Source organism: Streptomyces sp. NPDC049954 (assembly GCF_040656295.1).
GTDB lineage: Bacteria > Actinomycetota > Actinomycetes > Streptomycetales > Streptomycetaceae > Streptomyces.
In genome coordinates this window covers 266,791-311,335 of the sequence record NZ_JBFALS010000009.1, presented here as the reverse complement: position 1 = coordinate 311,335, position 44,545 = coordinate 266,791, and the positions used below count along the sequence as shown (strand labels likewise).

37 protein-coding genes and 10 pseudogenes (1 of these 47 cut by a window edge) are annotated in these 44,545 nt (G+C 70.0%); 24 read left to right on the top strand and 23 right to left on the bottom strand.

The window, feature by feature from the left end; translation table 11 throughout:
• Positions 1-115: 115 nt before the first annotated feature.
• From AB0J21_RS22755 to AB0J21_RS22745, 3 genes are all read right to left on the bottom strand, one after another.
• Positions 116-4,696, bottom strand: a complete 4,581-nt coding sequence (locus tag AB0J21_RS22755; RefSeq protein WP_363147893.1) for a glycoside hydrolase family 2 TIM barrel-domain containing protein — start codon at positions 4,694-4,696, stop codon at positions 116-118.
• 350 nt (positions 4,697-5,046) lie between these two features.
• Entirely contained in the window at positions 5,047-6,606 is a 1,560-nt protein-coding gene (locus tag AB0J21_RS22750; RefSeq protein WP_363147892.1) for a hypothetical protein, read from the bottom strand.
• 222 nt (positions 6,607-6,828) lie between these two features.
• The gene (locus tag AB0J21_RS22745; RefSeq protein ID WP_363147891.1) at positions 6,829-7,986 is read right to left on the bottom strand and encodes an exo-alpha-sialidase; all 1,158 of its coding nucleotides are present in this window, start codon (positions 7,984-7,986) and stop codon (positions 6,829-6,831) included.
• A gap of 406 nt (positions 7,987-8,392) precedes the next feature.
• Between AB0J21_RS22745 and AB0J21_RS22740 the strand changes: the two genes are divergently transcribed.
• Positions 8,393-10,132: a glycoside hydrolase family 35 protein gene (locus tag AB0J21_RS22740; protein WP_363147890.1), complete on the top strand. Its 1,740-nt coding sequence runs from the start codon at positions 8,393-8,395 to the stop codon at positions 10,130-10,132.
• Positions 10,133-10,240: 108 nt separating this feature from the next.
• Positions 10,241-10,708: a hypothetical protein gene (locus AB0J21_RS22735; RefSeq protein WP_363147888.1), complete on the top strand. Its 468-nt coding sequence runs from the start codon at positions 10,241-10,243 to the stop codon at positions 10,706-10,708.
• Positions 10,709-10,743: 35 nt separating this feature from the next.
• Here AB0J21_RS22735 and panD read toward each other — a convergent pair whose 3' ends face one another.
• The 8 genes and pseudogenes from panD to AB0J21_RS22695 form a co-directional block, all read right to left on the bottom strand.
• Positions 10,744-11,169, bottom strand: coding sequence for an aspartate 1-decarboxylase (gene panD / locus AB0J21_RS22730; protein WP_363147887.1), 426 nt, complete (start codon positions 11,167-11,169; stop codon positions 10,744-10,746).
• 798 nt (positions 11,170-11,967) lie between these two features.
• Entirely contained in the window at positions 11,968-13,122 is a 1,155-nt protein-coding gene (locus AB0J21_RS22725; protein WP_363147886.1) for an MBL fold metallo-hydrolase, read from the bottom strand.
• 62 nt (positions 13,123-13,184) lie between these two features.
• Positions 13,185-14,333 (bottom strand): flavin reductase family protein, encoded by a 1,149-nt coding sequence (locus AB0J21_RS22720; RefSeq protein WP_363147885.1) that lies wholly within the window; start codon positions 14,331-14,333, stop codon positions 13,185-13,187.
• Positions 14,299-14,736 (bottom strand): NmrA family NAD(P)-binding protein, encoded by a 438-nt coding sequence (locus tag AB0J21_RS22715; protein WP_363147884.1) that lies wholly within the window; start codon positions 14,734-14,736, stop codon positions 14,299-14,301. Before AB0J21_RS22715 ends, AB0J21_RS22720 begins: the two co-directional genes overlap by 35 nt.
• 13 nt (positions 14,737-14,749) lie before the next feature.
• Positions 14,750-14,911 (bottom strand): annotated as a pseudogene (locus tag AB0J21_RS22710) (NAD(P)H-binding protein); the annotation flags it as partial.
• Positions 14,912-14,933: 22 nt separating this feature from the next.
• Complete coding sequence (locus AB0J21_RS22705) at positions 14,934-15,455, bottom strand: nuclear transport factor 2 family protein (protein WP_363147883.1); 522 nt, start codon at positions 15,453-15,455, stop codon at positions 14,934-14,936.
• A gap of 76 nt (positions 15,456-15,531) precedes the next feature.
• Positions 15,532-16,134 carry a hypothetical protein gene (locus AB0J21_RS22700; protein WP_363147882.1) on the bottom strand — a complete coding sequence of 201 codons (603 nt, stop codon included), beginning with the start codon at positions 16,132-16,134 and terminating at the stop codon, positions 15,532-15,534.
• 356 nt (positions 16,135-16,490) lie between these two features.
• A pseudogene (locus AB0J21_RS22695) lies at positions 16,491-16,637 on the bottom strand (nuclear transport factor 2 family protein); the annotation flags it as partial.
• Between the two features lie 536 nt (positions 16,638-17,173).
• Between AB0J21_RS22695 and AB0J21_RS22690 the strand changes: the two are divergent.
• The 9 genes from AB0J21_RS22690 to AB0J21_RS22650 all read left to right on the top strand — a co-directional run bounded on the left by AB0J21_RS22690 (position 17,174) and on the right by AB0J21_RS22650 (position 27,528).
• Positions 17,174-17,563, top strand: a complete 390-nt coding sequence (locus AB0J21_RS22690) for a cupin domain-containing protein (RefSeq protein ID WP_363147881.1) — start codon at positions 17,174-17,176, stop codon at positions 17,561-17,563.
• Positions 17,560-18,753: a CoA transferase gene (locus AB0J21_RS22685; protein ID WP_363147880.1), complete on the top strand. Its 1,194-nt coding sequence runs from the start codon at positions 17,560-17,562 to the stop codon at positions 18,751-18,753. Before AB0J21_RS22690 ends, AB0J21_RS22685 begins: the two co-directional genes overlap by 4 nt.
• Positions 18,754-18,888: 135 nt before the next feature.
• Complete coding sequence (locus AB0J21_RS22680; protein ID WP_363147879.1) at positions 18,889-20,160, top strand: acyl-CoA dehydrogenase family protein; 1,272 nt, start codon at positions 18,889-18,891, stop codon at positions 20,158-20,160.
• A 46-nt stretch (positions 20,161-20,206) separates the two neighbouring features.
• Positions 20,207-21,286, top strand: coding sequence for a zinc-binding alcohol dehydrogenase family protein (locus tag AB0J21_RS22675; protein ID WP_363147878.1), 1,080 nt, complete (start codon positions 20,207-20,209; stop codon positions 21,284-21,286).
• A 37-nt stretch (positions 21,287-21,323) separates the two neighbouring features.
• A complete protein-coding gene (locus tag AB0J21_RS22670; RefSeq protein ID WP_363147877.1) occupies positions 21,324-22,928 on the top strand; it encodes a bifunctional 3-(3-hydroxy-phenyl)propionate/3-hydroxycinnamic acid hydroxylase in 1,605 nt (534 codons plus the stop codon).
• 66 nt (positions 22,929-22,994) lie between these two features.
• Positions 22,995-24,341: an MFS transporter gene (locus AB0J21_RS22665; protein WP_363147876.1), complete on the top strand. Its 1,347-nt coding sequence runs from the start codon at positions 22,995-22,997 to the stop codon at positions 24,339-24,341.
• A complete protein-coding gene (locus AB0J21_RS22660; RefSeq protein WP_363147875.1) occupies positions 24,316-25,464 on the top strand; it encodes a DUF3500 domain-containing protein in 1,149 nt (382 codons plus the stop codon). The genes AB0J21_RS22665 and AB0J21_RS22660 overlap by 26 nt, the downstream gene beginning before the upstream one ends.
• A gap of 89 nt (positions 25,465-25,553) precedes the next feature.
• The gene (locus tag AB0J21_RS22655; protein ID WP_363147874.1) at positions 25,554-26,468 is read left to right on the top strand and encodes a fumarylacetoacetate hydrolase family protein; all 915 of its coding nucleotides are present in this window, start codon (positions 25,554-25,556) and stop codon (positions 26,466-26,468) included.
• Positions 26,469-26,775: 307 nt separating this feature from the next.
• On the top strand, positions 26,776-27,528 hold the full coding sequence (locus AB0J21_RS22650; protein ID WP_363147873.1) for a GntR family transcriptional regulator: 753 nt from the start codon (positions 26,776-26,778) through the stop codon (positions 27,526-27,528).
• Positions 27,529-27,626: 98 nt separating this feature from the next.
• Here AB0J21_RS22650 and AB0J21_RS22645 read toward each other — a convergent pair.
• A pseudogene (locus AB0J21_RS22645) lies at positions 27,627-27,983 on the bottom strand (acetyl-coenzyme A synthetase); the annotation flags it as partial.
• Positions 27,984-28,164: 181 nt separating this feature from the next.
• Entirely contained in the window at positions 28,165-28,863 is a 699-nt protein-coding gene (locus AB0J21_RS22640) for a hypothetical protein (RefSeq protein WP_363147872.1), read from the bottom strand.
• A gap of 116 nt (positions 28,864-28,979) precedes the next feature.
• Here AB0J21_RS22640 and AB0J21_RS22635 point away from each other — a divergent pair, with 116 nt between their 5' ends.
• Positions 28,980-29,618 (top strand): TetR/AcrR family transcriptional regulator, encoded by a 639-nt coding sequence (locus tag AB0J21_RS22635; RefSeq protein ID WP_363147871.1) that lies wholly within the window; start codon positions 28,980-28,982, stop codon positions 29,616-29,618.
• Positions 29,619-29,654: 36 nt separating this feature from the next.
• On the opposite strand, the pseudogene AB0J21_RS22630 reads toward AB0J21_RS22635, so the two are convergent.
• Positions 29,655-29,888, bottom strand: a pseudogene (locus tag AB0J21_RS22630) (CorA family divalent cation transporter); the annotation flags it as partial.
• A gap of 50 nt (positions 29,889-29,938) precedes the next feature.
• Positions 29,939-30,118, bottom strand: a complete 180-nt coding sequence (locus tag AB0J21_RS22625) for a hypothetical protein (RefSeq protein ID WP_363147870.1) — start codon at positions 30,116-30,118, stop codon at positions 29,939-29,941.
• Between the two features lie 429 nt (positions 30,119-30,547).
• Between AB0J21_RS22625 and AB0J21_RS22620 the strand changes: the two genes are divergently transcribed.
• Complete coding sequence (locus tag AB0J21_RS22620; protein ID WP_363147869.1) at positions 30,548-30,712, top strand: hypothetical protein; 165 nt, start codon at positions 30,548-30,550, stop codon at positions 30,710-30,712.
• A gap of 92 nt (positions 30,713-30,804) precedes the next feature.
• Here the strand turns inward: AB0J21_RS22620 and AB0J21_RS22615 are convergent.
• A pseudogene (locus AB0J21_RS22615) lies at positions 30,805-30,981 on the bottom strand (TetR family transcriptional regulator); the annotation flags it as partial.
• A gap of 225 nt (positions 30,982-31,206) precedes the next feature.
• On the opposite strand from AB0J21_RS22615, the gene AB0J21_RS22610 reads away from it, so the two are divergent.
• On the top strand, positions 31,207-32,949 hold the full coding sequence (locus AB0J21_RS22610) for a CocE/NonD family hydrolase (protein ID WP_363147868.1): 1,743 nt from the start codon (positions 31,207-31,209) through the stop codon (positions 32,947-32,949).
• Between the two features lie 244 nt (positions 32,950-33,193).
• Here AB0J21_RS22610 and AB0J21_RS22605 read toward each other — a convergent pair whose 3' ends face one another.
• Both AB0J21_RS22605 and AB0J21_RS22600 read right to left on the bottom strand, forming a co-directional pair.
• Positions 33,194-34,189 (bottom strand): amidohydrolase family protein, encoded by a 996-nt coding sequence (locus AB0J21_RS22605; RefSeq protein ID WP_363147867.1) that lies wholly within the window; start codon positions 34,187-34,189, stop codon positions 33,194-33,196.
• Positions 34,190-34,226: 37 nt separating this feature from the next.
• Positions 34,227-34,826: a nuclear transport factor 2 family protein gene (locus AB0J21_RS22600; protein ID WP_363147866.1), complete on the bottom strand. Its 600-nt coding sequence runs from the start codon at positions 34,824-34,826 to the stop codon at positions 34,227-34,229.
• Between the two features lie 83 nt (positions 34,827-34,909).
• Here AB0J21_RS22600 and AB0J21_RS22595 point away from each other — a divergent pair, with 83 nt between their 5' ends.
• The 5 genes and pseudogenes from AB0J21_RS22595 to AB0J21_RS22575 form a co-directional block, all read left to right on the top strand.
• Entirely contained in the window at positions 34,910-35,791 is an 882-nt protein-coding gene (locus AB0J21_RS22595; protein WP_363147952.1) for a LysR substrate-binding domain-containing protein, read from the top strand.
• Positions 35,792-35,879: 88 nt separating this feature from the next.
• A complete protein-coding gene (locus AB0J21_RS22590; RefSeq protein ID WP_363147865.1) occupies positions 35,880-36,251 on the top strand; it encodes a hypothetical protein in 372 nt (123 codons plus the stop codon).
• A 230-nt stretch (positions 36,252-36,481) separates the two neighbouring features.
• Positions 36,482-36,793: a hypothetical protein gene (locus tag AB0J21_RS22585; protein ID WP_363147864.1), complete on the top strand. Its 312-nt coding sequence runs from the start codon at positions 36,482-36,484 to the stop codon at positions 36,791-36,793.
• 52 nt (positions 36,794-36,845) lie between these two features.
• On the top strand, positions 36,846-37,907 hold the full coding sequence (locus AB0J21_RS22580) for a glycosyl hydrolase family 18 protein (protein WP_363147863.1): 1,062 nt from the start codon (positions 36,846-36,848) through the stop codon (positions 37,905-37,907).
• Positions 37,908-37,959: 52 nt separating this feature from the next.
• Positions 37,960-38,151: pseudogene (locus AB0J21_RS22575) on the top strand (WhiB family transcriptional regulator); the annotation flags it as partial.
• An 84-nt stretch (positions 38,152-38,235) separates the two neighbouring features.
• On the opposite strand, the pseudogene AB0J21_RS22570 reads toward AB0J21_RS22575, so the two are convergent.
• The 3 pseudogenes from AB0J21_RS22570 to AB0J21_RS22560 all read right to left on the bottom strand — a co-directional run.
• Positions 38,236-38,613 (bottom strand): annotated as a pseudogene (locus AB0J21_RS22570) (transposase); the annotation flags it as partial.
• Between the two features lie 39 nt (positions 38,614-38,652).
• A pseudogene (locus tag AB0J21_RS22565) lies at positions 38,653-38,834 on the bottom strand (IS256 family transposase); the annotation flags it as partial.
• A gap of 50 nt (positions 38,835-38,884) precedes the next feature.
• Positions 38,885-39,007: pseudogene (locus tag AB0J21_RS22560) on the bottom strand (beta-ketoacyl synthase N-terminal-like domain-containing protein); the annotation flags it as partial.
• Between the two features lie 458 nt (positions 39,008-39,465).
• Between AB0J21_RS22560 and AB0J21_RS22555 the strand changes: the two are divergent.
• Entirely contained in the window at positions 39,466-40,188 is a 723-nt protein-coding gene (locus tag AB0J21_RS22555; protein WP_363147862.1) for an SGNH/GDSL hydrolase family protein, read from the top strand.
• Between the two features lie 5 nt (positions 40,189-40,193).
• A complete protein-coding gene (locus AB0J21_RS22550) occupies positions 40,194-40,736 on the top strand; it encodes a hypothetical protein (RefSeq protein ID WP_363147861.1) in 543 nt (180 codons plus the stop codon).
• Positions 40,737-41,052: 316 nt separating this feature from the next.
• Here the strand turns inward: AB0J21_RS22550 and AB0J21_RS22545 are convergent.
• A pseudogene (locus AB0J21_RS22545) lies at positions 41,053-41,352 on the bottom strand (integrase); the annotation flags it as partial.
• Positions 41,353-41,482: 130 nt separating this feature from the next.
• Here AB0J21_RS22545 and AB0J21_RS22540 point away from each other — a divergent pair.
• The gene (locus tag AB0J21_RS22540) at positions 41,483-41,935 is read left to right on the top strand and encodes a hypothetical protein (protein ID WP_363147860.1); all 453 of its coding nucleotides are present in this window, start codon (positions 41,483-41,485) and stop codon (positions 41,933-41,935) included.
• A gap of 454 nt (positions 41,936-42,389) precedes the next feature.
• Here the strand turns inward: AB0J21_RS22540 and AB0J21_RS22535 are convergent, their stop codons facing one another.
• The gene (locus tag AB0J21_RS22535) at positions 42,390-43,280 is read right to left on the bottom strand and encodes a LysR family transcriptional regulator (protein ID WP_363147859.1); all 891 of its coding nucleotides are present in this window, start codon (positions 43,278-43,280) and stop codon (positions 42,390-42,392) included.
• Positions 43,281-43,414: 134 nt separating this feature from the next.
• Between AB0J21_RS22535 and AB0J21_RS22530 the strand changes: the two genes are divergently transcribed.
• Together AB0J21_RS22530 and AB0J21_RS22525 are read left to right on the top strand one after the other, a co-directional pair.
• Positions 43,415-44,347, top strand: coding sequence for an NAD-dependent epimerase/dehydratase family protein (locus AB0J21_RS22530; protein WP_363147858.1), 933 nt, complete (start codon positions 43,415-43,417; stop codon positions 44,345-44,347).
• A gap of 67 nt (positions 44,348-44,414) precedes the next feature.
• Positions 44,415-44,545, top strand: partial view of a dinucleotide-binding protein gene (locus AB0J21_RS22525; protein ID WP_363147857.1) — the 5' end (the start) only. 412 nt of this gene lie beyond the right edge of the window; only the first 131 of its 543 coding nucleotides appear in the window; its start codon is at positions 44,415-44,417; the stop codon falls past the right edge of the window.

Below are 44,545 nucleotides of genomic sequence, written 5' to 3'. Positions count from 1 at the left end.
GGTGACCCCCCCCGCGCGCTCCGCAACCCCCGCTGGGGGGCCCCCCGGTCGGCGCCCCGCCCGGCCCCCCGCGGGGGGTGCCGCCCGGGGGGGGCCCCCCCACGGCAGGCGCGGGTCAGTCGCGGCAGTGGAGCGTCGCCCCGCCCCAGTCCGCGTGGTCGAGGGCGTTGCCGTCACCGGCGTCGGAGACGTGCAGAGTCAGGCGCTCCGCCCCGCTCACGTCGGCCTCGACCGGTACGGCCTCGTCCGCGTTGGTGAGTTTCTGGCCGGTGTAGACCTTCTTGCCGTCGGCCAGCACCTCGAAGACCACGCTTCCGCCGGAGCCCGTCTCGTCGTCCAGACCGGTGTCGGCCGTGAACGAGGTGCAGGCTGCGCCGAGGTAGACCTCCACGGTGGATTCCGCGTGGACACCGAGCCCCTTGGCGTAGGTGGTGCCGCCGATGGTGAGGGGACCGCCGTCACCGGCCCGGTCCTCACCGTTGCTGGTGTTCCGCTCCACCGGTCCCCACGCGTTGTCCGAGGTCAGGAGTTCGAGGTCGGACACCGCGGTGGTGCCGGAGGGCGCGGGCGGGGTGGCGAACAGCTCGGTCGTGGCCCGCGCACTCACCCGGGCGCCGCCCGTGGAGCCGGCCGTCACGGTGGCGACGACCAGCCGCCGCCCGTTGCCGCTGTCCGCGCTCCTGCGCAGCTGGATCTCGGTGCTCGCGTCCTTGCCCGCCGCCACGTCACCGAGGTGCGGGACGGCCGGCTCAGCGCTCCAGCCCGAGGGCAGGTCGAGGGAGGCCGACGCGTCCTTCAGCTGCTGGTCGCACGGGTTGTGCACGGTGAGGCGTGCCGTCGTCGACTCCCCCGGCGGGACGGAGGTGCCGGCGGGCTCGATCGTCGCCTCCGGAGTGCAGACCACCGGCCCCTGCGGCGCCCCGCCGCGCGCCTCGGCCCCCGTGAGAGGACGCAGCCGCAGGCTGTACGCGTACTCCTTGGAGGGGCTCACCTGGTACTTCGGCATCACGGTGTGGAAGGTCTCGCTCACCCCGCTCACCGCGTGGTCCAGGTGCAGCGTGTTGCCCTTCGCGCTGCGCTGGAGGGCGAAGGGGTAGGCCGCACGGTCGATGTCCTCGTACGGGGTGACCCCGGCGGAGAAGTTCTCCCCGTCGCCCGACACCAGCACGCCACTCCTGCCGTCCGACAGGGCGGCCCAGCGCACCTCCTCGTGGTTGCCGTAGTCCTGGGGGCGCAGGTAGTCGGAGAACTGCTCGTCCACGCCGGTGCGGTACACCCCGGTGGGCGACCCGTCCTCGCGGTCGTTGTAGTTCTCCTGCGGCCCCCGCCCGTACCAGCTGAACTGGTCGTACTTCTGAGGGAGTTGCAGGGTGAGGCCGATGCGCGGCAGGTAGGGGACGGAGCGGGCGGCGCCCTCGGCCCGCGCGCGGTGGTCGATGCGCAGTTCCCCGTTTCCGGTGACGGTGTAGCGCAGGGTCTGGTCGAACGAGGAGTCCTTCACTTCCGGGGCGGCCACCGTGCTGCGTACGGTGACGACCACCGCGCCGTCCTCCTCCTGGACCTCGACGGCCTGTGGATCGGTTCGCAGCCGGTCGAGGCCCGCGTCGCGCCAGGCTCCGTCCTCGGAGTTGATCTCATTGCTGATCGGGGCGCGCCAGGCGTCCAGTTCGGGCCCCCGGCTGAGGAGCTCCCGGCCGTCCGCCTTCATCGAGGTAAGCGCGCCACTCTTGCGGTCGAAGGCGTACGAGAAGCCCTTCCCGGCGGCGGTGACCTGGTCCTTCGTGGTCACGGCGCGGACATCGCCGGGTGCCTCGGCCTTGACGACACCGGCCAGTTGCCGGCCGCCGACGTCGAACTGCTCGACGGCCACGGTGTGTCCGGCGGGTGCCCAGTCGGTCTTCGTCTTCTGCACGGCCCGGACGGTCAGCTGCCGGTCGGCGTTCTTGGGGTTGTCCGGCGCTGCGGGCAGCCGGACCACGGCCTCGGCGCCCGGGGCGACGGACAGGGGCCGCGTGCCCTCGGCGAGGGTGCGCGCCCCTTCGGTGAGCGACCACCGCAGGGCGAGGTCCGAGGTGTCGGTGAAGGCCCGTTCGCTGCGTACGGTGATGCTGCCGGGCACGGTCTTTTCGTCGGCCGTCCTCGTCTGCGACAGGCGCACGGGGGCCTGGACGGCGGCGAGGGCGCGGGTCTCGGGCTGGAGGGTGCGGTCGGTGCCGACCAGACCGTCCACGCCGCCCATTCCCGATCCGTAGGACTGGTACGTGCCCTTCTTGGTGAGCTTGTCGAAGTCCAGCGCGAGGACGGCCTGCCGGGCGGGGTCTGCCTTCAGCTGCTCCGGGTCGAGCGCCTTGTGGTAGACGCGGACCTGGTCGATGACTCCGTGCGCCATGCGCGTGCCGGTCATCTCCTGGCCCGTCTCGGAGTTGCGGCCGATGTTGAGCGGCTGCGCCGAGTAGGCGACGCTGCCCTTGTAGTCGGTGGCGGCCACCTGCTTTCCGTCGACCAGCAGCTTGAGGACGCCGCCGTCGAAGGTGCCCGAGGCCCGGTGCCATGCCCCGTACCAGTCCCCCGGCACGGTGGCCGAAGCGCTGTGCCGCTGCCCGTCCTCACCCTGCACGCTGAACTCCAGGGTGTTCTTGTCCTTCATGCGCAGGGCGTAGGAGTGGTCTCCCTTGGCCGCCACGGTGAAGTCGCCCGTCCAGTCGGCGGGCTTGACCCAGGAGTCCACGGTCAGGGCGTCGGAGACGGCGTCGAGCTTCCGGTCGCGGTAGACCTCGACGAAGTCGTCGAGCCCGGAGAGCGAGAGGGCCTTCCCGCTGTGCCCGTCGACCTGCTCGGGTTTGCCGGTGAGGTACGTGAGGATGCCGTTGCCCGAGGAGTCGGGCGTGGTGACGAGCGGCTGGTTGAGGTTCTGCTCCGCCCAGTCCCAGATGAACCCGCCCTGCACTTCAGGGTACTTGCGCACGACGTCCCAGAACTCGCGGAAGTTGCCGAGCGAGTTGCCCTGGGCGTGGGCGTACTCCCCCATCACGATGGGCTTCTCCGTCGTCTTCGCCTTGTCCTCCAGGCTGTCCGGGGAGGGGTAGCGAGGGCCCCAGATGTCGGCGTAGGGGGCGTCGCCGTCCGGGGTGTTGGACTGGTGGTACAGCGGGCGTCCGGGGTCGTTCTTCTTGAGGTAGTCGGCCATCGTGTAGTGCGCCTTGCCGAGGCCGGCCTCGTTCCCGGTGTCCCACATCAGGACGCTGGGGTGGTTCTTGTCCCGTTCGTACAGGCCGACGGCGCGGTCCTGGAAGGCCTTCTGCCACTCCGGCCGTTCGGCGAGGCAGTTGTCCGGGCAGCCGTCGTGGTGGTGGGTCTCGATGTCCACCTCGTCCGCGATCCACAGGCCCTCGTTGTCGGAGCGCTCGTAGAAGTACGGGTCGGAGGGGTAGTGCGAGGTGCGTACGGCGTTGAGGTTGAGGCTCTTCATCAACGACACGTCGGACGCGGTGCGTTCCCTGGTCGCGTACCGGCCGGTGTCCGGGTCGGTCTCCGCGCGGTTGACACCCCGGACGAGGATGCGCTCGCCGTTGACGAGGAGCTTCTTGTCCTTGACCTCGATCTCGCGGAAGCCGACGGGCTGGCTCGTGGTGTGGGTGACCCGGCCCTGCCGGTCGGCCAGTTGGACGACCAGGGTGTACAGGTTCGGGGTCTCGTCGGTCCACTTGGCGGGGTTGCTCACCTCGGCCTTGAGCGAGGCCGTCGCCGAGCCGTCATGAGGCTCGACCGGTGCGGAGACGGCGGTCACCCGCCGGCCGCGCGGGTCGTAGAGGGTGCCGGTGACCTTTCCCGGCCCCTTCTCCTTCCCCAGTGCGCTGACATCGATGTCAGCGCTGAGCGTCGCGTCCCGGTACGCCTTGTCGAGGTCGGTGCGGATCGTCACGTCCTGCACGTGGGTGGCGGGGGTGGAGTACAGGCCCACCGAGCGGAAGATCCCGGAGAACCGCCACTGGTCGTAGTCCTCCAGGTGGGAGCCGGAGCCCCAGCGGTGGACCTGCACGGCGAGGGTGTTGCGGCCCGGGTGCAGGTAACGCGAGATGTCGTACTCGGCGGGCGTGTAGCCGCCCTGGTCGTAGCCGGCATAGTGACCGTTGACCCAGGTGAGGTTGCCGCTGGTGACGCCCTCGAAGCGCAGGAAGGTCTCGCGGTCCTGCCAGTCCTTCGGCAGGTCGAAGGTGCGGACGTAGGCGCCGGTGGGGTTGACGTCGTGCGGCACCTTGGGCGGGTCGTCGGGGTACATCTCGGTGGGAATGTTGCGGAAGACGGGGTGGTCGAGGCCGTCGGTCTGCCAGGTGTGGGGAACGCTGACGCTGCGCCAGCCCTCGCCCTTCGTGTCGTAGTCCTCCGCGTAGAAGTTCTTGGGTACTTCCTCGGGCCGGTCCGACATGTGGATCTTCCAGTCGCCGTCGAGCGACTTGGTCCACGGACTCTTCCCGCTCCCCTTGAGGGCCTGGGCGGTGTCGGCGTACGGAGTGAGGTCGGCGTGCGGGGCCTCCTGGCCCACGCCGGTGACCTCGGGGTCCTCCAGCAGCTTGTACACGTCGGCGGGCGGTGGTGGGGGCGGGGGCTCGGCTGCCGCCGCCGGCAGCAGCGGGGCGCCCAGCGCCACCGTCGCTGCCAGCACGGCGAGTCTGCGGAACATGCGGCGGTGCGGCATGCGAACTCACCTTTCACTGACTGCTGTTGGTACTCGTCCTTCGTGCCGGGCGTTCCTTGGAGCCGGTTTCCTCCGCGCGGTTCCCTTGGGGCTGTGCGGCTGCGCACGACGCGTCCAGGCCGCCTTCCGACCCTTTCGCAGAACCACACAGGAAACGCTCAGGAAGCAACTTTCTCGAACGTAACCGACCGCCCGCCGTGGCGCCTAGAGAGCGGAACGCATCAATTGCTTCTGTCCGAACACCGCGCCTGGTACGTCAAAAGGCCGGTGGGTCCGGGGCGCGGAGCGGGCCGCCGAGGCCGCGCCGCGCTGGTCGGCGGCCCCCTGAGGGCGCGCGGCTCAGCGCCCGCTCAGGCCACGCGGATGTCCACCTCGTGCCGGCCGCGCAGGGTCGCCGGCACGAACGGGGTGCGCCGTCCGTCCACGGTCAGGGACACGAGCCGACGGCCTGATCCGGACAGCCTGAGGTCCAGGGTGGCCCGCCGGTAGGACAGCCCGGAGAGGGTGACCGGCCCCCAGCCCGCCGGCAGGCCGGGGGTGAACCGGAGGCCACCGGGCTCGTGCACGATGCCGAACAGTCCGTGGTGCACCAGCCGCAGGTAACCGGTCGCCGACCAGGTCTGGTCCTCCTCGGAGGACCACTGACTGCCGTTCTGCCAGCCGCCGTCCTCCACTCCGGTCCTCGCGTTGTACAGCTCCCAGAAGTGGCCGTCCTGCCGGTAGAGCCCGGCCAGGTCCGTGAGGGTACGGCCGAGGAGGTCGGGGCGGCCGCCGCGCGCGGCCGCGTGGCCCCACATCCCGAGCGTCATCGGCCAGACGGTCACGTTGTGGCGTCCGGGATGCGCGTCGTCGAACTCGGGGAAGTGCGGCCAGACGTTGACCACCCCGTGCGGCTCGTGGTGCGTGGCGGCGAGCAGGGCGCGGGTGCGGCCCGCGCTCGCGACCCCGCACAGTACGGCGAAGGCCAGCCCGTTGCCCTCCTGGTAGGGCTCCAGCCGGCCCGCTCGCTGCCCGCTGCCGTGGATGAAGTAGCCGTAGATCCCCTCCTTCTCGATCCACAGTCGCGTGTTGATCGCCGTGCGCAGCCCGGCGGCGGCCGCCCGCCACCGCCCGGCCGCCGCGCGGTCCCCGAGGGTGTCGGCCATGGCGCCGAGCGCGAGGTACCCGGCGTGGTAGAGGCAGTTGGTGGACAGCGACATGATCTTGTCGGTGCCCGGGTGGTCGAGCACGAACGAGGAACTGTTCTGCGGGTCGGCGGGCGGCGAGGGGTAGCCGGCGATGCCGTCCTGCATGAAGGCGGGGCCTTCGAACAGCCCGTACTGACTGTTGAAGTGGTGGTCGCGGTTGACCCGCAGCGTGTTGGCCGCGGCCTCGTGCGCGTCGCGCAGGAAGGCACGGTCGCCGGTCACGAGGTAGTGGTGGTGGGCGGCGACCGCCCAGATGATCTGGTCCCACCACTGGTTGTCCTGCTGCACGATCAGCGTGCCGTCGTCCTGCCGCCGGCACACCGCCCACAGGGTGTTGCGTGCAGCGTCCGGGGCGAGCAGGCTCGCGGCGTTCCAGGCGTTGACCGAGGCGTCCCGGGTCCACGGCTGCTCGTAGCCCCCGCCCGCCCGGACGAAGACTCCGGGTGGATCGGTCATCAGACCGGTCTGGTTGTACGTGTCCGGGTCGTAGGGGACGGTGTTGACGTCCAGCAGGTTCTGCACGGCCGCCGCGTAGGCGCTGCCCAGGAGCGCGTCGCGTGCCCCGTCGAAGCGGATCTCGGGCCGGCCGCCCCCGTCGTGCGGCGTCGCCCCGTACGCGGAGGCGCCGAGTGCGGCCCCCGACGCGGCGAGTCCGGCGATCGCGCCGGCCCGCAGCACACCGCGTCGGCTCATCGGGGCGTGACGCTGTTCGGCAGAACTCATGGAAGCCTCCTGAGAACTTCTCGACATCGTTGTCACCGTCGTGGCGGGGCGCGATATTTCCGTGTGTCCGGCGGAACTGTCAATGCGGCGGACGGCAGTTGTGACAGAGCCGCAGGGGCTGCTCGGCCACCGCCCCTCCTGGACGACCACCGCCCCTCCCGGTCGTCGTCCGGGAGGGGCGGTGGCGCGTGTCTGCGGGGAAGCCGGCCGGGCGACGCGGTCTCAGCCGAGGTCGCCGGTGGCGAAGTAGGGCTTGCAGACCGTCCCGTCGTAGTCCGTGGCGATCTCCAGGAGCCTGCTGCCGTCGGCCGACGGCAGCAGCGCCGAGCTGTAGTTCGGGCAGTAGTCGACCGTGGTGGAGTCCACCGCCACGGGTGCGGCGACTTCCTGCCAGGCGCCCTCGCCGCCGGCGCTGTTGGTCCACACCGTGCGCCCGCTGCCCGGGGCGACCGAGCCGTCGGCGTTGTACATGACCTGCCCGACGAGCAGCAGCCTGCCCTGCGGGTTCCCGGCCTGCGGAGCCCAGGCCACGGTCGGCGCGTGCTTGAAGTACTTGCCGTCCGCGGTCTCGGGGCGGATGCCGAGCCAGGCGGGATCGCCCCAGTCCCAGCCGTCCGCCGAGGTGCGGTAGTGCACGACGCACTGGAACTGGCCGGCGGCGGCGCAGATCTCGTACGTCATGAAGTAGGTGCCGTTCGGGAGCTTGCGGACCACCGCCATGCCGGGACGGTCGCTGTCGAGGGTGCTCGCGACGGTGTCGTGGTGGCCGCTCCAGGTGAGACCGTCACCGGTGCGGGCGGCGACGAGCTTCTGGCTGTGCGCGCCGTCCGTCTCGTCCGAGTAGTGGCACACCAGGTTTCCCTGCGCGTCGACGGAGAACTCCGGTTCCCACAGGCCGCGTTCGTCGGGGGCGGTGGCGACCGTCGACAGGTAGGACCAGGTGGCGCCGAGGTCGTGGCTCGCGAAGACCCGCAGGCTCATGCGCCGGTTCGTCTCGTCCTGGCCGACCGAGGCGGACCACAGCAGGGTCCCCTCGGGCAGATCACCCACGGCCTGCGGCAGCTCGTACAGCGTGCTGCAGCACAGCCCCCGGCCGCCCGCCGCCTCCGGGTCCCGTACGGTGCCGGCGTGCTGGAAGCTCGCGCCGTCGTCCGTGGAGCGGTAGATCTCGCCGAGCCCGTTGTCGCCGTCGAAGCCGACGACGGAGGCCAGGACCTGTCCGTTCGCGGAGCCGTTGTGCTCCAGGCGCACGACGCGCGGGTAGAGGCCGGTGTCCTCGCGCAGCGGGGTGCCGCTCGCCGCGCCGGCGGGCGGTACGCACAGGGCGAGGAGGCCCGCGACGAGGGTGAACAGCGTGGCGAGAAGGGCGTTTCTTCGCATCCCCGGGCGGGACGGCACCGGGGACGGAGGGGAGGTCGGACGCGCGGGGGTGACATTCATGGCGGCTCCCGGGAGGTGGGGGGACGGGCTCCTGCGCGCATCCACCGTCAACTCCGCGCGCCGCAGCGGACGGTGGACGGCTTATGCGCACCTTGGTGTGGCAGACGCGAACGCCGAAGCACCGCGCGCCTGCCACAGTAGAAGGGTCGTTACATCGATGTAAACACCTGTGCGGCAACCGGCTGGGGCGCTGGCCCGCGGAGGCGAAGGCCGCCCGTTCACGAGGCCGACAAGGCGGTGACCACCTGATCCGGGCCGTGAAGGGGGTGACTTGGGACGACGCGAGAGGCGAGAGTGGTGAACGCAAGTCCATGACACAGACCTGAGGGAAAAGGACGGGGCGCACGTGACGGATCAGCGGACCGGTGTCGGCTTCACGGTGGGCGAGCGGGACTTCGAAGTGGACGGGCGGCCGGTGCGGGTCCTGTCGGGGGCCCTGCACTACTTCCGGGTGCACGAGGAGCACTGGCCGCACCGGCTGGGCATGCTGCGGGCCCTCGGCCTGAACTGCGTCGAGACGTACGTGCCGTGGAACCTGCACGAGCCGCGTCCCGGCGAGTTCCGGGACGTCGAGGCGCTCGGCAGGTTCCTGGACGCGGTGGCGCGGGCCGGCCTGTGGGCGATCGTCCGCCCGGGCCCGTACATCTGCGCGGAATGGGAGAACGGGGGTCTGCCCCACTGGCTGACGGGCTCGCTCGGCCGACGCGTCCGCACGAGGGACGCCGACTATCTCGGCCATGTGCGGGACTGGTTCGGCGAGTTGCTGCCCCAGGTGGTGGAGCGCCTGGCCGCCGCCGGTGGGCCGGTGATCATGGTGCAGGTCGAGAACGAGTACGGCTCCTACGGCTCGGACCAGGTGTATCTCGCCGAGCTGACGGCCTTGTTGCGGGAGTCGGGGATCGACGGCGTGCTGTGCACCTCGGACGGCCCCGAGGACCACATGCTGAGCGGCGGCAGCGTCCCCGGTGTCCTCGCGACGGTCAACTTCGGCTCCGGCGCCACCGAGGCGTTCCGCTCGCTGCGCAAGCTGCGGGGGGAGGGGCCGCTGATGTGCATGGAGTTCTGGTGCGGCTGGTTCGACCACTGGGGCGCGGAGCCGGTGCGCCGGGACGCCGAGGACGCGGCACGGGCCCTGCGGGAAATCCTGGAGTGCGGGGCCTCGGTGAACCTCTACATGGCGCACGGCGGGACGAGTTTCGGCGGATGGGCCGGGGCCAACCGGTCCGGCCTGCTGCACGACGGGGAGCTGGAGCCGACCGTGACCTCGTACGACTACGACGCGCCGATCGACGAACGCGGCCGTCCGACGGAGAAGTACTGGCGTATGCGCGAGGTCCTGGCCCCTTACGCGCGGCGTCCCCCGGTCGAGCCGCCGCCCGCTCCCCCGGCGCTGACCGCCCCGGTACGGGTGCGCCTGGACGCGTGGTCCTCCCTGGACGAGGTGGTGGACCTCCTGGGCGGGGACGAGCGGGAGTCGGGTGCGGCCCCGAGCTTCGAGGACCTGGACGTCGACCGGGGTCTCGTGCGCTACCGCGCCCGGATACCGGGCCCGCGTCCGCCCCTCCCGCTCACCCTGCCGGGCGCACGGGACCTCGTACGGCTGTCCGTGGACGGGGTGCGGGTCGAGGTGGGGGCCGAGGTCGCCGGCCCCGCCGAGGTGGAGGTGTGGGCCGAATCGCTCGGCCGGGTCAACTACGGCCCGCTGACGGGCGAGCCGAAGGGCCTGACCGGGGGGCTGCTGCACGAGCGGCAGTACGTCCACGGGGTGCGTGCGAGCGGTCTGCGGCTGGACGCCTTCGACGACGCGCGGGCGGTGGAGCGCCTGCCCCGGAACGCCGCCGAGCCGGGACGGCGGGGCCTGTTCCGGGGCCGGTGCGTGGTGTCCGGGCCCGGTGACGCGTCCCTGGAGGTCCCGGGGTGGGGGCGCGGCTTCGTCTGGGTCAACGGCTTCTGTCTCGGCCGGTACTGGTCGGTGGGCCCGCAGACCTCGCTCTACGTCCCGGGTCCGGTACTGCGTGAAGGCGAGAACGAGGTCTGGGTGCTGGAGCTGGAGGCGGCGGGCGAACCGGAGGCGCTGCTGAGCTGAGCAGCGCCGGGCCGGGTCGGCCCGCCCCGTGGACGTAGGGCACCATCGCACCGGCACGGTCGCGACGATCCGACCGGCGGGAAAGACAGGAAAGAGGGGACGCCACGCATGACACGGTCCGAGCGTGATCGCCGGGCGCAGCGACGCGCGCGGGAGGAGCTGCGCGAACGGCTGCGGGAGCGGGCGCACGGGGAGCGGCCGTCGTCCGGGCCCTCCGGGCCCGTACGCCCTGCGGAGTCCGTCCCCGGGCCGGTGGGCGAGGTCTCCGCGCCCTCTTCGGAGCGGGACTTCCCGCCGGAGGATCTACGGGTGCCCCCGCGCGACGAGGTGGACGGGATGCTGATGCGGTACTCCGGTCCCCTGGTCCTCGACGGGGCGGTCCGCGCGTGCCGGGACTGCGGCGGCTACCGCGACTGGCTGGTGCTGCTGCGCCAGGACAACGTGTGGCTGCGCTGCCCGGCCGGGCACACGTCCTTCGAGGCCGCCCTCGACGCGGTGTGGTTCAACCGGAACTCGGGCCCGGTCGACGCGCGCCACCCGAGCCTGGAGGCGGGCATCGACCACTTGGGCGGCTGACGCCCCGGCCCCGCCGTCACCCGTGGGCCCCCGGTTCAGGCTCCGGCGGGCAGGGCGTGCGGGCTGCGCCGGGCCTCGGTGCCGGGGGCGGGCTCGGAGGGATCACTGCCGAGGGCCACGATGCGGTTGTCGGCGTCGACGTGCACGACGCGCGGAGTCAGCGTGCGCGCCTCGGCGTCGTCGACCTGCGCGTACGACATGAGGATGACGAGGTCGCCGGGGTGCACGAGGTGGGCGGCGGCCCCGTTGATCCCGATCACACCGGAACCGCGCTCCCCCGGGATGGTGTACGTCTCCAGCCGGGCGCCATTGGTGATGTCGACGATGTGGACCAGCTCGCCGGGCAGCAGATCGGCGGCGTCGAGCAGATCGGCGTCGACCGTGACAGAACCGACATAGTGCAGGTCGGCTTCCGTGACGGTGGCCCGGTGGATCTTGGACTTGAATATCGTTCGTATCATCGAGGTACTCCTGGACGTAGGCTCCCTGCCTGCGTATGTGCAGGTCAAGGGCTGTCTCCTCACCCTACAACGAGTCGCATGTCCGGGCAGCGTCCCCAGGTCTTTCAGGACTCACGCTGACCACTTGCTGACTTTTCTGACAGTTCGTCAGGTGACATTCGAGGGACCCACTCACCCTCCCGAGATCCACCACGACGACTCGGCAAGCGGTCCGCGCCGGGAGCGACGGCGGGGATGCCGAGAATCAACGGCTTGAACGCCCGACTGTCATGCAGGTTCGCACCCGACACCGCGACGGCCGGCGGCAGGCCCTGGGCCTCGGACAGCACGTGCAGTTTGCTGCCCTTCCTGCCACGATCGACCGGATTCGGCCCGGTCAGCGAGCCCCCTTTCCGCCCACACCGACGCAGCATCGACGATCGTGGATGCCCAGTCCGGCTCACCCCTGGGGCCGAGCTCGTCCAGCACCGCCCGGTGCAGCCTGCGCCACAACCCAGCCTCAGACCACACGGTGAACCGACGGTGCGCGGTGGCCGGCGAAACGCCGAACGAGTCCGGCAGATACCGCTACGCACAGCCGCTCGTCAGCACGCACACCACGGCCGTGCACACCGCCCGCTCGTCCACCGGAGCAGTACCACCGCCCTGCGGACGGGACGTGAACCTCGGCAACAATCGTCTCAAGCCTGCAATCTCCGGCACAGGACACTAGATCCCGAGTCGCTCAGGGGTCAACCCACCGGCACAGGAACACCCGTCGCCGATATTGGCGCAGACCCCGTAGCGAGAATCAGGCAGTCAGGACCTGCGTCCGCCGACGGGCAGATCCATCAGGTCGTGCCCGACAACGAGGTTCCCGGAGAAGCCGCGCTGCGCTTGGCGCCAGCGCCGCTCCGGGTTCGAGGCGGGGACCAAGTGGGAGAGGACCAAATTCTTGACACCGGCGCGCTCGGCGACATCACGGCCGACCTGCGCGATCGTCGTGTGGGTACCGAGAAGGCGCGCGCGAAGCGCGTCGGCCCTGTCGGCGGGCAGCGCGGCGACGAGTGTCTCCACGTACTGTTCGTCGATCACCTCATGGACCAGGTAATCGGCACCGGCCGCGAGGTCGATGAGGTTCTCGCTCACCGTCGTATCGCCGGAGACAACGACCGATCCGTCCGGAGTGTCGAACCGGAAGGCGAAGGCAGGCGCGGTCGGGCGATGGTCGACGAGCGTCGCCGTCACCCGGACATCGCCGTCGGTCCACACCGGGATTGGTGAGGACAGTCGCGGGGGCACACCGGCCGGGTCGACCGTCCAGATGTCCGACACGTCGATGTCATGGAGGTTGAACATCGTGTCCGGCGGGGTGAAGCCGGTGGCACGCACACGATCGTTCAGGTCTTGTGCGAACGCCTCCTGAAGGTGACCGGACATCTTTCTGATCCCAGGCGCGGGATCCGCCGGCGACACGACGTGAGGATCGGGTCGGCCCGGGGGAAGCACTTGCGGCAAGGTGTCCCGCGCTCCCGGGCCGAAGACCTCGATGGGCGCACCGCTGCGGCCGATGTCATTCGCACTGGCCGTCAGATAGAACGAGGGCCAGTCCAAGGTGTGGTCGGAGTGCAGGTGGGTGAAGAACACTCCCCGGACGTTGGTCGCCGCCGCGGCGAGGTCGGTGTCGGGGCCCAGCCCGCTCTGCACCAGACGTTGGTACGCGCCGAGTCCGAGGTCGATGATGTACACCCGGTCGCCGTACACGACGGCAGTCGATACGCCGTACCTGCCGCCGGGCATGTACGTCGGGCCCCCGGCCGTGCCGAGAATCACCACACGCGTACGGGCTTTGCGGTCCGGGTGCTGACGTACCGTGGCAGCCAGCGCCGCCGACGGTGACGCCGCGGCGACACCGCCGGCGGCCGCGGTCGCCGCCACCTTCCTGAGGAACCGTCGCCGACTGGGCTCAGGCATGGACCGGATGGTCTCCGAAATGTCGTCGCACATCGAATACTCCCTACGTGCCTCGGGCTTGATCAGACGGTAAGTGCGCTCTGGGCGACCCGCTTGAGGCCGTCGATCCACGCCTCGACCTGAGCCGTCGACGCGGAACCGGGCAGCCCCGTCATACGGAGAGCCATCGGGGGCAGGTCGTCCTTCGTGGGGATGAGGACGACGATCGACGCGAGGTCGTAGCTCCGTCCCGGCACCAGGTCGGGGCAGAAGAGCTCGGCCAGCTCCGCGGTCGCCTGTTGGACGGCGCGTTCCTGACGCGGTAGACGGTCGGACTCCTCGAACGCGGACAGCGCCGCCCGATGACGCTCCAGCAGGTGCGGCTCCGCAGCGAGGAGGGAGTAGCCGCGCGCCCGGACCTTGTCGAGCAGCGCGCTGTAGAGATCGCGGCTCTCACGACTGTCGTCCGGTGCGCGTCGCAGCCACTCGTCGACCGCCGCCGGGGCCGCGTCCACCATGAACACAGCTCCCATCGGGGGAATCACCGGCTGCCGGTGCCCGAGCGGGGGTGAGCCACCGGCCGAACCTTGGTTGGTGGCGAGCACCTGGACCGCGTCGTCGCGGATCCTGGCGAGGACACTGCAGTTGACCGAAAAATCGGTGCTGAGCTCCTCGACCTGAGCCCTGATGGTCTCGGCGAGGTGCGCTGCCTGGATCAGCTCGGGGTCGGGTGCGGCGACGAAGGATCCGGGTGAGAAGCGCCCGTAGCCGCCCTGGAAGAAGAGCAGCGGCAGCGCCGACCGGTCGACGGCGAGGTCCTGGACCCGGCCCAGGACGATGAAGTGGTCGCCCGCCTCACGGACCTCCTCAAACGTGCACTCGATCCACGACACCGCTCCGTCCAGGATGGGCGACCCCAGCGGACCGGGCCGCCAGCCCGCACCGTCGAACTTGCCTTCTTTTCTGCTCGCGATCTGCCGGCAGATCGGCTCCTGGTCGGATGCCAGGACGTTGACGCAGAACGCCGAGGCGCTGCGCAGCCGCGCGAAGCTGCGCGAGCCGCTCGCCGGGAAGAACGCGATCAGCGGAGGGTCGAGGGAGACCGACGAGAAGGTCCCGACGACCATGCCGTCCGGAGCCCCTTCGTCCGTCACTGCCGTAACGACGGCTACCCCGGTCGGATAGTGCCCCAGAGTTTCACGGAAGAGGGTAGCGTCTACGGGCCGGGTCATGACTACTCCATCTGATCTTGGACGGCGCGGAACTCCCGCCGGACGAACTCTTCAAAGGTCGTGGGCCGCCGGCCGAGCAGCCACGTGAGCACGTTGGGGTTCCCGATGAAGTCGTGGCTGCTGTAACGGGCGCTGATCGCACGCAGGGGACGAGCCGGTGTCGCAGCCTGTAGTTGGCCGGCTGGAGGATGGTGAACTCCAGGCCCGACGACGCCAGGCACTCCTCGATGTCACGCTTGATCTCGTGCTGGATCAGGTCCGTGATGATCGCCTGCAGCACGGAACTCAACACGAAGTGCGTCCCGCCCGCCCTCTGCGCGGCGTCGATGGCCGCGAACCCCGTCGCTCGCTCGTCGGGATGAAGGGCGGGCCCGACGTAGTACACCGTCTCGACGCCGCGCATGGCACGCGGTCAATCCCGCTGGGTCGAGGAGATCGCCGACCAGGACGTCGATCACGCCGGCGGCGCGGAGCGCCTGCGCAGACTCGTCGGAGCGGACGCAGGCGCGCAGTTCGGCTCCTGCTGCCACCAGCCTCGGGATGAGGCCCTTTCCTTGGTTGCCGTTTGCGGCGGTCACGAGAATCACTGGTGCACGCGTTCTACTTCTTGGTGATCGCCTTCAGGAACGTGATGTCGCCCTTCTTGGCGAACTGGTGCAACCCGACGGCGTTCATGTCCGGCTGGTGTTCGCGCTGCGGCTCGGGCACCGCCGGGTTGCCGGTCCACGACAGCAGTCGGCAGACGCGTCGCTTGATGCGCCAGCCTTCTTCGGTGCGGACGAGCTCGTCGTCGTAGTAGCCGGTTCCTGTCCAGGTGGGCCCGCCTTCGGCCGCCTCGCGCACGAGGATCCAGGTGCCGTAGCTGAAGGCGTTCGCTGTGTTACCGCCGACATTGACCAGCTGGCCCATCATGGTGTGAACGTGGCTGTCAAGGCTGTCGTGGAACCCGGCGAAGGACGTCTTGAACTCCTCCAGGCCGACCCAGGCGGCTCCGGCGGGACCGAAGACGGCTTCCACGTCCTTGGTGAAGACGCGGTCGAACAGGTCCCACTGACGCGTGTCGAGCGCGAAGGCGTACATGTTCAGGGCCTCGATGATGGCGGCCTTGTCGTCGTTGATCATGCGTGTGTCCCTCTTCATTGTCGGGTGTGTCAAAACGTGCGCAGGTCCGTGAGAACCAATCAGCCCGGCGGCCCCGCTACGACGACGGTTCGAGGACGCCCGCCGATGACTGGGCCTCGACTCCGCACAGCCCCCGTCCGATGTTCTCGGTCCAGGTGTCGATGCCGTGCGCGGCGTGCAGGCTGCCCGCGCGGCAATTGCGGGCTATCAGCTGGAGCGGCTGCCGCTTCGCGACCGCCGCGGCTCCGGAGGCACGGAAGAGCGTCTCGACGGCACAGCTGCACGCGTCCCAGATGTAGGCGACGTCGGTGTGGAGTTGGAGGGTGTCGCGCTCGGACGGATCCGTCTCCTCGGCATCCAGGCGGTCGAGTTGGGCCACGGCGGCCGCCGCCCGGATCTGGGTGTGCGCGCGGCCAACGGTCAGGCGCGTAATCGGCGCGTCCATCTGTTTCGTGTACGGGGAGTAGGGGATGCTCCGCTTCCCGACCGCGCCCAGGAACAACTCCATCGCGTGGTCGGCCATGCCGAGCGCGACACCCGCGCCCGTGACGAGCGAGTGGGCGAGACCCCCGCGGCGTGGCCCTTCGCCCCGCTCGGTGAGTTCGCCGATCCGTTCGGTGAGCCGCTTCGGGGTACTGAAGTGCTCGTCGGGGACGAACAGTTCGCCGTCCGTCGCCATGGTCTGGCTGCCCGTGGCTGCCCTCCCCCATCGCGTCCCAGTCGTCCCGTGCGACGAGCGACTCCTTCGGGACGAGCACCATGCCGAGCTTCGTGTCGTCGCTCTCGTCGCAGAAGACGGCGAGGTAGTCGTGGGACGCGTGGACGCTCCCGGTGGAGAACGGCCAGGCGCCCTCGATCATCCAGCCGCCGTCGACCTGCCGGGCGATCCCCGCCATGCGCCGACTGGTGCCGGCCACCGCGAACGTGCGGTTGCCGGTCCATCGGGCCACGTACACCGGGGCGACGACGTCCTCGTCGAAGGCGAAGCTCCACAGGTTCCCGCCCGCGGCCGCCCACACCATCCAGGCCGTCGCCCCGCATCCCGAGCCGAGCGCCCGGACCGAGCTCCGCGATCACGTCATCCGTGAAGACACGGTCGAACAGATCCCACCGGCGGGCGTCGAGGGCGAGCCCGTAGAGGTTCATGACCTCGATGATCGCGGCCTTGTCGTGCTCAAGCATGCTTGCGCTCCTCGTCCTGGAAGTCGCCAGTGCGTCGCGGACCCCGGTCGTGACTGTCGATCCGCTTGGTGGCCATCTGTACGTCGCCGCATGGGCGACGCAGACCCGTCGGGCTCCCGCCGTGCGGCGGCGGTTCGGCTCAGTCGGACGGGGACTGCCTGAGAGCCATCATTGAGAGCCGCCACATTTTCTGTCAACACTTTGATGCAGAGTGAATGGTGGACACCACGACCCATGAAACGTAGAGCGGCAGAACGACAACACCCACCGCCCTCACCGTGCCTGCGCTACACGCACACGCGATCCGCTTGCCCGCCGAGGTTCCGCGGGTTTCACGCCGAAGCACAGTAGACAGCCCTCGACGATTCCCGCATTAAATGTTGACACTTTGCGAGAGCGGCTCCTACGGTGCGTCGCACAGGCCCTTCTTCCTGGCCGGCGGTGACGCTCCTGCTCAGCAGCCTCGTCCGCCCTCCGACGATCGCAGTCACCGCGCGTCCCTGACCGACAGCCTCGCCAGAAACGAGTTCACGATCGTGCCGATCGACATCACCCGGCTCTCCCAGGCCCAGCCCTTCCAGCCCGCCGGCCATCACGGCGTCGGCCCCGTCCATCTCTTCGGCGGCGAGGACTACGACGGCGCCGTAACAACGGCCCTGTCGCACTACCTCCCCGGAGGCCGCGCCGACATGTCCGCCGTCCCCGCGGAGACGCTGTACATCGTCCTGACCGGCGCCCTGACGCTCGACGCAGAGGGCGACACCCACGAGCTGCACGCCCTGGACGCCGTGCGGCTCACGACCGGGACGGTCCGCAGTGTCGAGAATCGTACGAATCTGCCCGCCAGCATGCTGGTGATCCGGCCCAACTCCGCGGCCGGACAGGCGGACAACTCGGCGGACAACACCGTCGAGGCCCGGTCATGAGCGGGCCTCTCGACGGGCAGCTCGTCGTCGACCTGTCCCGCGCGCTCGCCGGCCCCCAGGCCGCCATGATGCTCGGCGACCTCGGGGCCCGTGTGATCAAGGTCGAGAGTCCTTCCGGGGACGACAGCAGGTCCTGGGGACCGCCGTTCGTCCATGCCGAGGACGGCGCCGCGGAATCGACGTACTTCCTGTCCTGCAACCGGAACAAGGAGTCGATCACGCTCGATCTGAAGCGTGACGAGGACGCGCAGGTGCTGGCCGCCCTCATCCGGCGGGCGGACGTGTTGATGGAGAACTTCAGGGCCGGCGGGCTGCAACGCCTCGGGTTCGGAACCGAACGGCTGATGGAGCTCAACCCGCGCCTAGTGGTGTTGTCGATCAGCGGTTTCGGGCACGACGGTCCCGAGGCCGGCCGCGCCGGGTACGACCAGATCGCCCAAGGCGAGGCGGGGCTGATGTCCCTCACCGGGCCGGACGCGGACCACCCCCAGCGGATCGGGGTGCCGATCGCCGACCTGCTCGCCGGTATGAACGGCGCGTTCGGCGTACTCGCCGCGCTGCGGGAACGCGACCGCACCGGCCGGGGGCAGATCGTGCGCACCTCGCTGCTCGCCTCGGTCGTCGCGGCCCACGCTTTCCAGGGGACACGCTGGACCGTGGGCGGCGAAGTGGGCACCGCGCAGGGCAATCACCACCCGACCATCGCGCCCTACGGACTGTTCCGGTGCGCGAGTGGCAGTGTGCAGATCGCCTGCGGGAACGACGCCATGTGGCAGCGCCTGTGCGACGCGTTCGGCATCCGCGCCGACGACCCCCGGCATGCCACGAACCGCGACCGGGTGGCCCACCGCGACAGTGTCACCGAGCTCTTGGAGCACGTGTTCGCCGACCTCGCTCCCGACGAGCTGTTGCGTCGGCTCTCCGACGCCGGAGTTCCGGCCGGCCGGGTGCGCTCGCTCGACGAGGTCTACGAGTGGGAGCAGACCCGCGCGCAGCGGCTCCTCATCGATGTCGAGCATCAGGGCGTCGGGAAGATGACCCTGCCGGGTTCGGCCCTGCGGATGTTCGCCGTCGACGACACGGGGGCCGAGACCGAGACGACGCGCGTCAACCACTGCCCGCCACCCGTTCTCGGCGCCGACGCCGACGCCGTCCGGGAGTGGCTGGAGAGCCCTCAAGCGGCGAAGTGAACTGCTCGCTGACGGTACGGCAGTACACGCGCGAACCGCTGCTGGCGCCTGGCCGACATCCGACTCGCCGGACTGCGCCCGTTCCCCATGAACGACGGGCCCCATGAACTACGAACCACAGAGGAGTTGACGTCGATGAGTGCATCTCCCGACACGTCCGACAGGCTGGCAGCGATCCTCGACAAGGTCCGCGCTCTCGGGCCGACCTTGCGCGAACGCGCCCTGGAGGCGGAACGCACGGGTCGCCATTCGGACGAAACCATCGCCGACCTGGACGCCACCGGTGCCTTCGCCATCGGCAGCCCCGCCGAGTATGGCGGCCACGAACTCACCGTGCGCCAGCAACTCGACGTCGTGTCCGACGTGTCCAAGTGGGACGGCTCGGCCGGATGGATCGTCTGGGTCGGCGCCTCTACCAACTGGATCCCCGCCGGTTCGGGCGCCCGCGTCGTCAAGGAGGTCTACGCCCCTGAATGGGTCGGCCCACGAGTCGCCGCCTCCAGCCACTTCCCGGCCTCACGGGGACGTGCGAGGCGGACCGGAGGCGGCTGGGTCATCTCCGGTGGCCCCTGGACCTTCGGCAGCGACTCCCTCTGGGCGCCCTACACGAACCTCGGCTGCATCGCCCACGACGGCGGGGACCCCTATCTGGTCGGCGTTCAGGTTCCACGCGACGAACTGCGGTTCCTCGACGACTGGCAGGTCGCCGGCATGCGCGGCACCGGCAGTGTCTCCTCGACCCTGAAACAGGACGAGCTCTTCGTACCCGAGCACCGCGGCGTCGACTTCCGTGACGTCACCGGACAAGCCCTGGAGAACGGTCTCGCGGGCTCCCTGTGGAAGGCGCCCACCCTCGGCTGGGCGTTCAGCCTTATGGCGGGTATGTCGATCGGTCTCGCTCAGGGCGCGCTGGAGCGGTTCCTGGAACGTTCGGCCGGACGGCCCATCCGCGGCACCACGTACAAGAACCAGCTGGACGCACCACTGACGCACCTGATGCTCGCCGAGGTGCATGCGAAGATCCAGTCGGCCACGGCGATGACCCGCGCCAACGCCGAGGAGACCGACCGGCTCGGGGATCTGGCCGCCGCCGGTACACCCGCCGACGGCGAGTACATGCAGAAGTTCAGCGCCAGGGTCCTCGTCGAGACGGCCTACGCCGCCAAATGGTGCGCGGAGGCGATCGAGTTGCTGCAGCGGAACTCCGGCTCCACCGCGATCGCGGAAAGCGAACCGATCCAGCGGGCCTGGCGCGACGCACGGGTCATCACCCTGCACGGCGCTCTCAACCTCGAAGCCCTCTCCGAGAACTACGGACGGCTGATGGCCGGATCCCAGCCGCACAAGTTCGCCGGGATCACCACCTTGGACCGGTTCGCGCCGCCCGCTCGGACCAGCGACGCCTGAATCCATGGGATGCCGCAACGACTGTCGTGGAGAAGGAGGTTGATGGATGAGCAGCGCACCCTCGCACGCAGGCACCGACGCGCATGGAAGGGTCCGGGCGGCCATAGTCGACGCCCCGGGCGCCGCGCCGCGAGTGGGCTCGGTCGTCCTGCCGCCGCGCACGCCCGGCACCACCCTCGTGGCGGTGGTCGCCGCACCGTTGAACCCACTGGATCTGGTCATCGCGTCCGGGACGTTCCATTCGGCGCGCCACGAAGCCCCGTACGTCCCGGGCAGCGAGTGCGCGGGGGTCGTGCTCGACTCCGACCGGCATCAGCCCGGCTCCTGGGTCTACGCCGAGTGCCGCGCCTCACCAGACACACCCGGCTCCCTCGCCACGCAGGTACTGGTCGACGACGACGATCTGCTGCCGTTGCCCGAGGGGATCGATCCGGTGCGGGCCGCGGCCATCGGCAACTCCGGCACGGCGGCGTTCATGCCCCTGATCGAGGACGCCGCGCTCCGTGACGGAGAGACGGTGCTTGTGCTGGGTGCCACGGGCGCGGTCGGGCAGCTCGCGGTTCAGGTGGCGCACCGGCGCGGCGCGAGCCGGGTGGTCGGCGTCGCCCGCGACCGAGCGGCGCTGGAGCGCCTGTCGGACCTGGGTGCGGACGCCGTCGTCGACCTGCGCGGCGGCGAGAGCGCCGAGGAGTTGGCGGAGCGGCTGCGGGCGGTGGCCGGTCCGGTGGACGTTGTTCTCGACGGTGTCTACGGGGTGCCGCTGGAGGCCGCGTTGCAGGTGTGCGCGCCGCGGGCGCGAGTGGTCAACGTCGGCAATCCGGCCGGCGCGACCGCACGGATACCGGCCGGGCTGCTGCGCGGCAAGCAGCTCATCCTGTCCGGCTTCGCCGGTCTGCACACCCCGCTGCGCGCCAAGCAGGCGGCGCTGACCTGGCTGTGGGACGCCCTCACCCGCGACCAACTGCGGGTCGGCGTCCGCACCTTCCCGCTCGACGACCTCCCGTCGGCCTGGCGCACGCAGGCGGTCTCGCCGCACGCCAAGTGCGTCGTCCTGCCCCAGGGCAGCGGACTCCCCGAGCACCCCACCACAGCCCCCACCCGACGAGATCGGAGCACACGTCCGTGACCCACCGCACCCAGACCCGCAGCCGGGAGTCGCGCGCATGACGACGCGAACCGCGCCGCACGCCGGCGCACCGCTGCGGCCGGTCGTCGACGTCGTGGTCGTCGGCGGCGGGCCCGTCGGCCTGCTGACCGCCGTATTTCTCGGCCGGGCCGGGCTACAGGTGTCCGTCGTGGAACGCTGGCCGCAGCGCTATCCGCTGCCGCGGGCGTGCACCATCGACCATGAGGCGCTCCGCATCCTCCAGGCCGCAGGGCTCATGGCGGATCACGCCGACCTGTTCGAGCCGTCCCAGGGCGAGCGGGGCGGGTACGAGTTCCGCAACGGGGCGGGCGAGTTGCTCCAGGCCATCGACTGGAACAGGGTCGCCGAGTCGGGGTGGGCCAATACGAACGGCTTCTATCAGCCCGACCTCGAGGCCGTCCTGGAGGGCATGGCACTCGCGACCCCCGGCGTGACCGTCCACCGCGGATGGACCTTCCAGTCCCTGGAACAGGACCACGACAACGAGCAGGTCTGCGTGCACGTGGTTCCCACCGAGCGGCCGGACGGGGCCGAGGGCATCCGGGCACGCTGGCTCGTCGGCGCCGACGGGGCCAACAGCGCCGTCCGTGCCGCGCTCGACATCGGTGTCGGCGACTCGGGGTTCGAGGCCGACTGGCTGGTGGTGGACTATCAGCCGCTGACCGAGGAGAAATGGAGCGCCTTCGTCACCCAGTACTGCGATCCGGCGCAGCCCGCGACCGCGGTCAACAGTGGTCCGGGGCGGCGGCGGTTCGAGTTCATGCGCCGCGTGGACCTGAGCGTGGAGGAGCTGGCCCGGGAGAGCACGGCCTGGCGGCTGATGGCGCCCTGGGGTGTGACACCGCAGACCGCCCGGCTCGAACGGCACGCCGTGTACACGTTCCGCGGCAGGTGGGCGCACAGCTGGCGCGAGGGGAACGTCTTCCTCGCGGGTGACGCGGCCCATCTCATGCCACCGTTCCTCGGCCAGGGGCTCTGCGCGGGTCTGCGCGACGCGCGCGCCCTGTCGTGGCGGCTCGGCATGATGCACCACGGCCTCGCGGCACCGGACGTGCTGGACACGTACGGCCCCGAACGCACGGGCCACGTAAGGGAGATCATCGACGAGGCGGTGGCCGCGGGCCGTGTCATCTGCGAGCTCGACGTCGACCGGGCCGCCACCCGTGACGCCGAGATGAAAAGGCGCTCGCTCGATCCCGGTGCCGCCACGCGGGAGCCCCCGCACCCGCGCCTGGGCGAGCCGTCGTTGACGGTCGGCAGCGGCGGAACCGAGGGACGCCTCGCGCCCCAGGGACGTATCCAGATCGCCGACAGGGTCGGCTTGTTCGACGACGTCGTCGGCGGTGGCTGGCAGTTGATCAGCGGGGTCGGGGACCCGGCCGAACACCTGGATGACGAGGATGCGTCCTGGTTCTGGCAGATCGGCGGCGTGGTCGCCGACGTGTCGGGCGAACGTGCGGTCAAGGATCTCGACGGTGACTACGAGCGTTGGTTCACCGAGCACAAGTGCGAGGCGCTCCTGGCACGGCCGGACTTCTACGTGTTCGCGGCCGGCCGGCACACCGACATCCCGCGCTTCGTCTCCCTTCTACGTCAGGCGCTCGGATCTTCGTCCGCCTGAGGGCATCGCCTTCCGCGTGACGAGATCGACGGGGTTCTTTCACACGGAAGTCAAGGAGGATTTCACATGAGAGCGGAGCATTCCGTCGCGTACGCCGATGCGGCCGCGGAACCACCCGACGAGTCGAGAACGGCGTGGCGCACGGCATTGGCGTCCACGCTCGGTCTCGCGTGCGGGCCCAGCGTGCTGGCGGTCACGACGTTCGGGGCGTTCATCGCCCCGCTGCACCGCGAGTTCGGATGGAGCATCCCGGCCATCGGCCTGGCCTCGTCCCTCCTCAGTATCACGCTCGTGCTCATCTCTCCCGTACAGGGCCTGCTGGTCGACCGGTTCGGCGGCCGCCGGGTGATCCTGTGCAGCTCGCCGTTCTTCGCGCTGTCCCTCATGGCGATGTACTTCCTGCCCGACAGCCTGCCGGTCTTCTACCTGGGCTGGGTGCTCATTCCGCTGTGCGGCCTGGGCCTGTGGCCGGTCTCCTATCTGCGTCTCACCGCGGGCTGGTTCGAGCGCAGGCTCGGCCTCGCGCTGGGCGTGGCCAACTCCGGCATCGGGATCGGCACGGTGCTGGCCCCGATCCTGACCACGGTGCTGATCGGAACGTGGGGGTGGCGAGCGGCGTATCTCGGACTCGGGGTGGTCGCGCTCATCGCCTTCCCGGTCGCGTACTTCCTTCTGGCCGAGCCCCGTCCGCGTGCGGAAGCACTTCGAGTCGGTGGCGACACACTGCGGACGGCGGCGAGGACGCGGTCGTTCTGGCTCGTGCTCGCTGCCTTCGTCCTCCTGGGCACGATCGGTTCCACGGTCCTCGTCCATCAGATCTCACTTCTGCTGGACGCCGGAATCCCGTCGCACATCGCCAATTTGGTGCCGGTCGCACTCGGGGTCGCTCTCATCGTGGCCAGACTCGTGACCGGCTGGCTGCTCGACCGTTTCACGGTGTCGCACGTCATGTCGGTCTATCTCGTCGGCGGCATCGCCTCGGTGCTGCTGTTCGCGGCGGGACCGAACGTACCCATGGCCCTTCTCGCGGCGGCGCTGGCCGGGTTGCTGATCGGCGCCGAGTTCGACGTCCTCAGCTACCTGATCCCCCGCTACTTCGGGCGTCTGGCCTTCGGCAGGATCTACGGTGTCGCGTTCGCGATGTTCCAGATCGGCGGGGCGGCAGCGACATCCCTGGTGAGCGTGAGCCGCGACAGCTACGGCTCCTACACCCCGGCGATGCTCGTCCTGGCCGTCGCCTGCGCGGTCTGCGCGGTTCTGTTCCTGTGTCTCGGCCCGTACCGGTACGACGGGCCCTCCCGGGTGAGGATGCCGGAACCGATCCCCCTCCCGACACCGAACCTCGCGGTTGTCGGGGACCAACCCACGAAGAAGGGCATGGAACATCATGACGGCGACGCGTCACCCGCATAACCCGCATCCGGGCGGTGAGCTCCCCGAAGCGCACCGGCCACGGCCGGGCGGTACGTTCGACGCCACGGCGATCACCTTCGCGGCGATGGGTCTCTTCGACGGCCTGAGCCTCGATCAGCGCACCCGGGCGCTACTCCCCCACGAGGACTCGGGCCGCACACACTGGAACTTCCTGCCCGAGTCCGGTCGGCACGGTCTCCCGCTCGGCGAACTCGACCGCCACCAGGAGGGGTTGGCGCACCGCCTGATCGCCGAGTCGATGTCGATCCCGGCCTACGCCCGCGTGGTCCAGGTGATGTCCAACGAGCACGTACTGCGCGAACTCAACCTGCCCGTGTTCGGTCATGTCGCGGCCACTTTCCGTGACCCCCGCGGCTACTTCCTCACGTTCTTCGGCCAGCCGCAGCCGGACACCACCTGGGGCTGGCGCCTGGTCGGCCACCATCTGTCGGTCAACGTCACCGTCGTCGACGGCGACCTGGTCAGCGCCACCCCGTTCCTGCTCGGCGCCGAACCGGCTCGGTTCGGCCCGTTCCGCATCCTGGGCGAGGAGGAGGACGCGGCCTTCGTCCTCCTCGACGGCCTCACCGGCGCCCAGAAGGAGCAGGCGGTCATCCATTCCAGGCCGCCGGCGGATTTCGTGACCCGCACCGTCTCCACCGTCGGCGACGTCGAGTACCCGGCCTACCACGGTGTCGGCCGCCGCGACGCGATGATCACCGACGACGACCGCAAGGCCCTGGCCTACTTCCGCGCCCACCCCCGCGGTATCCGGGCCGGCGGTCTCTCTCCTGCCCAGCGCGTCCACTTCGACGACCTGCTCGCCCACTTCGTCGAGCGCGCTCGCCCGGGCCTGGTGGGCCACGAGATGGACCGCATCGCCGCCGCGGGTGGCGTCGACGACCTGCACTTCGCCTGGGCCGGCGGCACCACCGTCGAGCAGCCGCACTACTTCCGCATTCAGGGTCCCGTCACCCTCGTCGAGTTCGACAACGCCGAGGACAACGCGAACCACATACACAGCGTCTGGCGCGACCCGTCCAACGACTTCGGCGCCGACCTGTTGATCCAGCACCACCTCGAACACGACCACACCGGCCGGTCCATGGACGGCACGGCCTGACCGCCGGCGGGCGCGCCGCCTACGGCACATCGGCAACGACGAAAGAAGAGCTCCGCGGGCATGCCTCCGGAGACCGGAAAGGGAATCTCATGAGAATCGTGGGTGTCAGGCGAGCGCAGGGCGACTCCGGCGTGGAGGTCGCGACCCTGGCCGAGCAGGACGACGAGATAACTGTCATCGCCCCACTCGCGGACTTCTGGGCCGACCCAACGAGGTATCTCTCCCGGCCACCCGCCGGGCCCACGGTCCCGGCCGCGTCGGTCGAGCGGGTCCCTCCCGTCCTTCCGGGCGCACGCGTCTTCTGTATCGGGCTCAACTACTACGCGCACGCGGCGGAGGGCAGTTTCCGCGACCAGGAACTGCCGCCGTACCCGACCCTGTTCGCGCGGTGGCCGCAGTCCCTGACCGTGGACGGGGCGGAAGTCCCCGTGCCCTCCAACGAGGAGGGCCTGGACTGGGAGGGCGAGGTCGTCGCCTGGGTCGGAGTGCCCCTCGTCGACGCCTCTCCCGAGGAGGCCCTGGCATCGATCGTCGGATACTCCGCGTTCAACGACCTGACCTCGCGCAGGGCGCAGAAGCTGACCTCACAGTGGATCCTCGGCAAGAACGGGGACCGGTCCGGCCCTCTCGGCCCGCTCGTGCCCGCCGCCGAGGTCGGCGACCTGAAGCAGGGACTGCGACTGCGGACCAGGGTCAACGGCGAGACCATGCAGGACGCCACCACCGACCAGATGATCTACGCGGTCGGGGACACGCTGTCCCTGATCTCGCACACCCTGACCCTGCGCCCCGGCGATCTCCTCGCGACGGGCACCCCGGCGGGCGTCGGCTACAGCCGCACGCCTCCCCGACTGCTGCAGCCGGGAGACACGGTCGAGGTCGAGGTGGAACGCCTGGGTACGGTCCGCAACACGGTGGTGGGCAACGACCACCGGTCCGGGCAGGGCGCCCTGCCGGGCGGCCGCACGACATCTGCCGATCAGCCTGAGGCGCTGACGCCATGAGAGGCCTCTGACCTGGTGGGACTGAGGAGCGGTGAGGCGGGCCGGGCAGCCAGGAGGCGGTCCGGCCTCGCCATGCCCTCGCGCTGGAGATGAAGGTAATGTTGACATCTTGCCGCTGAGTCGCAGAAGTAGGGCTTCCACCGCCCCTGACTGGCTTACGGGCGATGGGGTCCACCCCGCCCCGGCCTGCTCTGAAATGTCGGCAGGCTTGCGACGAGCGTCGGCTACGGTTGTGCCGACACATCGTCCGGCCGGTTCCGAGGAACACACGAACGCCAGATGGAGACGCGTGAAAGGCCTGCAGCCGATGACAGCACGGTCAGCCGAGGTGGCGAACAAGCTCGCCCGCCCCGACGACGCGGACAGGGCCCACCCCGACGAGATGAGCAGAGCCCATCACGCTCTCCGCCGCGCGATCATGCACGGCGATCTGCGCGCCGGCGACCCGCTGTCGCAGGTCGAACTGGCCCGACAACTCGGCGTGAGCCGCGGCCCCCTGCGAGAAGCTCTCAGGATCCTGCAACGCGAGGGCTTCGTCGAGCAGGAGTCACAGCACCGCGCCCGCGTAGCGGCGTTCAGCGACGACGACCTGGACGAGCTGTACGCGATGCGGATCAGCCTCGAGTCGCTGGCGATCGGGATCGCCGTCCCGCGCATGACCGAGGACCACCTACGACACCTCGACGAGTTGCTGCGGGAGATGGACGAGAAGGCTCGCACGGGAGACGTCGAGCAGTGGGAGTGCCCGCACGAGAAATTCCATCGCGCGCTGGTGCACCCGTCCGGCCCGCGTCTGGAACGGGAACTCGCCCTGCTGTCGGACCACGCCACGCGCTACCGCATGGCGTTCGTCTCGTGGAACCCTCTCGAATGGCAGGCGGACACGAGCACGCAGCACCACACCATCGCCGAGGCGGTGCAGTCGCGTGACGCCAAGGCCGCCTCCCGTGCGCTGGCGACCCATCTGGCCCGCACCGCGCTGGTGGTCCTCTCCATCGCCTCTCCGTCGTACGAACCAGTCCGCATCCGCAAGGCTCTCGCCGGCGCCTGCGCCGAGTAACAAATCCGGTCCTTCTTACCCGCTTTCGCCTCCCTCTCAGACCGCGAACCGGACGGCCACCTCGTGACCGGCCGGATCTCAACACGGGACGACGCGGGTCATCCCTCGCTGGGTGCGGTGGGGAGGCTGGTCTGGATGAGGTCCATGACGGAGAAGTCGGCCAGTGTGGTGACGTCGCCGACGGCCCGGTTCTCGGCGACGTCGCGCAGGAGGCGGCGCATGATCTCTCCGGAGCGGGTCTTGGGCAGCTCGGCCACCGGCAGGACCCGCTTGGGCTTGGCGATCGGGCCGAGGATGGCGCCGACGTGGCTGCGCAGGTCGGCGGCGAGGTCCTCGTCGTCGGCGTTCTCGGTGCCGCACAGGATGACGAAGGCGACGATGGCCTGTCCCGTGGTCTCGTCGGCGGCGCCGACCACGGCGGCCTCGGCGACGGCCGGGTGCGAGACGAGGGCGGAGCCCCTTGCAGCGGACGGGGTGTTGAAGAAGGTCGCCCGACGTTGCGAGCCTGGGGCCGCGTGCGCCGTCACGCCGACGTGGATCGATCTGGCATGTCGGGCGGCTACGACTTCGTCGAGGCCGGAGCTGCCCGACATCCGGCCGACGAGGTCAACGGGCGGTGAGCGCCACCCGCAGCCGTCAGGCGCGGGCCGCCGCCGCGGCGACGATCCAGTTCCTGAACTCGACGGCGTAGTGCCGCAGGTGGTGGTCCAGGACGTCCTGCGGGCAGGACGTGGGGAAGTAGACTGTCAGGTTCGCGGTGAAGCCTTCGGCGGTGTCGCCGAACTGGATCAGCGCCCGCCCGACGACGGTGCCGTCCTCCAGGAAGAGATTCGAGGACATCTTCCGCGGGAACTCCGACTCCGGGAGGAGTTCGGCCGCGTCGTCCGCCCAAGCCATCGCTGCCGTACCCCAGCCGCCCATGTAGAACGAGGCGACGTGCGGGCCGATGTTCTCCACCACGCGCGCGCCGATGTCGTCGGTGCCCATCACGTAGTGCTCGGGGTGCGCCGCGAGAAGCGGGCGGGAGTCGTCGCCCGCGAAGGCCGCGTCCATCCACTCGAGGAACTCGGCCGCGGTCAGGCCACGCGCCTGGAGCACCGTCGTACCGCCATGGAACTCACCGTCGGAGGTGCGCGCGCACTCCCGCAGGAAGGCATTGCCCTCCTCGATGTCCGCGGCCAGCAGATCCAGCAGGCCCTGGCGGCCCAGTCGCGTCCTGAAGCGGTCCAGGGCACGGCGGGCGTAGAACAGCTCCATGTCGTCGATGCTGCCGGCGCCGGTGGGCCCCGACTCAAGTGTCACGGTCGCAGCCGGGGAAGTCTGCTTGTCGGTCATGGTCGAACCTCCAGTACTATGCGAATGTAAATTCACATTCGCGTCACGAGGTTACACAGAGAGGCCCACCCCTTGTCAACCGTTCCTGCCGGAGCCCCCGCCGATACGATGCGGACATGACCGACCAGCACGACCGCCCGGCGCCGTACAAGGAGCCTCAGCAGGCGCGCAGCGCCGCGACCCTGGCCCGCGTACTGCACGCGGCCGAGGAAATCGCCTCCTCGGCCGGCCTGGAGGAGATGACGATGACCGGCGTCGCGGAACGTGCCGGGGTCTCGGTCGGCACGATCTACCGCCGCTTCGAGGACAAAGAGCAGCTGATAAACGCCCTCACCGAGCGGATGCTGGACCGGCGCGAGGAGTACGTGGCCGAGCGACTCCACGAGGCCGAGCCGTCACTGTCCGGCGTCATGGGTGCCTACGCGCACGCCCTGCTGCGGTCCTTCGCCGACAGCAACAACCTGTTCCCCGAGCTGCTGCGCACGCGAGGCGCCAAGGTCACGGACCGCGGCGCCCGCACCATCGCCGTGGTCCACGGGCTCCTCCTTGAAGCGGCGGCTCCCTACGCGGACGAGATCCGACGCTCCGACCCGCAGGCGGCGCTGGACACCGCGGCCCGCGCCCTCCTCGGGGCCTGTTTCCACAACTCCGTACGCCCCGACCCGGCGATCGGCGAGAAAGCTCAGCGCCGCTACGCGGACGAACTCAGCGACATGGCGGTCGCCTACCTCAGCACACCCGAACGCCGGACTTGAGTCTCGGTCTCCTAGCCGACGAAGCCACTTGAAGACGTCCCATAGCCCGACACCGAAGCCGATCATCAGCGCGACGGCGAACGGGGACCCCCATGCCCAGTGCAGCTCCGGCATGTGGGCGAAGTTCATGCCATAGACGGAGGCGATCAGGCTTGGGGTGAACAGGATCGCCGCCCATGACGAGATCTTCTTGGCCTGCTCGCTCTGCTCGCTGGTCTCCTCCGCGAGGCGGCGGCTCTCCTCACCCTGGGTGAGACTCGCGGTCGACATGCCGCGTCCGGCTTCGTTCTGATCCATCGTCACCAGCGTGGAGTGCACGGTCAGGCGTTCTCCGGCAGGGATCTGGCCCCGTCGACGCGTTCCGTCACCTGGATCGCGTGGTCGAGTACGTTGCGGAGGCTGTTCTGCACCTCGTCGCCCGTGCCGTACCGGTCGGCGCTGCGGAGCAGCCCCCGCACCATGCCCGGGAGCGGTCCGATCGCGCGCTGGAGGGCGATCACCTGCGCGAGCAGCCGGTTCGACGCTCTAGCGCCCGCCGTCGTAAGAGGCGGGGCGCGGCACGACGAACATCGTGTCGCCGTACCGTTCGAGCTTCGCGCGCTGATGCCCCTTGTGCGCGTCCTCGACAGCCAGGGGGTGCAGCCCGAACCGGCCCCGGCGGTCTCGCGTTCGTACGGGCCGGGGCCCATCAGCCCGATCCAGGCCACTCCCCCGAACGCTCCAGATCATCGGCGGCGTCCTCCAGGCCGGACAGGCACGTGGCACGTCGCCCTTCGACATACATGCGGCCGTCGATTGCAGTCATGGGCCCGTCCCCTCGTCGTCGCTGAGCTACGGCGTCGGGACCAGCACGCTCTGCACGGCGGCCCGACGAGCACGATCAGCTGCTCACGCTCCACCTCGGCGAGCATGGGGACACCGACCACGCCGTGCCCCACCACAAGGCCGACGAGCGACGAGACGATCCCCGCGCGGAGCAGCGCATCGCCGTCGGCGGCATCCGCATCGGCGACCGCGCCCTCGTCCGCGTCGGCATCGCGCGTAGTGACAGCAGCGGCGAAGAACCGTTCCTGGGCCCCGGAGCATGGCCATGAGCGGCTCCGACGTCCGGGCGTCCCCCTCCTATACCTCAAGTAAGGCCCCGACCACGCGTTCACCGAGACCATCGTCCGTCCCCTCGAACGCGTCACTGAAGCGCGTCAACGCAGCGCGTCAACGCATTCGCGGGGACGGACATGAGGGCGGCGAACAGCTCGTTCCTCGACCGGAGGAACTGCATCACCAGTGACGCGTCCACCCCGGCGCCGGCCGCGACCCGCCGGATCGTGGTCCCGGTGAAGCCGTCGGCAGCGAAGCGGGCGCGGGCCGTGGTGAGGACCGCCTGCCGGGTCGTGCTCGTTCCCGGCCGACGTCCGGGGCGGGCGGCGGAAGCGGGACTCGTGTGCGCGGTCGTGCCTCAACCCACCTCCAGGTCAAGTAACTCCACAGCGGTTGAGTTTCTCTTGCAGCGGATCTACGCTCGAAATGTCGGCAGAGCAGCATGTCGGCGGAGACCGTCCCCCGGACGGAGAGATGCGAGGAGCGCACCATGAGTGACGACCAGAAGGTATTCACGCCCTCCCAGTCCCTGGAGCCGGGCGCCCGGTACGGGATCCTGAGCGACTTCGAACCGGGGACGCGGACACTGGAGGCGGGTTTCCAGATCGCGCCGCCGTTCAAGCCGCTGCCTGTCGACATCGTTCTCGACAAAGACGTGCCAGTGACGCTCCGCGACGGCGTCACGATCTATGTGGATGTCTTCCGCCCCGCCGGGACCGAGCGGGTGCCGGTCATCGTGGCGTGGAGCCCGTACGGCAAGGGCCAGGGCACGTCCGCCAGCGTGATGGGCATCTTCGGCATGGTCGGACTGGACAACGGCAGCGTGTCCGGACTGGAGAAGTTCGAAGGCCCCGACCCCGCCTACTGGTGTGCGCGGGGCTACGCGATCTGCAATCCGGACATCCGGGGCGTGGCCAACTCTGAGGGCGACAGCGTCATCTGGGACCGCCAAGAGGGCCGGGACTGCTACGACCTGGTCGAATGGCTCGGTGTCCAGGACTGGTGCACCGGCAAGGTCGCGATGAGCGGAACCTCGTACCTCGCGGTCTCCCAGTGGTTCACCGCGGCCGAGCAGCCGCCGCACCTGGCGGCGATCAACCCGTGGGAGGGCGTCAGCGACGTCTACCGCGACCTGGTGCTGCGCGGCGGGATGCCCGACACCGGCTTCGCCCGGCAGCTCCAGGACAACAGCTACTTCGGCAAGGGCCAGAAGGAGGACATCCTCACGGAGGCCGAGCGACACCCGCTGATGGACGACCTGTGGGAGAACAAGATCCCGCAGTTCGAGAACATCAACGTGCCCGCGTACGTCGTCGCCAGCTACTCCAACACCCTGCACACGGCGGGTACGTTCCGCGCCTGGCGGCGGATGGCGACCGAGAACAAGTGGCTGCGCGTCCACAACAGCCAGGAATGGCCCGACTACTACGACGAGGCCAACGTCGAGGACCTGCGCCGCTTCTTCGACCACGTCCTCAAGGGTGAGGACAACGGGTGGGAGCAGACGCCCCGCGTGCGCTACTCCCTCCTCGACCTCCGGGGCGGCGACCGGATCAACGTCCCTGCGGACCAGTTCCCGCCGGCCGACGTCACGTCGACGAAGTACTACCTCGACGGACGCACCCGGGCTCTGGCGACGTCGACGCCGGCCGTCGAGGCGACGGCGGGGTACGCCGTCGCGTCCAACCCGGACCTGGTGTCCTTCGTGGCGCGCTTCGACGAAGAGACCACGCTGGTTGGGTACCCGAAGGCGCACCTGTGGGTCGAGGCGGACGGCTCGGACGACATGGACCTGTTCGTCCTCGTCCAGAAGCTCGACGCGTACGGCACCCCGCTGCAGGCGTTCACCGCGCTCAACCGGGGCGCGCTGGCCCAGGACGTCACCGAGCGGGGCGCCTCTATCCTGCGGTACAAGGGCTCGGACGGCCGCCTGCGCGTCTCGATGCGCCACCTGGACAAGGCGCTGGCCACCGACGACGTCCCCGCCCACACCTTCGACCGGATCGAGAAACTCTCCCCCGGCGAGGTCGTCGACATCGAGATCGACCTGCTCCCGGTCGGGCTCACCTTCCACCCTGGCGAACAGCTCCGTCTCGTCATCAGCGGCCGGTCACTGCTGGGCACGATGATGCCCGGCATCCGCGAGTACGAGCCCGCCAACAGCGGTCGGCACGTCATCCACACGGGGGGCGACCGCGCGTCGTACCTGCAGCTTCCGGTCAAGACTGCGTGACCCGGGCGGTCCGCCCTACCTCCGCCGGAGGCGGGAGCGGTCGCCCCGCCGGCACAGCTCGACGATCTCGGCTTTGAACTCCGGCGTGGACGAGCGGCGAGGGCGCGGCTTCTTCTTCCCCGTGCTCTCCATGATGAACATCATCCTTCCGGGGCTGAAGCCCCTGATCTCAGATGTCCGTCAAAGCGGATCAAGCCCACTTGGAACGTGGCTCCCGCCCGAGAACACCTCGCCGGCGGGGCGGTCAGAGGCGCAGGAGTCGTTCGGCGTTGCGGTGGGCGATGTCGTGCTGGGCGTCCTCGGAGAGTCCGGAGTCGGCCAGGAAGGCGCGCGATCCGGCATTGCCGACGAAGGGGTAGTCGACCGAGTAGATCATGCGGTCGGTGCCGAGCAGGTCCGTGCAGAAGCGCAGGTGAGGGGCGGTGAACATGCCGCTGGGTGTGTAGTAGGTGTTCTGCCGGACGTACTCGCCGATGGTGCGGTCCAGGCCGGTGGCCTTGCGCGGCAGGGCTTCGTCGAGACGGTCCAGGTACCAGGGGACGGCCTCGCCCCAGTGGCCGAGGATGAACTGCAGCTCGGGGTAGCGGTCGAAGACGCCGCTGAGCACCAGGTGGATGAAGTGGACGCCGGACTCGTTGTGCCAGCCCCACGCCGCCGTCGCGAACCGGGTGGCGACGACCTCCTTCAGACCGGCCTCGTAGTTGTCGGCGGCCGTGACGCGGCTCGGTGGAGCGGGGTGGAGGTAGACGGGAACGCGCAGCTCGGCAGCGGTGCGCAGAATCGGGTCGAACCGCTCGGCAGAGAGGAACTCGTCGTCGGTGCGGCCGTGGATGAGGGTGCCGACGAAGCCCAGTTCCTCCACCGCGCGCCGGAGTTCGTCCGGGGCGTACTCGGGAGCGGTCGTGGGCAGGGACGCGAAGGCGGCGAACCGGTCGGGGTGGCGGACGCAGGCCGCCGCGAGGCGGTCGTTGACGTCGCGGACCAGCTCCGGTGCCACGTCGGCGGGCAGGTACTGGGTGGTGAGGTTGGAGAGCACCTGCATGTCGATGCCGCCGGCGTCCATGGCGGCGAGCCGGCCCTCGTCCAGGTCTTCCAGCACCTCGGCCGACGGGCTGTAGGGCAGGCCGCTCGCCGGGGCGTAGGACGCTCCGAAGCCAGGACTGACGCCGGCTGTCCGGGCGGCGGATGCCTTGGCCACACCGGCGTGCAGCGTGTGTTCCTCGATCGTGATCAGTTTCATCGTGGTCCTCTGTACTTCTCGTTCGTCGTGGTGGCCGTCACTTGTCGGCCTGTTCGCCCAGCCAGGCGAAGGCGGACTCCTTGATGTCGCGTTCCAGGTCGCCGCCCTTGGTCGCGAAGACCCGGTTCACCGGGAATCCGCTGGTCTCCAGCAGGTAGGCGAGGGCGGCGTACTCGCGCGGGTACCGGGCGACCGTCTCCGGGTCGATGTCGACGATCCCGGCGGGGAAGGTGAAGGTGCCGAAGTCGTAGACGCTCTTGCGGTCGCTGATGCGCCACACCCCGTCCCGCTTCTCCAGCCGGTCGATGAACCGGTTGTGACCGTTGCAGCCGAGGCGGAGGTCGACGTTCTCGCCGATGATCACGGCATTGGTCTCGCTGACCGCGCGGGTACCGTCGGCGGAGAAGGCCACCACAGGCGCGGTGATCAGGTGCTTGGTCCGGAACGCGGAGGCCCCCATCCGGGCGGAGGCGTCCACGAACTCGTACGCCCGCCCCTCGAACCAGGTGATCTCGATCCGGCCGTCAGGGTGGAAGAGAGCCTTCAGCCGGTCCCACTCGCCCAGGTCCCGGTGGATCCACCCGGTCATGAGATCAGCGATGTCCTGTCGATCCTGAGGTGTCACGTTCACGTTCATGTGTCCAGCGTGCGTCCCCCTGGGCGATAGGTCCAACCGAAAGATACGATCAACCAATCGACTGGAACGATGGATAGGTGGGGATGGTGGAGCTGCGGCACCTGCGCTATTTCGTCGCCGTCGCCGACGAACGGCATTTCGGCCGGGCCTCCGCCCTGCTGCACGTCACCCAGTCCACCCTCAGCGCCCAGGTCCAGGCCCTGGAGCGGGAGGTGGGCGGCAGCCTGTTCTCCCGCACCAGCCGACGCGTCGAGCTGACCGAGGCCGGTGAACTGCTGCTGCCCGAGGCCCGCCGAGCCCTGGCACAGGCCGACCGCGCCCTGCAGGTGGCCCAGGAGTCGGTGCAGGGCGAGACGGGAACGGTCAGGATCGGCTTCGCCGGGGTCGCCGCTCTCCAGGGCGTCCTCTCCGACGACCTGCGCGACTTCCACCGGGCGCACCCGCGGGTCGGCCTCACCCTGACCGAGCTTCCGCCGGCCGCCCAGATCCAGGCGGTGCGCGACGGCGCTCTCGACCTCGGCTACTGCCCCGACCTGGGCCTCGGTGACACGGACGGCCTGCGGGTCACCCGCCGCGCACCCACCCCGCTGTCCGTCGCCCTGCGTACCGAGCACGAACTGGCGTCCGCGACCGCCGTGACAGCCTCCGCCCTGAGCGCCCACGAACTCATCGTCTTCGCGAGCAGCGAGGAGGACGAGACCGTCCTCTCCCGGCTATGGCCGGGCGCCGAGGAGGACCGCTCCCGGGTCCGCCTGGTCGGCAGCACCCTGGGAGCCCTCGCCCTCGCCCTGGCCGGCACTGGGGTGGCCCTCGTCCCCACAGCCACGGAACGCATCGCCCTGCCGGGCCTCACCTACCGGCCCCTGCACGGAGCGCCGCCGGGACCGGACCTGCTGGTTCTCGGCCGGCACGACGAGACCTCAGGGGCGGTCCGCGCCTATCTCGGCGGCGTCGGCGCGCCATGATCGCGGGTGTCTCCAACGGGTCGTTGTTCCTCTACTTCGACACGAAGGCGACGCCTTCAACGAGCTCTATGTCGCCCTCAAGACGGAGATGGGAGCGGCGGCGGTCGACGCGCTCCCGGTCGCCGGTGACGCGCGCGAGCAGGTGCAGCACATGTGGACCCAGTGGCTGCGCTGGGCCACGTCCTTCCCGGAGAAGCATGGCGCGCTCGTCCATCTCGGAGTGTCGGGCGGGATCACCGGGGAGAGTCACCGGACGGTGAGCTCCGCGCTCAGCGGCATCGCCGACCTGCTGGAACGAAGCCGCGCAGGCGGACCGATGCGGGACGCACCGCTGAGCTTCGTCCTGACCCTGACGAACGCGATCGCCGAAGCGACCATCGACGTGATGATCCGCGAACCGGACCAGGCCGCGACCCACAGCCGGATCGCCTTCGACGCCATGTGGCGAGTCCTCGCCTGACAGTGATGATGTGAGTGGTGGTTCTGCTGATGCGTCTGACTCTCCGCCTGACTGACGTGTTCGACTGTCCTGTTGGGGATTTGTCGTCGTGCCAGCGGGGCCGCCACGCACGCGGCCGGACGGGCGCTTGTGACTTCATAGGAGCTTGTCGCAGAAGCCCCGTCACTGTCTTGTCCACCCGCCCGACCGGCGCGTGCCGCCCTCGGCTCGAACAAGCGGCAAGGACGGACATGACCAGCATGACCCATGAAGCCCGGGAGATCACCGGCGGAGTCGACACGCACGGCCTGACACACCACGCGGCGGTGATCGACTCCATCGGCCGGCACCTTGCCGACCAGGAGTTCCCGGCCACGATTCGTGGCTACCGCGATCTACTGGCCTGGATGGGGCCACGGCACGCTCACCGCGGTCGCAGCGGAGGCACCGGCGCCTACGGGGCCGAACTCGCCCGGGTTCTCAGTGAGTTTTTGGGAACTCCAGCTTGGGGATGCGCCCCGGAACTGCCCTCGGCGTGCGGCACTGGTCCGCCATTTGGGTGACTCTCGCGGTGATCAAGGGGAATGCCGGAGCCCGGGTGATCATCATGGGCATATGAGTCGATTCGTAACCCGACGTACCGCCCTTGCCGCTGTGATCGCAGGTGCGGCTGCTGCGGGTCTGCCCCATGCTCCTGCTCTGGCCTCAGATCGTCGCGCAGCGGCCGAGAAGAGCAACTCTGCGAGCGCAGCGCATCGCTACTCCGTCTACCTTGAATCCTGGGCCCAGCCATGGGCTGGTGACCCAGCACAATTGGATCTGGCTAAATCCCCTTCGTACATCGGCACAATCGTTTTGAGCTTCATGCAGCCTGACGCGCAATACACCCGCGGGTCCTATTCGTTTAATGGGACCGGCCTCCAATTCTCCTACGATGGGACCGTCCTGCGTGACGCGGTGTCCCTGCTGCGCCAGCGCAACCCCGGCGTCGAGGTGCTCGTCGGCATCGGCGGCGCGTCCTACAACAACTGGGCGGGGCTGAACGTGTCCGCGATCGCCGACTTCGTCAGCGACTTCGGCCTCGACGGTGTCGAGGTCTGCTGGGAGCCAACGGCCCCCAGGTGCACGCGATCCGGTAGCAGAGTGGAGTGCACAACAGATGCGGAGTCCATCTCGATCGTGAAGGCGCTCTCCAAGGGGCTGCCCACGGGATCGACTCTCTCGGTCGCCGTTATGCACGTGGGTGCCTATGGCGAGGGGGCGTGGACCGACTCCCAGCCGCTATCTCCCTACACCGGCGTCTCGCTCGCTCTGCTGCGCTCGGACGCGGCCAGTTCGATCACCCGGCTGAACATCCAAGCCTATGACGCCAGCACCGCATACAACCCGAAAGAGGCTTTGGCCGCCTATCAAAATTACTTCAAGGGCCCCATCCTGTTGGGCATCCAAATCGCGCCCGACACATGGCCACCGGAGGGGGTACCCAACGCCCACGTACTGTCACTTTCCGAGGTCAAAGACCTGGCCAATGAGGTCAGGGACCGAGGCGCTGGCGGCATGTCGCTCTGGAGCCTGTACAAACAACCCCAGGCTGGCACGCCTAGTGCCCGGGAGGTCTCCCAGACCATCTGCGACGTCCTGGACCTCGGCGACAGTACACAGCCGTGGCCGTGGTAATGGGGCATCACGAGAATGGATCTGCATCGGACCGCCCTCGCGGTCGGGATAGCTGTTCGTCGAAGGCGCCGCGCAGAGCCGGGCCAAGATCGCGTGCTTCGGGTGCTCCCTCCGCACCGAGTGCCTGGCCGACGCCTTCGACCGGCGGGTTGAGTCTGGTATCTGGGGCGGCATGACCGAGCGGGAGCGGCGCGCCCTGCTCAAGCGCCCGCCGACGGTGGTCTCGTGGCGGCGCCTTCTTGACTGGGTGCTTCTCAAGTCCAGGCCGCCGACCTGACGGAATGAGGTTTGTCGGGCGTTTCCAGGTGGCGGGTTCGGTGAGCCTGGACTGCTGGGTCCAGGTGGCTCCTGCGCGGGTGAGGCGGCAGGTCATCAAGGTGATGGCGGCCCAGGTTATGAGGGTCTCGGAGTGCTGGATGAGCCGCTCGTAGTCGCGGGCATGGCGGCGGGCGTTCATCATCCAGGCGAGGCTCCGTTGGACCACCCAGCGGCGGGGTAGCAGGACCCAGCCGGAGGTGTTCTTCAGGCGACTGACGGTCTTGATCGTGAGGTTCAGATACTTATTTGCCCAGTTCACGAGCTTGCCCGCATAGGCGGAGTCGGCCCAGACGAGAGTGATCTCGGGATGGGTCAGACGGAGCCGGAAGAGGACTTCCTTCGCGGCGGCGGAGTCGTGCAGGTCCGCCGGGGTGACCATCACCATCAGCGAGTGTGTCCAGTAGACGGCTGATCCAGTTTTGTAGGGTCAGTTGCCGGCCGGCGTGAGTCGGCCTTCGAAGGCGATCCGGAAGGCGTTCAGGGGTGCCTTCCAGCGCATGGTCCACCGCTTGCGGCCCTTGCCGGTGGGGTCCAGGCTCATCAGCGCCATGTAGACGCACTTGAAGCTGCGGCTTCGTTGGGAGAGTGTCCACGGGCGCGGACGCTTCGCGCGGGGACATATTGAAGAAGTCCGCGTCGAACTCCTGGACGCCCTCGATGAATCCGCCGCGCTCGGGGCCGTGGGGCCGGTTGGTGTCGCGGTCGCGGATCGCGTCGTGCCCGTGGCGCAGGAGCTGCCAGAACTCGTCAGCCCCCGCCGCTCCCGGCGTCCGGGACGCCATCCCCACGATCGCGATCTGCTGTCGATCGGCGCCCGTTATGGCACTCCTCCGTCGTCAATGCAGTCGCAGGTCGTACTCGACGGGAGGCTGGGCCGCGGTGCCGGTCCGGATAGGGGGCTGTCCAGAAACTGCCAGCCTTCGGGTAAACGCCGAGGTCGCGCCGTACGAGCGCGCCGGCCGGCCGGATGCCCTTGATAGTGGGTAGTTGCTGCTGCCATGCTTCAGCCATGAGGGCTGAGCGCCGTCGTCGCGGGATCGTCGGCGTAAGTCGGCCGGCCCACCGGTGCGGACCAGGACGAGCCGACGCGGTGTCCGGCGTTCGGTGCGCCGGTCGTCCGTGCGTGGCCCCTCGGTGTGGATTTTGGTGGCGGGGGCCGGGGGCCGGGGGCCGTCGCCTCTCCGTGCTCTCCGGATGCCTTTCACTCACCCCGGCGACCCCTAATGACGAGGACGGCCCCATGAATCCCCTCCTGCTGCCCATCGTCGCCGCGCAAGGGCTGTGGGTGCGATCGAGAACCGAGCGGATTCCCCCGGCGTCGGGCCCCACCGAAGGGACCGAGGGAGAGGGCGCCGGGGCGCCGATGCGTATCGGTGTCCTGGGTGAATCGACGGCGGCGGGTTGCGGCGTGGACACGCAGGCAGAGGCGTTTCCGGCGCTGCTGGCCGGGATGCTCGCCGGGCGGACCGGGCGGACCGTCGCCTGGCAGGTGGTCGGGGAGTACGGCGCCACGCTGCGCCGGGTGCGCCACCGGCTGATGCCCGGGCTGGGCGGCGATCTGGACGTGGCGACGCTGCTCGTCGGCGTGAACGACGTGTTGGTGCGCCGTTCCCCGCAGGAATGGGCGGACGATCTCGAGGCGGTCGTCGATCATCTGGCGGGGCAGGCCGAGCACGTGGTGGTGGCCGGGACCCCGCCGTTCGCGTCGGTGCCGTCCCTGCCGGGGGCGCTGGGGCGTTTCCTCGCCGAGCAGGCGGCCGCCCTCGACGTGGCGTCCCGGCGGGTGTGCGCCGAACGGGAGCGGGTGACCTGGATCGGCGCGGAGGCGCTGCTGCCGATGGAACCGGAGTTCTTCGCGCGGGACGGCTTCCATCCGGGGGCGATCGGGTACCGCCGCTGGGCGGAGGCGATCGCCGATCATCTCGCCGACCACTGCGGCGACCTTCTCTCCGAAGCCGTCTGAGCGGCATGAGCGACTCCGCACGGCGGGCCGAATCCGCTGCCGAGTCCGCCGCCGAGGACGGGCCGCAGGACGGGCCGCAGGCGGATCTGCCGTACGAGGACCTGCCGTTCGTGGACGAACACTCCGTGCTGGTGAAGGCTTCCGCCGCCGACGTGTGGCGGGCGCTCGCGCGGGCGTACGGCGGTGGCTCGATGCCGTCGGTGACCGGGGTGTACGGGCATCTGGTGGCTGCCGAGCCCCGGCGCAGCGCCGGAGAGCCGCTCGCCGCGGGTTCGACGCTGCCCGGTTTCGCGGTGGCGGAGTCGGTGCCGGAGCGGTTGGTCCGGTTCACCGGCCGCCACCGGTACTCCCGTTACGCGCTGGTGTTCGCCCTGGCCGAGCGGCCGGGTGGAACGCTGCTCAGTGCGCGTACGTATGCGAGGTTCCCGGGGTTGGCCGGCCGGGCGTACGGCCGGCTCGTCATCGGGTCGGGGGCGCATGCCGCTCTGCTGACCCGCCAGCTCTATGCCGTGCGCCGGCGGGCCGAGGTGTCCGCCCCGGCTGGGTGAACGCCGCCGCTGTCGCTTCCTCCTCTCCGGTACCGGTACCGGTACCGGTCGGCTTCGGCCGGGTGCCGCACGTGGTGTGGGAGTGTTCAAGAAACGGTGGACGAAGGGGAAGCAGGCCTTCGGTCCTTCGCAGGAAGGTACAGACCTCGCTGCGCTGTGGCGTCGTCTGATCGAGGCGTCCTCGGCCAACGAGACCTTCTGGATCGCCCATCTGGAGACCGTCCTGCGGGCATCACACCGTCACTGCAGGTCAGTTGGGGTACTGCCCGTATACCACCACGAGACGAAGAACCTGCTGTGCTCCCCAAGCCGGAAGTCAGGCCGCTTGCCGGAGGCCTGCATCCAGGATCCGGGCGGCTTTGGTGATATCGCCCGGCATCAGGTGCCGGTAGGTGCGGTACGTCTCCTCAATGGACTTGTGGCCCATCCATTCCGCAACGTCGGTGATGGGGATGCCGTTTCCGAGGGCGTTCGAAGCGAAGTAACCACCCGGGCCGCGTAGGAGGTATCCGTCCTTCGTGGTGCCGTGTTCGGCCTCGTAACGCTCGATCGCCTCCCGCACCGACCGGGGCAGGGGCCCCTCGCGGAACTCCCCCACTTTGCGGTGCTTCACTTCGTCGGCTTCGCGCCGACCACTCGCTGACTTCCCTGCCGCTCCGTCCGGCGCAGAGGCGGGGCTTCACCCGCCCTCCCGGGCCACGCGCGACGACGGCACAAGTCCAGGCGGCACCCTCCGAGGGGTGCCCATGATCACCGTCACTCCCGCGGCGGTCAGGGACGAAGGCCGTCGACCCCTCTTCAGTCCGCGGCCCAGCCTCGACTGGATCAAACCGGCCCTGGACACCGGACCCGCCGACATCCAGAGCGCGGTGGCGCTGAGCGTGGTGGCCGCCGCGGCCACCGTGCAGACGGTCGCGCCCGGCATGCGAAAGCGCGGGCACGGCACGCTGTTGTTCACCACCGGCGGCGCCGCGGTCGCGCCCCACCGCGACCGCGCGGTCTCCGCGATCGCCTACGCCGCCGAATCCGCCTACGTCCGCCTGCTGAGCGAAAGCCTGTCCGGCGACGGTGTGCACGTGGCCCAGGCGACCATCGTCGGCCCCATCGGCGCCGGTCTCACTCACGAGCCGGACGCGGTGGCCGAGCACCTGTATCACCTGCACGCCGAGCGCACCCAGGCGCTGTTGGTCCTTCGCTGATCCCGGGCCCCCTCACAGCCGACCTGGCCCGCGCGCCAGGCTCCCCGCAAGGCGCACCTGAGCAGGCGGAGCAAGGCCGAACCGGGAGCCCTCCGCTGCCGTCAGGAGAGATCGCCGTGTTCCACCACCGTGGCCGCGCCGGGCTCGCGCTCCGCGCCGCCGGGTCAGCCACCGTCGTCGCTCCTCTCGATGACACAGGGCTGCTCACGAGCGCCGACGGGCGCGGCCCGCGGTGGGCCCTCGGGACTGCGACCGGGGCGCTGCCGGCGGGCGCGGCGCTCAGCCCGGCCCGTCGCGGGCAGCGGGACGGCTGCGGTGACGCGGCGGCCGGTGCCGGAACAGGGCCCGGTGGTGAAGACGGCTGTGCGGACGGAGGGCCGGGCGCCCCGTCGCACGCGGTTTCTGGACACAGGTACCGGCGCCTTGCCCCGCGCGACGCGCCCTCCCGTGCCGGTCAGCCATTGCGCGGGGGCACGCGCACACCGCGACGGCGGAGATCCTCGATGAAGCGAGCGACCAGTACGTCGGGCGCGGCAGGGGTCACTGCCGCCAGTTGGCGCACCCAACGGGGAGTGAACGAGCGCACCGCGCCAGGAAAGCCGTCACTGATCGCGCTCACCGGGCACACGGCCACCCCGAGCCCGGCCGCGGCCAGTTGGGGGGCCGCCGAGGTCACCGAGGTCCGCATCACCGTCTCGACCTGGATGCCGGCACGGGCAAACTGCTGGTCCAGCCAGATCCCCAGGCCGTTGACGGGCGCGAAGTGCACCACCGAAGCGCCGTCGAGATCCTCCAGACGCAGAGCCGGCCGCTCGGCCAAAGGGTGGCCGGCCTGCGCTGCCAGCACGATCTCCTCCTCGGCGAGCGGCGTGACGGTGAAGGGGCTCGCGGACGGCGTCGCCAGCACGGCGACGTCCACCACGTCAGAGGCGACGAGGTGGAGCGCCTCCTGCTCCGTGGCGAACTCCCGCATCGTGACCGACACCCGGGGGTGGTCACGGTGCCAGCTGTGGATGACCGGGGCGAGCAGCGCGACGCTCAGACTCTGCGCGCAGCCCAGGCGCAGCACACCACCGGCCATCTCGCCCGCCGCGCGCGCCGACCGCACCGCCGAGGCGGCCGCGTCGACGGCCTGCCGGGCGTCCGCGACGGCGGCCCGTCCCGCCGGGGTGAGCCGGACGCCCCGATGTTCCCTTCTGATCAGGGGGGTGCGGGCTTCGCGTTCGAGCGCCGCGATCTGGTGGGAGACGGCGGGCTGCGAGGAGTGCAGCAGCAGCGCTGCCTGCGTGATCGAACCCGAGTCCGCAACCGCTACGAGGCATTCCAGCGCGCGAAGAGAAGGCATTCGAGAATTTTATCGCAGACCTCCTCAGTATGAATGAATCCGAGGGAAGGATTGCGGGGAGGCGCGTGCTGTACCGGACAACGCTCTTTCACCTTCAGGTGGCAGAGCCCGCACAGACGACGAAGGAGTGCGTGATGGCGCAGGTGTTCGTGACGGGCGGCTCGGGCTTCATCGGTCAGGTGCTGGTGCGGCGCCTCATCAGCGAGGGGCACACGGTGCGCGCCCTGGTCCGCAGCGAGAAGTCCGCGACCGCGGCCTCGGCGCTCGGGGCCCGGCCGGTGCGCGGTGACCTCACCGAACCAGACGGCTGGCGCGAGGAACTGGCCGGCGGCGAGGCGGTCTTCCACCTCGCCGCCGAGACCGACATCACCGCGGACCGCGAACGCCACGACAAGGTCACCGTGCGCGGCACCGCGGCCGTCGTGGAGGCCGCGCGGGAGGCGGGCGTCTCCCGGTTCATCCACTGCGGCAGTGAAGCCGCGCTGCTGGCCGGCGCCCCGCTGATCGAGGCGGACGAGTCGGCGCCCCTGCGCCCGGACTCCGAAGCCGCCTACTGCGCGACGAAGGCCGCCGCGGAGAAGATCGTCCTGGACGCGAGCGGGCCCGGCCTCGCCACCGTCTCCATCCGCCCCCGCTTCGTCTGGGGCCCCGGCAGCATCCTCGTCGAGAGCCTGGTGGCAGCGGCCCGGGCAGGTCAGTTCGCCTGGATCGACGGCGGTCGCCACACCACGGACGTCACCCACGTCGACAACGCCGTCGAGGGCCTGATGCGCGGCTGGCAGCACGGCCGACCCGGCAACGCCTACTTCGTGACCGACCAGCGCCGCGTCGTGTTGCGCGAGTTCCTGCAGTCCCTCTTCGACGTCTACGGCGTGAGCGCGCAGCTCCCGGACATGGACGCGCAGACCGCCGCACGCGAAGTCCCGGTCCCCGCGCGCTGGTTCCTCGGCCAGCCGTGCACCCTGCGTACCGGCAAGGCCGCCGCCCACCTCGGCTACCAGCCGCGGATCTCGCACACGGCCGGCCTCACCGCCGTGGCGAAGTCCCTCGCCGGCAAGGGCGCATGAGCAGCTCCCCCACCGCCACATCGCCACATCGCCACCAGCATTCCCCTGAAACCGCGAGGAGCATGAGATGAAGATCGTGACCATAGGACGCGGAGCCATCGGCGCCGGACTGGCCGGTCTGTGGAGGGCCGCCGGGCACGAGGTCGACCCGCTCGGACGCGACGGCGGCGACGCCTCGCAGGCGGACGTCGTCCTGGT

Coding starts and splice junctions, on each gene's coding strand:
- AB0J21_RS22755 (WP_363147893.1), bottom strand. CDS start 4,696: ATGCCGCACCGCCGCATGTTCCGCAGACTCGCCGTGCTGGCAGCGACG.
- AB0J21_RS22750 (WP_363147892.1), bottom strand. CDS start 6,606: ATGAGTTCTGCCGAACAGCGTCACGCCCCGATGAGCCGACGCGGTGTG.
- AB0J21_RS22745 (WP_363147891.1), bottom strand. CDS start 7,986: ATGCGAAGAAACGCCCTTCTCGCCACGCTGTTCACCCTCGTCGCGGGC.
- AB0J21_RS22735 (WP_363147888.1), top strand. CDS start 10,241: ATGACACGGTCCGAGCGTGATCGCCGGGCGCAGCGACGCGCGCGGGAG.
- panD (WP_363147887.1), bottom strand. CDS start 11,169: ATGATACGAACGATATTCAAGTCCAAGATCCACCGGGCCACCGTCACG.
- AB0J21_RS22725 (WP_363147886.1), bottom strand. CDS start 13,122: ATGCCTGAGCCCAGTCGGCGACGGTTCCTCAGGAAGGTGGCGGCGACC.
- AB0J21_RS22720 (WP_363147885.1), bottom strand. CDS start 14,333: ATGACCCGGCCCGTAGACGCTACCCTCTTCCGTGAAACTCTGGGGCAC.
- AB0J21_RS22715 (WP_363147884.1), bottom strand. CDS start 14,736: ATGCGCGGCGTCGAGACGGTGTACTACGTCGGGCCCGCCCTTCATCCC.
- AB0J21_RS22705 (WP_363147883.1), bottom strand. CDS start 15,455: ATGATCAACGACGACAAGGCCGCCATCATCGAGGCCCTGAACATGTAC.
- AB0J21_RS22700 (WP_363147882.1), bottom strand. CDS start 16,134: ATGGCGACGGACGGCGAACTGTTCGTCCCCGACGAGCACTTCAGTACC.
- AB0J21_RS22685 (WP_363147880.1), top strand. CDS start 17,560: ATGAGCGGGCCTCTCGACGGGCAGCTCGTCGTCGACCTGTCCCGCGCG.
- AB0J21_RS22680 (WP_363147879.1), top strand. CDS start 18,889: ATGAGTGCATCTCCCGACACGTCCGACAGGCTGGCAGCGATCCTCGAC.
- AB0J21_RS22675 (WP_363147878.1), top strand. CDS start 20,207: ATGAGCAGCGCACCCTCGCACGCAGGCACCGACGCGCATGGAAGGGTC.
- AB0J21_RS22670 (WP_363147877.1), top strand. CDS start 21,324: ATGACGACGCGAACCGCGCCGCACGCCGGCGCACCGCTGCGGCCGGTC.
- AB0J21_RS22665 (WP_363147876.1), top strand. CDS start 22,995: ATGAGAGCGGAGCATTCCGTCGCGTACGCCGATGCGGCCGCGGAACCA.
- AB0J21_RS22660 (WP_363147875.1), top strand. CDS start 24,316: ATGACGGCGACGCGTCACCCGCATAACCCGCATCCGGGCGGTGAGCTC.
- AB0J21_RS22655 (WP_363147874.1), top strand. CDS start 25,554: ATGAGAATCGTGGGTGTCAGGCGAGCGCAGGGCGACTCCGGCGTGGAG.
- AB0J21_RS22650 (WP_363147873.1), top strand. CDS start 26,776: ATGACAGCACGGTCAGCCGAGGTGGCGAACAAGCTCGCCCGCCCCGAC.
- AB0J21_RS22640 (WP_363147872.1), bottom strand. CDS start 28,863: ATGACCGACAAGCAGACTTCCCCGGCTGCGACCGTGACACTTGAGTCG.
- AB0J21_RS22635 (WP_363147871.1), top strand. CDS start 28,980: ATGACCGACCAGCACGACCGCCCGGCGCCGTACAAGGAGCCTCAGCAG.
- AB0J21_RS22610 (WP_363147868.1), top strand. CDS start 31,207: ATGAGTGACGACCAGAAGGTATTCACGCCCTCCCAGTCCCTGGAGCCG.
- AB0J21_RS22605 (WP_363147867.1), bottom strand. CDS start 34,189: ATGAAACTGATCACGATCGAGGAACACACGCTGCACGCCGGTGTGGCC.
- AB0J21_RS22600 (WP_363147866.1), bottom strand. CDS start 34,826: ATGAACGTGAACGTGACACCTCAGGATCGACAGGACATCGCTGATCTC.
- AB0J21_RS22595 (WP_363147952.1), top strand. CDS start 34,910: ATGGTGGAGCTGCGGCACCTGCGCTATTTCGTCGCCGTCGCCGACGAA.
- AB0J21_RS22590 (WP_363147865.1), top strand. CDS start 35,880: ATGGGAGCGGCGGCGGTCGACGCGCTCCCGGTCGCCGGTGACGCGCGC.
- AB0J21_RS22585 (WP_363147864.1), top strand. CDS start 36,482: ATGACCAGCATGACCCATGAAGCCCGGGAGATCACCGGCGGAGTCGAC.
- AB0J21_RS22580 (WP_363147863.1), top strand. CDS start 36,846: ATGAGTCGATTCGTAACCCGACGTACCGCCCTTGCCGCTGTGATCGCA.
- AB0J21_RS22555 (WP_363147862.1), top strand. CDS start 39,466: ATGAATCCCCTCCTGCTGCCCATCGTCGCCGCGCAAGGGCTGTGGGTG.
- AB0J21_RS22550 (WP_363147861.1), top strand. CDS start 40,194: ATGAGCGACTCCGCACGGCGGGCCGAATCCGCTGCCGAGTCCGCCGCC.
- AB0J21_RS22540 (WP_363147860.1), top strand. CDS start 41,483: ATGATCACCGTCACTCCCGCGGCGGTCAGGGACGAAGGCCGTCGACCC.
- AB0J21_RS22535 (WP_363147859.1), bottom strand. CDS start 43,280: ATGCCTTCTCTTCGCGCGCTGGAATGCCTCGTAGCGGTTGCGGACTCG.
- AB0J21_RS22530 (WP_363147858.1), top strand. CDS start 43,415: ATGGCGCAGGTGTTCGTGACGGGCGGCTCGGGCTTCATCGGTCAGGTG.